Consider the following 54,907-nt stretch of genomic DNA (forward strand, 5'->3'; position numbering starts at 1 on the left):
GCCGACGAGATCAACCGTGCCTCGCCGAAGACCCAGTCGGCGCTGCTGGAGGTCATGGAGGAAGCCCGCGTGAGTGTGGACGGCAAGACGTACACGCAGGAACGCCCCTTCATGGTCATCGCTACGCAGAACCCCATCGAGCAGGCAGGGACCTACCGGCTGCCAGAAGCACAGCTGGACCGTTTTTTGATCAAGACCTCCGTCGGCTACCCGGACCGGGCCTCCACGGTGGCACTGCTTTCCGGTGCCTCCACCCGGGACAGGTCCTTGGCCCTGAAACCGCTGATCACCACCAGTGCCATCGCCGATATGGCCGACCTGGCAACCAGCACGCACGTTGACGACTCCGTTTTGCACTACATCGCCGAACTCACCGAGCAGACCCGCGAGGCCGAGGAAACCCGGCTGGGCGTCTCGGTCCGTGGTGCCCTGGCCATGGTCCGCGCCTCCAAGGTCTGGGCTGCTTCGGAGGGACGCAACTATGTCCTGCCCGATGATGTGAAGGAACTCGCGCCGTTCGTGTGGACACACCGGTTCGTCATGGACCCCGAAGCAGAGTTCGCCGGGGCAACCCCCGCCTCCGTCCTCTCCCGCGTCCTGGCCGAGACCGCCGCACCGCAGCAGCGGGCCGACGCCGATTCCCGCGCCTAGCCCGGTCCGGAAGGCAGGCATTCCAGCATGAGTACACCGACACAGGACTCCGGTCGCCGGTCGGCCCGGCCCCGGTCCTCCCGGTTCCCCGGTGCCGCCGGACTTTTCCGGTCGCGGCGTGGGCCGCGTAGGCCGCGCCGGGACCAGTCGACGGTGAAGAAGCGTTCGCGCCTGCATCCGACGTCCCTGTCGGCCCAGGTCGGTCAACTCATCAAGCTAGAAGTCCAGCCCGTCTGGCAGCGCCTGACCGGGTGGGTCTGGCCGAAGATCGAACCAGCCACCGACGTGGTGAGCCCGCTGGGTTGGCTGCTGGCCGCCGTCGTGCTGGTCCTGGCCGTCCTGGGTGGGATGTTCGGTTGGCAGGAAGCGAGGATCGCCGCCCTCATGGGTGCCCTGCTCCTGTTGCTGGCCGTTGCCTTCATCCTGGGGCGTTCGGTCTTCCGGGTCACGCTGGATTTGAACCGGACCCGGGTGGCCGTGGGGGACCGGGCCGTGGGTGGTCTAGAAGTGCAGAACGCCTCGACCAAGGCCCTGCTTCCGGTGTCCATGGAACTGCCGGTCGGTACCTCCACCGCCTTCTTCAGGATCCCGCGGCTGGCGCCCGAGGCCCTGCATGAGGAACTGTTCACCATCCCCACCCACCGACGTGCCGTCATCGCCGTCGGCCCGGTGCGCTCCATCCGGCAGGATCCGTTCGGGTTGCTCCGGCGACAGGTGAAGTGGACCGAGGTCCAGGACCTGTTCGTCCACCCACGCACCACGGTGCTGGGCGGGACCAGTTCCGGGTTCATCAAGGACCTCGAAGGGGAACCGACCCGTGTGCTGTCCTCCTCGGATGTCTCTTTCCATGCCCTGCGCGACTATGTCCCGGGGGATGACCGCCGCCATATCCATTGGAAGACCACCGCGCGCACCGGCGAGCTGATGATCCGCCAATTCGAAGAGACCCGCCGCTCCCATCTGGCCATAGCCCTGTCCACGAACACCGCGGAGTACGCCGCACCCGATGACTTCGAACTCGCGGTCTCGGTGGCCGCCTCGATCGGCCTTCAGGCGGTCCGCGAGCAGCGGAACCTCTCGGTGCTGACCCAAGCCGGTCCGTTGCGCACCGAGACCGGCCGGAACCTGCTTGACGATTGCACCCGGGTGGAGGGCAAGGCCCGGCGCAGTGACCTGATCGATTTATCGCGCACCACCAATGACGCGGTACCCAACGCGTCGGTCTTCTTCCTGGTCACCGGAACGGTGGCCACCCCGGCGCAATTGCGCCGGGCCAGCACCCACGTCCCCGTCGGTGTCCGGGCCTTCGCCGTGCGCTGCGGCACCGGCCAGGAACCGGCCCGGGCCAGTATCGGGGACCTGACGGTGATCACCGTCGGACAACTCAGCGAGCTTCCCTTGATCCTGCACCAGGTGGCCTCATGAGCGCCCCCGCATCCTGGCGCTCCCACGTGCCCTCCGCCCACCGTGCCATCGACGCCGCGGTCCTGCTGGTCTGTCTGAGCCTGGGGGTCCTGGGCCTGCATGCCGCCTTCGGTGGCGACAGCCGCTACCTGCTGGCCGGGATCGGTGGTGTGGTGCTCGGACTGGTCCTGGCCTACGTCATCGTCCGCTACCGGTTCGGGTTCCTGCCGGCGGCAGGGATTGGGATCGCGATCTACCTGATTGCCGGCACCATCCTGGCCACCCCGGTCGAAGCCACCTCCGGGTTCCTGCCCAACCTCGAATCATTGCGCACCCTGCTGGCCGGCGTCGTCCTGTCCTGGAAGGACGTGCTCACCGTTGCCCCGCCGGTGGGCCTGCGGGCGGGCATGCTGGTGGTCCCGTTCCTCAGCGCCTACGTCACCGCCCTGGTCGCCGGGCTGCTCGCCTGGCGGTTCCGTTCACCGTTCTGGGCCACGATCCCGATCACCGTGATGTTCATCGTGGGCATCATCTTCGGCACCCGGGACGTGCCGTTGCCGTTGCTGCGCGGCCTGGTCCTGGTCATGGCGTTGGTCTGTTGGTTGGCTTGGCGCCGGCAGGCGGACCGTGCCGCCGGCCTGGACCAGCCAACAGGGCACGACGGCGGTGTGGCCTCCGTCGCCCGGCCGGGTCTGCGCCGGATCGGCTTCGGCGCCGTGGTCCTGGTGGTCGCCGGTGGTCTGATGGCCATCGCCTCCCCGGCACTGGAAGTGGACCAGCCACGGCAGGTGCTGCGCGACGCCGTCGTGCCCCCGGTGGACCTGTATGATTACCCGAGCCCGTTGATGAGTTTCCGCAACTATGCCAAGGACAACGCCGATGAGCCGCTGCTCTCGGTGACCGGGTTGCCCGATGGCCAACGGGTCCGACTGGCGGCCCTGGACAGCTACGACGGCATGGTGTTCGACGTCGATCCGCGCTCGGGTGGGAACTTCACTCCCGTCGGGGACGTCGGAAAGGTCAATTCCACCGCCGTCGAGGACCCGTTGCGTTCCCGCGGTTCGCTGGACATCACGATCGAGGGATACCACGGGGTCTGGCTGCCCGCCGGCGGCAAGCTCCTGGGCCTGGACGTGACGGGGGAACGCTCCGAGGAACTGGCCCGTTCGTTGTTCTACAACGACGACGCCGAAACCGCGCTGTCCACCACCGGTCTGCGCGCCGGGGATTCCTATACCGCCACCGTCGAATACCCGGTGCAGATCGACCGGAAGAAACTCCAGGACTACGGACTTTCCGACGTGACGATGCCCAAGCTGGCCAACGTTCCACAGATCATCTCGGGCAAGGCCGCCGAGATGGCCGGGGATGAGACAACCGGGGTGGAGCGAGCCGCGGCGATGGAGGGGATCTTGCATGAGACGGGATACTTCTCCAACGGCAAGGAAAACGAGGTACCCAGCCTCTCGGGCCACGGGGCGGCCCGTGTTGCCTCCCTGCTCGATGCCGACGCGATGATCGGCGACGACGAACAGTACGCGGCGGCCATGGCCCTGATGGCCCGGGACCAGGGAATGCCGGCCCGCGTGGTGATGGGGTTCTACCCGGAGAAGTACGACCCGTCGGGCACCGTGCAGATCAAAGGCGAGGACGTCCACGCCTGGGTGGAGATCGGGTTCGAGAACGTCGGTTGGGTGGCGTTCACCCCCACCCCGGACAAAGACAAGGAACCGACCCCGCCGCAGCAGGAACCCCAGTCGATTCCGCAACCCCAGGTGCTGCAGCCGCCGCCACCGCCGCAGGACAAGGCAAAGCTTCCCCCGGAGACGGCCCCCGATCCGCAGGATGCCGACGATTCCGACGAGGAGTTCTGGGCGTTCTGGGGTCCGATTCTCACCGTCACGCTGAGCATCGTGATCCCCCTGTTCATCCTGATGCTTCCGCTGCTGGTCGTGGCCTTCCTGAAGCTGCGCCGGCGCAAACGCCGGTTCGGAACCGGTGGACCCGGAAACCGTCTGAGCGGTGGGTGGAACGAGGTCATTTCCCTGGCCACCGACCTGGGAGCACGGCCCGAACCCTCGGGCACCCGCCGGGAGAACGCCAGGGCGCTGGGCGACGGCTTCCCCAGCACGGCGAACACCACCACGCAGTTGGCTCATCGGGCCGATGCCGCGGTCTTCGGATCCGCAGTGCCCACCGAGGCCCAGGTCGCCGATTACTGGAACATGGTCGATGAACAACTTGCGGGCATGAGTTCCTCGGTAGGATTCTGGGGGCGCATGAGAGGTAAGTATTCCCCGCGATCACTGGTCCTCGATGCAACAGCCCGGGTCAATGCCCGCCGGGCGAAACGAGGCTCAGGCCAGCAAGGTATCCGTACAGTAGAACCCCCCGAGGAAAAGGAGTAGCCGGTGGCCCAGAACCTGAACCTGGTCAACGCCGTGGCCGCGAAACGACTGGTTGCCGGTCTGCTGGACATCGTTCCGGTGCTCCTGGCGACGATGATCTACTTCAGCGCGACATCCTCCACGATGAGCTGGGCCAGCTACCTCACTACGGGCGAACTCCTGGCCGAGACGGCCACCGCCTCGATGAGCCTCTCCGTCTTCGTCCTGGCCTACGCGGTCGTCGTCTGGGGTTGGGAAGCGGGCACCGGCAAGACCTTGGGCAACGTGGCCCTGGGGCTGCGCACCACCGACGAAGACGGATTCGCCCCCGGCTGGGGCAAGGTCTTCATCCGCCGCGCCCTGGTGTGGGTCGCCGGGATCCTCCCTGTGGTGGGGCCGGTCATCATGTTGCTCTCCAACCTCTGGGATCCAAACCACCAACGCCAGGGCTGGCATGACAAGGCGGCCCGCACCCTGGTCGTGGATGTGAACCAGGGACGGAACCCGTTGCTGACCGGTGGCCTCTTCGGTCCCTCGGCCTTCGCCCCCGGAGGCGTCACCGCACCCGGGCAGCCCGGACACCCCGACTATGGTTCCGGCCAGGCGGTCTGGCCCGCTCTGGCACAGGATCCAGCCGGCGGTCCGATTACCGGTGTTCCAGGAATCAATCAGCAGGGAGCCGGGGCGGATCCCACCACCGGAGAGCCTGCCCCGACGCCCACCCTACCGGCCCCTGCTGCCGCCCCTTCGACAGCTCCAGCCGCCGTACCGGCAGGGCAGCCCGCCGCAGCCCAGGCCGCACCCGAAGCACCCTTGCCGCCAGCTCCACACCAGGAAGTTGCCGGCGTGGACGAGGACGAGGCCGAGTACACCCAACTGCGCTCGGCTGCTGTGGCCCAGACGGTCCGCGGAGCCCGTCTGCGTTTCGACGACGGGCAGGTCATGGTGCTGGACTCCACGGCACTCGTCGGCCGGAACCCGGCCGCCCAGGATGGAGAGGGTGTCGCGGAGCTGTTCAATTACGCGGATATGGGCCGCTCGGTCTCCAAAACGCATCTGCATCTGGCGGCCGATAGTTCAGGGGTCTGGGTCACGGACCGCAACTCGACCAACGGCTCGGGCATCGCCGGGGCGGACGGGGTTCGGAAGTCGTTGGCCGCCGGCAAGTCCCAACATGCCGAGTATGGTGAAACCGTGTACTTTGGCGACCGTTATTTCGTAGTGAGCCCCGCATGAGCGGGGCGGTTCCCCGACCGGCCGACGGCCAGATGGCGGTGGACTTCGGTTTTGCCAGCGACCGTGGCCTGCGTCGTCCGCTCAACGAGGACGCCGTCCTGGCCCAGCGGCACCTCTTCGCAGTGGCTGACGGCATGGGCGGGCACGAGGCCGGCGAGGTTGCCAGCAGTATCTGCGTCGCCACGTTCGCCGAAGGGCAGGAAGCCGCAGGTGACTGGCTGACGCCCGAGGACTTGCAGCAGTTCATGGTCTCCGCGGATCTGGCGATCCGCGAGGCGGCAGCTTCCCGCGCCGGCACCACGGTGACCGGAGCCGCCCTGGTCCGTCAGGGTGAAGCGGTGTATTGGTTGGTCTTCAACGTCGGGGACTCGCGGACCTATCTGCTCTCCGGTGATGAGTTCCGCCAGGTGACCGTCGATCACTCCGAGGTCCAGGAGATGGTCGACCGGGGAGAGATCACCGCACAGGAGGCTCTGACCCACCCCCGCCGCAATGTCATCACCCGGGCGCTGGGTACCGGCGAGGACAGCGAAGCCGACTTCTGGATGCTCCCGGCGCGGCCCGGGGACCGACTACTGATCTGTTCGGACGGGCTGACGAACGAGGTCGGTGACGAGGCGATCCGCGATGTCCTGTTGGCTCGGACACCGCCTCAGATCGCGGTCGATGACCTGCTGCAGGCGGCGCTGCGCTCCGGCGGCCGCGACAACATCTCCCTAGTCATCGTCGATGTGGAACTCGAACACGACGACGATGAGTTCACCGATACCGCCCCGCGGGCCGTGCTCGAAAACGGCCAGACCCAACCACGTCCGAAGGATGATGGGGCATGACCATGCGGATCACCTACATCCCCGGGCCCTGGTGGGCGCTGGTGCGCCACGGCCACCTTGTGCTGCTGCCCGAGGACACCGACCCGGAACACATGGACGGACTCTGGCAGGCACTCGAGGGGAAACCGGGTGTGGAATCCCTCCTGTCGGCAGTGCTTTCGGCACGAGGGTTGGCCCTGACGGGTATGGCCCCGTTCGGGATCATCAGTCTTGAAAGCGATGTGCACACGATCCTGCGCGGCCCGGTCTCAATGGCTGCTGAAGGCCGTGAACTGAGCACCCACGTGAACGGTCTCGGCGTTACCACGTGGATGGAACGGCGCATCCCGAACCAGGAGAGCCTCAGCCTCGCCCTCGATGACGTGCTGCGCCAGAACGACGGTGGGGAACAACCCTGGTTGCCGATCGTCGAGGGAATCGTCCCCTTCGGACGCCTGCACGTCGAGCTGCCCACGGATGGCCCGGGAAACATCGAGCCGCTCTCGTCCCCGAATCAGGACGCCCGGCCCGGCGATCAGGCCGATACCGCGCTCGTAGCCAGTGCCGCGGAGACCGCTACGCCGGGGCCTGCCCCTACTGCGGAGGATCCTGCCACGGAGTGCCAGGTGGAGCCGCGGACCGGAAACGTTCCAGAGCGGGAAACCCCGGCCCCTGCCGAGGTAGCTGCCGAACCCGAAGCAACCGCAGAACCCGAACCCGATGCCGAGTCGGAGATCAGCGCTGCCACGCCGGAACCCGCCGACCTGCCGGAGGCGAACGCCGCCGCTGCAGAGGATTTCGTTTCGGCCGAGGAAGCCGACGAGACCAACACCGTCCTCTCCGAGGCCGCCCGGGAATCGTCACCCGAGCCCGCGGTCGACGTTCCCGAAGAATCAGCCGAACCGGGGGATGATCCGGCGGATGAAGCGACCGAAGAACCGGCCTCCGACGACACCATCGCCGGCCCCCACGGCGAGGAGGAGCAACCGGACCCCGAGACACTCATCGACGCCGTGCCCTGGTTGGCAGCGGCACGGGCCCAAGCCCGCCCCGAGGCCACCGAAACCCAGGGTCCTGCCGAATCCGGTGCCGATGACCTGCCGACCATCACCTCGGCACCCGGCCGTCTCGAAACCGCGCCGACGCCGACGCCGGCGCCTGCCAGCGATCCCGAGGGGGCAGCGACACCTTCCTGGGGCGACCACGATGGCAATACCGTGATGCGAGGGGACCTGCCCACCAAGGCGATCCCGGCGACGTCCCAGGTCTCGGCAACGGAACAGCCCACGACCGGTCCGTTGGTCCTGGGCCGACTCTGCGCCGAAGGGCATGCGAACCCACCCACCTCGTCGTCCTGCGGACTCTGCCAGGGCACGCTGACCGATGATCCCACCGATGTGGCCCGGCCGTCCCTGGGCCGGATGGTCATCTCCGACGGCGATATCGTCGAACTGGACCGCCCCGCCGTCGTCGGCCGCCAGCCCACCATCTCCCGCTCGGCGAGCGAGTCCATGCCGCGCGTCGTGCAGGTGAAAAGCCCCAGTGGTGACATTTCCCGTTCGCATCTGGAAGTACGGCTCGAAGGTTGGCATGTCATGCTGGTGGACCTCATGGCGACCAACGGCACCCTGCTCGTCCGCCAGGGCATGCCACCGCGCCGACTGGGTCAGGGAGAAAAACTGATGCTACTCGACGGGGATATCGCCGATTTGGCAGACGGGGTCTCGTTGCGTTTCGAGGGCCTGCTGTGAGCGGCAAACGTCCGCCGGCGCCACCACCGTCGATCGAGGGGTTCGAATACCTGAACCTCCTGGGATCCGGCGGTTTTTCGGATGTGTACCTCTACCAACAGGACCGGCCGCGCCGGAAGGTGGCCGTGAAGGTGCTGCTCTCGGACCTGAAAACCGAAAGCGCACGCAAACGCTTCGAATCCGAAGCCAACCTGATGGCGCAGCTCTCGTCACACCCGTACATCGTGACGATCTTCGAAGCCGATATCACCGCCGAAGGCCACTCATACCTGGCCATGGAGTACTGCTCCCGACCGAGCCTGGACGTCCGCTATCGGCGTGCCCGACTCGGAGTCGACGAGGTCCTGTCGCTGGCCATCCAGGTCGCCTCTGCAGTGGAGACCGCCCACCGCGCCGGGATCGTCCACCGGGACATCAAACCCGCGAACATCCTGGTCACGGACTACAACCGCCCGGCCCTGACCGACTTCGGTATTTCCGGAACCACCGACGCCCTGGACGACGAAGCAGGATTGTCGATCCCGTGGTCCCCGCCCGAGGCCTTTGCCGGCGGTTCGCCCAACGGTGTGCGCATGGATGTCTGGTCCCTGGGCGCGACGATCTACACGTTGCTGGCCGGAAGATCCCCCTTCGTCCGTTCGGGGGCGGACAACTCACAGCGCGAACTCATTTCGCGGATCACCACCGCCCCACTGGCATCGCTGAACCGTCCCGATGTGCCGCCGGCCCTGGAACAGACGCTGGCCACCAGCATGGCCAAGAGCCCGTGGGCCCGTTTCGAATCCGTGAACGACCTGGCCCTGGCCTTGCAACGTGTGCAGGCCGAACTAGGCCTGTCCGTGACGGCCTTCGAAGTGATGGAGGAGCCTGTTCCCCGGGACGAGCCCGGAGAAGACGACGGCGGCGAAGCAACCCGGGTGCGGCAGGTCGTCTCCATCGACCCGGAGGCAGGTACCGGCCGAGGGCCGACGCCCGGCACCACCCCGCCGGCCCCGACGTCGGGCGTATCCTCTCCGACCGCGGATCTAACGGCTGCGGATCCAGCGGCAGTCGAGGACGCAACCATCATGCGCGGCCGGCTGCCGGACGGCTCGCTGGCCGGATCACGCCAACGCCAAGGAGCCCACCCGGGCCAGGGGCCCGAGGCTGGTTCCCCCGGTGGACGAACCCGGAATCCGCAGGGATCCGCACCCGGGGAGGGCCCCGGTGCCAGCGGGTGGGTTCCCGCAGTGGCGCCCACCCTGGTGGGCAGACAGCGAGACGGACAACGGTTCCCGACCGGTCTGGTGGCCGGCCTCGGCGCCGTTTTGGCCATGGTCATCGCCGGGATCTTCGTGGTGAATGCCTTGAACCGTGGGAGCGACGAAAACGAGACCTCCTCTGGCGTTTCCCTGAGCCAAGCACCGGCAGACCCGCTGCTGGGGCAGGAAGGTGTAGTCCCGCAGGTCAAGGACTTCACTGCGAAGAAGGCCGGTTCGAAGATCACGTTCAGTTGGAAGAGCCCGGAGGCCAAGAAGGGCGATGTCTTTTATTGGGCACCGGTGACGGCCACCGAACAAGGAGAGAACCGGAAGGTTGAGGAGCCCACCGCAACCACCGAGGAAGTCAACGGGGAACCGACGTGCATCCAGGTGGTGCTGGTGCGATCGAATGGGAAGGCCTCCGACCCCGGCAGATACTGTTCGGACGGCTAGTCTCGTTGGTGGATGATCCGAGAGGAATGATGAAGGGCACAGGGGGACAGGACGCATGGCGGAAGTAAACATCGATTTTTGTGGGGAATGGTTCCCGGTCGCTGACGACCAGGTTTTCACCATCGGGCGCGAAGGCGACCTGGAGGTCGACGACAACCCCTACCTGCACCGGCGCTTCCTCACCGTGGCCCGATACGACAACATCTGGTGGCTCTCCAACGTCGGATCCCGCCTCTCAGCGACCATCGCCGACGCCACCGGCGGGCTCCAGGCATGGGTGGCGCCGGGGGCCCGCATCCCGCTGGTATTCAGCCAGACCAACGTCGTCTTCACCGCCGGGCCAACGACCTACGAATTCTCGGTCCACCTCACGACGCCGGCCTTCCGTCAGGAATGGAATGCTGACGACGGCGACGGACAGACCACGATCGGACCCGTCGTGCTCACCGATGCCCAACGCGCGCTGGTGGTTTCCCTGGCGGAACCCATGCTGCGCCGCGACGGCACCGGCTTGAGCTCCATCCCGACATCGGCCAAGGCCGCCGCCCGTCTGGGCTGGCCACTGACCAAGTTCAACCGCAAGCTCGACAACGTCTGCGATAAATTGGACAAGTCAGGAATCGCCGGACTGCGCGGAGGCGCGGGCAAGCTCGCGACCAACCGGCGGGCCCGCCTGGTCGAACATGCCGTCACCTCGCATCTGGTGGTCGCAGCGGATCTGCCACTGCTTGATGCAGCCCCCTCCATCGACGACTAATCGTCACGCCCAGGAGAGAGCGGGCGAAGGCCGGGGCATTGCTAGGGTCAATCAGATGACCGGACTGCGATACCCCTGCCGCCTTTCCACCGGAGACCGAATCGATGTGACCGCCCCGTCGATGGGTGTCCCGGTAGCCCTGCACTCCCGGCTGGATCATGCGGTATCCGACCTGCGCGCTGCCGGCTTTGATGTCCAAGTGGAGGAATCGGCCCGACGGGGAGGGCTGGCTGCCGGACCCGCATACGCACGCAAGGACGAGCTGGCCGCCGCCTTCGCCGGTCCGGCCCGTGCTGTTCTGCCACCCTGGGGAGGGAAACTCGCTATCGAGATCGTCGAGGAGACCGACTGGCACGCTCTCGCCGCGGACCCCACATGGTTCGTGGGCTGGTCGGATATTTCCACACTCCTCCTGCCGCTGACGATCACCACCGGTGTCGCAACCCTCCACGGTGGCAGCCTCATGGACGAGCCTTGGGAACTACCGACCGGGTTCCACCGCTGGACCGAGGTGGCGGCGCTGTCCGAGGGCGCATCCTTTACCCAAACAGCTGCCCCATATCGCCGTTCACGTCCCTGGTCCGACTGGGACGAGGAACCGCTGGGGCGGGCCCAAGCCTATGAAGAGCCGACCGCCTGGAGATCCCTGCGCGCAGGGGAAAACGTGAAGATGCGTGGCCGACTCCTGGGCGGGTGTTTGGAGACGGTGTCACTGCTCGCCGGCTCCAGCCATGGAGATCTGTCCGGATTCGCCCGCCGGCACGCACCAGAAGGACTGATCGTCTACCTCGAGGTCGTTGATTCCGACGCCGTGGCCGTGCTGCGTACGCTGTGGGCGCTGCGTCTGGCTGGATGGTTCGACCATGCCAACGGTGTACTCATCGGCCGCACCACTGCTGCCGATGCCCCGGAACTGACACAGGGCGAAGCGGTCGAACGGGCCCTGGGGGACCTGGATATTCCCATCATCCTTGATTTCGATACGGGGCATCAGCCTCCGCAGATGCCCCTGGTCAATGGGGCGCTGGCGGACGTCGAACTAATCGACCGGCATGGGCGGATCACTCAACACCTGATCCCCTGATTCCCCGGCCCAGACATACCCTGATGGCATGAGTGCGGAACCGGCACCGGAAGTTGAGGCCGGAACCCACGCCCGGCGTCGGCGGCCCATCACCATCGCCCACTTCATCGTCAACCTCTTCACGAGCTCGCCCGCTGTCATCTTCCCTGCACTGCAGCTCGCCGGAGTCGTCCCGACCTGACATCGTCGCCACGCCGAGGGCAGGTGGGGCAAGATAGAGGGGTGACGAAAAGCGAGCAGCAGGACACCACGGACCGTTCCACCACCGCCTCCGCCGAAGGTGCCAGCACCTCGGCCGGCGATGAGGTCATCCCCGCCGAGCAGCTGCGTCAGGAGTACCAGCAACTCATCGACGACGTCCGCCGGTACCGGATGGCCTATTACGTCGAGGACGCCCCGATCGTTTCCGACGCCGAGTTCGACGTCCTGTTCAGCCGCCTCGAGGAAATCGAACAACTGCACCCGGAGATCGTCTCCAACGACTCACCCACCCAAGAGGTCGGCGGGGAAGTCTCCGCAGCATTTTCCCCGGTGGTCCACCTGACCCGGATGTATTCGCTTGAGGACGTGTTCTCCCTCGAGGAACTCACCGCTTGGCTCGAACGGGCCACCGTCAATGCCGGAACTCGTGCGCCGAACCAGAAACTGCGGTGGCTCTGTGAGGTCAAGATCGACGGTCTGGCGATCAACCTGCTCTACCGTGACGGCAAGCTGGTCAGGGCCGCCACTCGAGGAGACGGCGCCACGGGCGAGGATGTCACCCACAACGTGCTGACCATCGGAGAGATCCCCACCGAACTCTCCGGCAGCAACTGGCCGACGGAAGTGGAGATCCGCGGTGAGATCTTCTTCCCCTCGCAGAAGTTCCGTGAATATAACGAGGCCCTGCTCGAAGCCGGCAAACCGGAACTGGCCAACCCGCGCAACGCCGCCGCTGGATCACTGCGCCAGAAGGACCCGGCCGAGACCGCCAAACGTCCGCTGGGCATGTTCGTTCACGGATTCGGGGTCCGAGAGGGGGTGGATGCCGCCTCCCAATCCGAGACCTACGAACTCCTCAAGGGCTGGGGCCTGCCGGTGACCCCGTACTCGAAGGTTGTGGACTCGATCGACGAGGTACTGGCCTATATCGAGACCTACGGGGCCGACCGGCACTCGCTGGTCCACGATATCGACGGCATCGTGGTCAAGGCAGACTCCTTCGCCATCCAGCGGGCGCTGGGATACACCTCCCGGGTGCCGCGCTGGTCGGTGGCGTATAAATATCCGCCCGAGGAGGTCCACACCAAACTGCTGGACATCCGCGTCAACGTCGGGCGCACCGGACGCGTCACCCCGTACGGGGTGATGGAACCGGTGAAGGTCGCCGGCTCGACAGTGGAAATGGCTACCCTGCATAACCAGGACGTCGTCAAGGCCAAGGGCGTACTCATTGGCGACACGATCATCCTGCGCAAGGCAGGGGACGTTATCCCCGAGATCGTCGGCCCGGTCCTGCCACTGCGCGAAGGCCACGAGGAGGACCTGCGCGAATTCGTCATGCCCACCGACTGCCCCTCCTGCGGGGAACCGTTGGCCCCGGCGAAGGAGGGCGATATCGACATCCGCTGCCTCAACGCTCAGTCCTGCCCGGCCCAACTGACCGAACGCATCGCCCATCTGGGCGGCCGCGGTGCCTTCGATGTCGAAGCCCTGGGCGAGGAAGCCGCACTAGCCCTGACCGTGGGCCCGGGGCCGGACCCTGCAGAACTCGCAGGCATCGCCAAACCCTCAGGACCCGGCCCGATCACCAATGAAGCCCAGATCTTCGACCTGGCCAGCGGTCATGGGGACGACTCGCTGCGCGACGCGCTCGCCGAGGTCAAGGTCTGGCGCGAAAAGCGATCCAAGGGGGCGGGGACCGGTCAGTTCGAGCTGGTTCCGTACTTCTGGAGCAAGGGCACCGAGAAGAAGCCCTCGGCCCCAACAGCGAATACTAAGAAGCTGTTCGAGGAACTGGAAAAGGCCAAAACCCAGCCGCTCTGGCGCGTGATCGTGGCCCTGTCCATCCGCCATGTCGGTCCCACCGCCTCCCGCGCCCTGGCCACCCACTACGGGTCGATGCACGCCATTCGGGAGGCCGTCACCGCGGAGGACGCCGTCGAGAAGCTGGCCGACGTCGATGGTATTGGGCCGATCATCGCCGAGGCCCTCATCGAATGGTTCGGTATCGACTGGCATCTGGGAATCGTCGAGGCCTGGGCCGCGGAAAACGTGCGCATGGTGGATGAATCCCACGGCGAAACCGAGCGCACGCTCGAGGGGCTGACCATCGTCGTGACCGGATCCCTGGAGGGCTTCAGCCGCGATGAGGCCAAGGAGGCCATCATTACCCGTGGCGGCAAGGCCTCGGGGTCCGTTTCAAAGAAGACCAGCTATGTCGTCGCCGGCGAAGCCGCGGGCACCAAACTGGAGAAGGCCACCTCTCTGGGGCTGAACGTGCTCGATGAGGACGGCTTCCGCGCCCTGCTTGAGAACGGCCCCGAACCCACCGGGGACGAGGCCGAGACCCAGGACCCCGCCGAATCCGAGACCACTACCGATGGAGACCCAGCATGAGCCAGAAACCCGCAGCCACCGCCGACCTGTTGGCCATCGCCCGCCGTGCCGCAGCCGCCGGCGCGGCCGTCCTGGCCGAACGCCATGGCGTCCATATCGAAGCCGACACCAAATCCGCTGCCGGGGACTGGGTCACCGACTACGATCGCCGTGCCGAACAGGCAGTGCGTGCCGTCATCAACGCCGAACGTCCCCATGACGCCATCACCGGCGAAGAATACGGCAGCACCACTCCCGCGGAGCCTAGCGACTACCGGTGGTCCATCGACCCGTTGGACGGCACCGCCAACTTCGTGCGCGGCATCGTCTACTACGCCACCTCGGTGGCCGTTGCCGGCCCAGCATCCGAAGGCGGGGAAACCACCGTGTGGCTCGCCGGCGTCGTGCAGGCCCCGGCACTGGCCAGCACCTGGTGGGCTTCGCGCGGGGCGGGAGCCTGGCTGGGCGGCACCGATACCGGGAACGACGCCGGGGCTCGCCGGCTGACCGGCCCCGTCCCCGGGGCCGCTGGAGCACTGCTCGCCACCGGATTCGGGTACGACGCCGAACGGCGCGACTTCCAGCTCCAGGCGGTGGCTACCCTGCTGCCGGGGTTCGCTAACGTGCGTCGCATCGGCTCGGCTGCGGTGGATTTGTGCATGGTCGCCGACGGAACTCTCGACGCCTACGCCGAATACGGTACCGGTGAACACGACTGGTCCGCCGGGGCACTCATCGCCGAGGAAGCCGGTTGTCCGGTGCTGCGCCCGGAGGCCGATCCGGGCTGGCAAGCCGCCGGCTACATCGACTTCGAGTTGCTTCCCGCGCCGCCTGCCCACTAAATCAGGAGCTGGCCGAACCGACGCGGCATCAGGTCGTCGAGAGGCCGGCGGCGGCATCGGCGTAGTATCTGAGGTTGCCCAGACGAGCAGCGGCTGCCGTGTCCAGGACGACGACGGCATCTGGATGCCATTGCATGATCGAGGCCGGACAGGAGGCGCTCAGGGGGCCTTCCAAGGCAGCAGCCACGGCATGGGCCTTGACCTCACCGTTGGCTACCAGGACCAGCCGACGTGCCCGGGTGATCGTGCCGAGCCCTTGCGTGAGGCAATGCGTCGGAACGTCTTGAGGTGTGTCGAAGAAGCGGGCATTATCCGCCCGGGTCCGAGCGGCCAGTCGTTTGACCCGGGTGCGCGAAGCCAACGCCGAACCGGGTTCATTGAAACCGAGGTGCCCGTTGGCCCCGATGCCCAGGATCTGGACGTCGATGCCGTCCACGTCCTGGATCTGCTGCTCGTAGTGTTCTGCCGCCAGGCGCAGCGCGGAAGCTTCACCTTCGGCACCATGGGGTACATGGAGGCGGTCGGTGTCCAGCCCGATGACGTGGCAGACCTCATCGACCAGGGTGCGGCGGTAGGACTGCGGGTGCTCTTCGGTGAGACCGACATACTCATCGAGGGCGAATCCGTGCGTGGTGCTGAAGTCTGCCTCTGCCCGTGCCACGGCGGCGCCCAGCGCTGCATAGAGCCCCAACGGGGAGGACCCGGTTGCCAAACCCAAGGCTGAGGGATGAGCTGCGTTTCCGGAGCCGACGCCGGGGGAACGGACGCCGGGCAGGCCCGCCAAGACCGCATCAGCAGCCCAGAGGTCCAACTCGTGAGGGCTGGAGGCGATCAAGACCTGCACGCTGGCTCCTTCCGTTGCGGGATAGCCGTTGGTTGCCCGGGGCGAGAACGCCCCGGATGGATCGGCCGGTTCAGGAGTGCAGCTCCGACGACGGCGGCCGGCATATCCGCCGGCAGCAGCTCGACCCGGCGCACCAGGGACAAGGCGGCAACGAAATCCGACATCCGGGCGCGGTGGTCAATTTCGGCGTGTAGCCCGGCTTCGAGGTCCCTTCCGTAGGAGGTGAGGCCTCCGCCGAGGACGATCCTGTCTGCTCCGGTGGTCAACACGAGCAGCTGGACGGCCAGGAACAGCCCGGCGCAGATCCGTGCGCAAGCTGCCGTTGCTTCGGGGTCCCTCCTGGCGGCGGCGTCGAACGGGTTCGAGGGCCATGGCCACATGCGTGCCAAGGCGGAACCGGAGACCAGCGTTTCGAGGCATCCTCGTTGCCCGCAGCCGCACCAGATGTCTCCACCCATCGGCAGATGGCCGATTTCACCCAATGATCCGTCGGGACCCCTGAGCACCTGTCCGTCCAGGACGAGGGCAGCGGCAAGCCCGGTGCCGATGTTCAGATAGGCGAGCGTATCGCGGTGCCCCGCCGAACCGGCTGCGGACTCGGCGTGGGAGTCAACGTGGCGTCCGAGCAGATGGTGGGCGCCGAGGGCCGCCGCCTTCACGTCGTTCTCGACGTCGACGTTTTGTCCTAGTTCGGCGCCGAGTCCTCCGGCGAGGTCCAGAAGTTCCACACCCAAGTTCACGGCATGCCGTGCCACTCCGGTTGCCGGATCCACCAGACCGGGCATGCAGGCGCCGATATGTGTTGGTGCCTGCCCGGAAACTGCGGCGACGGCCAGCACCTCCCGGGCCAGTGAGGCAGCGACCGCGATCACGGCTTCCGGACCGTAGCCCGATGGTGCGCTGCGCAGTGCCATCAGCGCCCCGTCGTCGTCGATGATGGCGGCTGCGGTTTTGGTTCCTCCGATGTCGATGCCGAGTCTCATGCGCCCCCTCTTTCCACAGGTCCTGTTACCGGGGATGGAGCAGAGTCGCTCAGCAGCAGGTTGGCCAGAGCCTGGCCCACCGCTTGTGAGGCCCCGAACGTGACCAGATCAGCGGGTGCTTGGGGCCATCCGCAATCGACCAGGATCACCGGGTAGCCCTTCGCGCGCAGCCGCTTCACGACGTCGTTCGCCCGATGTCCGGTGTGGAGTCCGCGGGCGAGCACCGCGACCTTCATGCCGGGGTCAAGGCCTTCCTCGGTGGTAGTGGCACCCACGGCCGAGGCCCCCCACGGGACATGACCGACAGCCATATTGGCTTCGGTCTCGGCCTGGAGGATCGCGGCTGGCCGACACAGACTCATCCACTCGGTGGCTGAGGGCTCGATCTTGAAGGCGGCGGAGATGGCTGAACCGGCTGTGGCGATCCCGCCAACTACAGGGCCCGTGTCGGTGGGCGGTGTCGCTGGGAAAGCGGCTGCCAACGAGGCGTTGCGCCTGACGGCATCGTCCAACCGGGCTGCGGGGAGTCTGCCAGTTTCGACGGCTTCGACAATGGCATCGAGGCAGTGTCTGTAGGTTTGTTCGCTCGTCCCGGATCCTAGGCACAGCAGGTCGGAGCCGGCCTGCAGTGCCTGGACGGCGGCCTCGGGGATCCCCGTCTGGGCGGAGGCCCCGGCCATGTCGAGTGCGTCGGTGATGATGGCTCCCCGGTACCCCAGTCCTTTTCTGAGTAGTTGTTGCAGGATGGTGGGGGAGAAGGTGGCGGGATGTTCGGGATCCAGGGCGTCGACGAGAATGTGGCTGGTCATGATGCTGGCACCACCGGCACGGGCGACTGCCCTGAAAGGCACCAGCTCACGGTGGAGCAGGGTTTCGGCGTCGATCTGGATCCGTGGCAAGGCCAAATGTGAATCCGCGGTGGTGTCGCCGTGTCCGGGGAAGTGCTTGCTGCAGGAGGCCACTCCCGCGGACTCCAGTCCCGCAACCCAGGCGGCAGTATGCCGGGCCACCAGCTGTGGGTCGGCGCCGAAGCTGCGTACCCCGATCACCGGGTTCTCCGGTGCCGAATTCACGTCGGCTACCGGGGCCAGGTTCAGGTTGATGCCGTAGGCGGTCAGTGCCGTGCCGATGGCTGCGGCGCTGGCTTCGGTGATGGCTGTGTCATCGATCCGGCCGAGAACGGCGTTTCCGGGTTGGTCGGAGCCGGTCAGGTAGTGCAGTCGGGTGACGTCGCCCCCTTCCTCGTCAATGGCCAGCAGGGAATGCGGTGCATGGGCTCGGAGCCCGGCACAGAGTTCGCGCAATTGGGTCTGTGAGGCCACGTTGTCTCCGTAGAGACAGACGGCCCCCAGGCCCTGGTCGTAGGCGTGCAGGATCCAGTCGGGGATCCCGACGCCGGGGAAACCAGGCATGAGTGTTCCTGCGGCACGCTGGCGCAGTCCGGTGGCGGATTTCGGCAGGCTCATCCCTTCACCGCCCCACTCACGAGCCCGCTACTCATCCGGCTCTGGACGAGGAGGAAGAAGATGATCACCGGTACTGCGACGAGCGTGGAGGCGGCCATGACCATTCCCCAGTCGGTTTCCCGACTGGCGCTGGCCTGGACGAATCCTCGCAACCAGAGCGGAAGGGTCTTGGCCTGGTCCTCGGTCATGATCACCAGGGCCACCGTGAACTCGTTCCAGGCTTGGAGGAACGCGTACACCCCGGAGGCGACCAGGCCGGGGGCCAACAGCGGGAACGTGATCTTCAGGAAGGCCTTGGTCCGGCTGAGCCCGTCGACCATGCCCGCCTCTTCCAGTTCGATCGGGACACCGGCAACGAAGCCACGAAGCATCCAGACGGTGAAGGGGACGACGGCGGCGGTGTAGAGGATGGTGAGGCCGACGACGTTGTTGAGCAGCCCCACGGAGGACATCATCTTGTACTGGGCGATGAAGAGGCCCTCGGCCGGCAGCATCTGGATCAGGAGCAGCGCCAGGATGAATGAGCGGCGTCCTCGGAACCGGAACCGGCTGATCGCCAGCGCCCCCAGGAAAGCGACCACCAGGGTGATGGCCACCGTCGCCAAAGTCACGGTCAAGGAGATGGCCAGCGCGGGAAGGAAACCACCGTTGGCGAAGACCTCCTTGAAGTTCGCCAGGGAGCCTCCGAAGGGAAGGAACGTGGGGGTGGTGCTCTGCAGGACGACGTTCGGTAGCAGGGATGAGTTCAGCATCCAGTACACCGGGAACGCCCATAGCAAGGCCAAGACGATCGCCAGCAGGGAATACAGGGTGGTGGAGACACGGGGGAGCCTCATTTTGCTTCCTCCTTCATCAGGGATCGGACGTAGTACCAGCTCACGGCAACCGTAATCAGCAGCATCACGATGGATACGGCACTGGCCATGCCGAAGTTTCCGGACCCGACGCCCAGTTGGTAGATATAGGTGCCCAGCAGGTGGGTTTCATTGGTCACGCCTCCCGCGTCCTGGAGGAGCTTGATCTGCGCGAAGACCCGCAGATCCCAGATGATCTGGAGCAACAGCACGATGGACAGGACGGGTGCGATCAGCGGCAGGATGATGAGCCGGATGCGTTGGATGCCGGTGGCACCGTCCATCGCCGCGGCCTCCAGGACCTCCTCGGAGATCTGGGTCAGCCCCGCGTAGAGGCTCAGGGCGACGAACGGCACGCTGATCCAGATCACGATGATGGCAGCGATGGCAAAGAAGGTGATTGGTTCGGCCAGCCAGTTGTGTCCGGTGGCGTCCGCTCCGAGCCGCGTCAACAGCCAGTTCAGGACACCTCGGCGCCAGTCGATGAGCCAGACCCAGACCGTCATGGCCGCCACCAGTGGCATGGCCCAGGCCAGCAGCAGGGCCACCTGCAGAATCAGCCGCGGTGCGGTGCCCACGCGCTTCATCAGCAGTGCCAGCAGACCGCCGATGGCCACCGTGGAGAACGCGCAGACCAGACAGAACAAGAGGGAACGTCCCAGGATGGCCCACATGGTGGGGTCCGCAAAGATTTCCGTGTAGTTGGCCAGACCGACGAACTCGGGTGCCTGGCCGAACTGCTGTTTGAGTCCGAACTCCTGGAAACTGGTGGTCAGTTGCCATAGCACGGGATAGCCCAGCGCGCCGAGCAGAATCACCAGGGTCGGCAGGATCAGCAGGAAGGGGATGCGATTGCGTCTCCGGCGGGCTTGGCGACCCGGCGCCGTGCTCTGGCGCGGGGGAACGCCTCCCGGGGTCCCCGGCCCGCCGAGGAGGCCGGATTTCCGAGTGGGATCCGCGGACTTCGGCGGAGCCTGGGCATTGGTCGACATGGCGGCCTTTCGTCACGACGGTTCGTGGCTGGGGGAGTCTTGAAGGGGGAGGGAACGGCGGTGGCCCCGTTCCGAAACGGGGCCACCGCCTAGTTCCTACTTCACGTTCAACTTCGGGGTGATCTTCGCGTCGTACTCCTTGGCCAGTGCCTCGAGATCGGAGGAATCACGGATCTTGCCGAAGAACTCCTCGAGGATTTCGGAGGATTCCACTGCGGCCCAGCCGGGTGCGGCGGGGGTCAGCTTGGAGTTCGAGGCCGAGGCGATTGCTGCCTGGGCGAACTGGTCATCACCGAGGGCGTCGTTGTACTTGCTGTTGGCCGGTCCGAGCCCCGCCTTTCCGAGCATTTTCTGGTAGTCGGCGGAGAAGATGATGCGCATCAGCTCCTTGGACAGTTCAGGATGCTGGGACTTCGCGGAGATGCCGATATTGGAGCCTCCTGCCAGGACAGGTGCTGGTTCGCCATCGACGCCGGGCAGTACGAAGGAACCGAACTTCTTCTCGTTCCAGGAACGCTCGTCCTCGCCCTTCTTCAAGTCACCGATGGAGAAGTGAGCCCAGCCCGGGGCCATGATCGTGGCCGCAGCCAGCGAGGTCTTGCCGGTGGGGTTGCCGTCGTCGTCGAGGATCTGGTCGGCATCGTTAATGTAGAGCCAGGGGGTGACATCCTTGGCGTCGGAGGGGGCCTTCGAGGCATTTCGGTAGAGGTCCTGGAGCTGCTCGAGTCCCTTGACCGTCTTGGGGTCCGAGAGACTCGACTCCCACTGGCCGTCGACCTTCTTGGCCAGGTCCCCGCCATTGGCGAAGATCCAAGAGACGCCGTTGCGCCAATCCTGACCGCCGATGAAGAAACCCGAGAAGTTCTTGATGTCCCGGGGGTTCTCCTTGGTGATGGTCTTCACTGCGGTGTTGAACTCATCGAGGGTTTCTGGCGCCTCGACACCGGCTTCCTTCCAGAGGTCTTTGCGCATGAACATGTACCGGGATCCGGCGTAGTACGGCAACGTGAATTTCGTACCGTCCACGGAACCGGCCTCAACGAACGAGGGGATCAACGAGTCGCCACCGAGCTCGTCGTACATGTCGTCCAGCTCCAGGAAGGCGCCCACGTTCGTGAACGTGGGGGACTGGGTATTGCCCATTTCGACCACGTCCGGGGTGTTCTCGGCATCCGGAAGGGCCGTGGTCATCTTGGTGACCAGATCGCCCCATCCTTGTTCCTCGATCTTCAGGCTGGCTCCGGTGGTGGAGGTGAATTCCTTCTTGAGGTAATCACGCAATTCGTCCGGTGTGTCCCCGCCGGCCAGCCAGAGGGTGATGGACTTATCGGCGTTGTCCTCCTTGGAGGTCGAAGACTCCGCTGAGGAGTTCGCGGTGCCTCCACAGGCGGAAAGCGCCAGTGCTGCGGCGGTGATCGCCGCAAGGCTCATGAATTTTTTCATTGCCGTTCCTTCGGGTTGGATTTGCAAGGGACGCCGTTGTGGGCCCCTCGGTTCATGCGCGCTACTAGGCGTCAGGCCACCCCCAACCGGTTCCACAGAACCAGGACGGCGGTGCCCAGCAGGACGATGTCCTCGGGGCCGGAAGCCAGACGTACCGTGAGCGCGGGTGGCTGCTGCGGCAGAAGCCGCTCACGCAGCGTGCGCTGGGTGCTGTCGAGAAGGGGACCATTGAGCAGGTCGGTGGGGCCACAGAGGACGATGTCGGCCAGATCGAGGGCCCCGACCACTGGTGCCAACGCGATCGCCAGCCGGTCTCCGGCGGTGTGCAGGACCTCAGCAGCTGCGGCATCGGGGTCAGATGCCGTCGACGCAGTTTTCAGGCTCCGGTTCAGCGAAGGGACCGACAGCCAGGTTTCGAGGCAACCGGTCCTGCCGCAACCGCAGATCTCGCCGCCATCGGTGCCGACCGAAACATGGCCGATTTCGCCGGCCGCGCTGTGGACTCCACGAACCCTTTGCCCGCCGACGATCAACCCGGAACCCACACCGCGCCCGACTTTCACCAGGATCATGTCCGCGCAGCCTGCGCCGAAGGTGTAGTCGGCATGCACGGCGGCATCGGCGTCGTTGGAGACCAGGGTGGGCAGGCCGGTTTCGGATTCGAGTAGCGCCCGCAACGGGACGTCGACCCATCCGAGGTTGGGGGCGGTGAGAACCACTCCGTCCGCGTTGACGACGCCGGGGGTGCCCACTCCAATGCCCAGCAGCGGGGCCGTGGCCAGGGTGATCGTCTGCCGCGCCATCTCCAGGACGATGGAAACGACGGCATCTCCGGTTTCCTGGTCTAGGGAGTGCTCGGTCCGGGCCAGGATGTTGCCGTCGAGGTCCAGGACCGCGGCGCGCAGGATGGAGTCCTCGGCAAGGTCCAGGCCCAGGATCTGCAGCCCACGGCGGTTGACGTCCACCAGGGTGGCTCGTTTGCCCGGCCGGATGGCCTCGGACTGGCCCAGCTCAACGACGTGAGTACGGGTCATGAGTTCAGAGACGAGGTCCGAGACGGTCACCCGGGTGAGTCCGAGAGCACGTGAGAGGTCTGCGCGACTCATCGGACCGCCGGCGTGTAGCCGTTGGAGCACCAAGGACAGGTTGTGTTCACGGCCATGCGAGGGCAAGGCCGCATTCTCCAGCGGGAGCCGATGTCGATGTGTGGTGTTCGTCATGAATGTTAGTAAAGGGTACTAACAATAAGAAAACAAGACCTGGGTCACATTATTTCAATTTCGCTAACTGGCGACTCGATGTGGTCGTGGTCCCGGGATCGACGAGAATTTGATGGTCTCAGCCTGTTCCGGTCGGCGTCAGGGCCTCAATTGGAAGGTGGTAAGAACTGGAATCATGTGCTTCAGGAGTCTGCCGATCAGCCCGGCCGAAGCACCAGCATCGACGCCATCACCACCACCAGCGGGGCGATGAGAGCGATCGCGTGCACACGAGCGGGCATGCCTGTCCACCAGGCGCTTGGCGATGAAGATCGTCGGCAGGGCGAAGGCTCCGACCAGGGAGGTGAGCCCGATGTAGGCCGTACGCGGTCGCAGGACCAGTCGGCGCCGTGAGTTCGACGACATTTTGATGACCTGTGTCCACTCCGGGGACCAAATGGTGTCAAACTGGGAGGTGATGACTACTGCAACCGCCCGCCTCCCGCTCACCATCCGCCAGGCCACGGAATCCGACTACGACGAGATCGGCCGCATCACCGTCGACTCATATCTGGCGGCGGGGCACTTTGAGGACCCCGACCACGAGTACCTGCAGTTCGTCCGCCAGGTCGCCGATCGCCACGCCGCAGCCGAGATCCTGGTCGCCGAACACGATCAGCGGGTCATTGGTGCCGTAACCCTGGTGCAGCCAGGAAACCCCTACGCCGACATCGCCGAGTTGGGCGAGCTGGAGTTCAGGATGCTGGTGGTGGACCCGGCTGTCCAGCGTTCCGGCGCCGGCCGGGCCATGGTCGAATCGGTCATCGACCGCGCCCGGCAGATCGACGGCGTGGACACGGTCTCGTTGACCACCGGCGGACATTGGGAAGCAGCCAATGCCCTCTACGCAGCTATGGGCTTCCAGCGCGCCACCGAACGGGACTGGTTCGTCCCCGACACCGACATCCTGCTCAAGGTCTACGTCCTGCCGCTCTAACCCACCACTGGCCCGCACGAGCCATGTACTAGGGTCGCCCCATGCCCACAGCGAAGCCCCGTGCACGACGGATCTATCTGGTCTTCGTGCTTGTGGCCTTCGTCTCGATGGTCGGGGACGGGATGGCGCTCTTCGCCCTGACCCTGGCTTCTGCCGACCTACTCGGCTCCTGGGGCGTCACCACCCTGTTCCTCACGGGGCTGATCCCACCGATCCTGGCCGCCCCGATGGTGGGCCGGCTGGTTGACGGTGCGAACCTGCGCAGGACCTGGGTGGCCAGCCTGCTCGCCCACGTCCTCCTCTTCGCCCTCATGGCCATCGCCGATGACCTGCTGCTCAGCTTGGTGCTGATGTGCGGGGCCAGTATCTGCGCCGTCATCAACGCGTCGGCGATCTTCAAGCTCATTCCCTCCATCAAGGGTTCTCTGCCCCTGACGCGGGCCAGCAGCCTGATCGTTTCGGCCGGTTCACTGGCGGGCATCCTCGCGCCACCGATCGCTGCCATCGCCTACACCGCATGGTCCCTCCAACCCCTACTGGCACTCAACGCCCTGGGTTTCACGGCCCTGGCCATCGGCGCGGGACTGGTCGTTCCCCGCAGTTCGGTGCCGACAGAGGCCGAACAACCGAACGACGGCGGGGCCAGACCGGGAGCGCGCATCCTGTTCACGGACCAGTTGCTGGCCCTCTTGTTGGTGCCCATTGCCGCGGTCGTGCTGTTCACATCCGCCGAAGGAGTCGCCGGGGTCTTCTATCTCCGCTCGGTCGCTGGGAACGACACGATCTATGCCCTCATGCTCGGGGCCTGGTCGGTGGGCGCGCTGATCGGTGCCTTGGCCTGCGGGAACCGGTTCCTCGCAGCACGGGTCAGGGCTCCGGTGCTTCTCGGCGGCGCACTCATCGGCGCAGCCATCCTCGCGGAGGGACTGTGGCCGAAGACCCTGGTGATCCTGGCGGTGTTCCTGTTGGGCGGCTTCGGCAACGGGTTGCACAACGTGGGGGTGCGCAACGCCGTGTATGCGCGGATCCCCGAAGCCCACCACGGGGCCGCCTGGGCCTACCTGACCGTCCTCATCAAGGTGATGGTCGGCCTGGGCTTCCTGTTGGGAACCCCCGGGTTGGTGGTGGACAGTGATCGGCTGATCATCATCATCGCCGGAATCGGCTCATTGGCAGCGGTGCTCATCGCCACGGTGGGGATGAGGGGAGCGGCACGGCATCATCGGGCGCCGGCGGGAACCAGCAGAGCCGTGGTGCAATCGTTGTCGCAGCAGGAGGACACCGGGCGGGCCGAGGGGAATGGGCCGCCGGTCCTGAACTAGACTGGTGGGGATAACCCACCATCCATGAATTCGGGGAGATACATGCCTGCGATCAGTCGTGAGGAAGTTGCCCATCTGGCGCAACTGGCCCACCTGGAGATGAGCGAGACCGAGCTGGAGAAAATGGCCGGCGAACTCGGTGTCATCGTCAACGCGATCAAGTCCGTGAGCGAGGCCGCCGGCGACGACGTCCCGGCCACCAGTCACCCGCTACCGCTCACCAACGTCATGCGCGAGGACGTGGTCGGGCAGACGCTGACGCAGGAGGCGGCGCTGCAGAATGCGCCCGACGTCGAAGACGGCCGTTTCAAGGTTCCGGCCATCCTGGAAGGGGAGTAGGACATGAACGAGATCATCAAGCTCTCTGCCGCCGATCTGGCCGCGAAACTCCGTGACGGATCGGTCACTTCCGTCCAGGCCGTCCAGGCCCACCTGGACCGCATCGCAGCGGTTGACGGAGGGGACCGTGGAGTCCACGCCTTCCTGCACCTGAACGGGGAGGAGGCGCTCGCTGTGGCCGCCGAGGTCGACGCCATCCGCGCCGCCGGTGGGCCCGAGGCCAAGGCGCTGCACCCGCTGGCCGGCGTGCCGATCGCCATCAAGGACCTCATCGTCACCAAGGGCCAGCCCACCACCGCGGGGTCCAAGTTCCTCGAGGGCTGGATGAGCCCCTACGACGCCACCGTGATCGAAAAGATCCGTGCCGCCAAGCTGCCGATCCTGGGCAAGACCAACCTCGACGAATTCGCGATGGGCTCCTCCACCGAGCACTCGGCCTTCGGCGACACCCGCAACCCGTGGGACCTGGACCGCATCCCCGGTGGCTCCGGCGGTGGCTCCGCCGCTGCGGTTGCCGCCTTCGAGGCCCCACTGGCCCTGGGCACCGACACCGGTGGCTCGATCCGTCAGCCGGGCGCCGTGACCGGGACGGTCGGCGTCAAGCCCACCTACGGCGCCGTCTCGCGCTTCGGGGCCATTGCCATGGCCTCCTCGCTGGATCAGATCGGCCCGGTCGCCCGCACCGTGCGTGATTCAGCCCTGCTGCATGAGCTCATTGGTGGGCACGATCCCAAGGACTCCACCTCCATCGACGCCCCGGTCGCCGAACTTGCCGCGGCTGCCGAACAGGGTGCCACCGGTGACATGGCCGGCGTCCGTGTCGGTGTCATTCGCGAACTGCAGGGGGAGGGCTACCAGACCGGCGTCCAGTCACGTTTCGACGAATCCCTGGAGGTTCTGAAGGCTGCCGGCGCCGAGATCGTCGAGGTCTCCTGCCCGAACTTCGAGTACGCACTGGGTGCCTACTACCTGATCATGCCCTCGGAGGTCTCCTCCAACCTCGCCAAGTTCGACGGCGTCCGCTTCGGCAACCGCGTGCTGCCGACCGAGGGGCCGCTGACCATCGAACGCGTCATGGCCTCGACCCGTTCGGCGGGCTTCGGCGACGAGGTCAAGCGCCGGATCATCCTGGGCACCTACGCGCTGTCGGCTGGCTACTACGACGCCTACTACGGCTCCGCGCAGAAGGTCCGAACGCTCATCCAGCGTGACTTCGAAGCAGCGTTCACCCAGGCCGACGTCCTGGTGTCCCCGACCTCCCCGGTCGTCGCCTTCGAACTGGGCTCGAAACTGGATGACCCACTGGCGATGTACCTCAACGACGTCGCCACCATCCCCGCCAACCTGGCCGGCATCCCCGGTATCACGGTCCCCGGCGGACTCTCCGAAGGCCTGCCGGTGGGCATTCAGTTCCTGGCCCCGGCCCACGAGGACGCACGGCTCTACCGTGCCGGCGCGGCGTTGGAGAAACTGCTGGAGGACCGCTGGAACGGTCCGTTGATCAACCAGGCCCCCGAGCTGGCCGAATCGTCCAAGGAAGGTGTCGCCTGAGATGGCCCACGCAACTGAAGAACTCGTCGACTTCGATGAGGCACTGGAACGCTACGACCCGGTGCTCGGTTTCGAGGTCCACGTCGAGCTGAACACCGCCACCAAGATGTTCTCCGACGCCCCGAACGTCTTCGGCGACGTCCCGAACACCAACGTCACTCCGGTGGACCTCGGCCTGCCTGGAGTCCTGCCGGTGGTGAATAAGAAGGCCGTGGAGTACTCCATCAAGATCGGTCTGGCATTGAACTGCCAGATCGCCGAGTACTGCCGCTTTGCCCGGAAGAACTACTTCTACCCGGACACCCCGAAGAACTTCCAGACCTCGCAGTACGACGAGCCCATCGCCTTCGACGGCTACTTGGATCTCGAACTGCCCGACGGGGAGATCTTCCGGGTGGAGATCGAACGCGCGCATATGGAGGAAGACGCCGGCAAACTCACCCACATGGGTTCCACCGGGCGCATCCAGGGTGCACAATCATCGCTGGTCGACTACAACCGTGCCGGTGTGCCGCTGGTGGAGATCGTCACCAAGCCGATCACCGGTGCTGGCAAGCGCGCCCCCGAACTGGCCAAGGCCTACGTGGCCGCGATCCGCGAAATCGTGAAGAACCTGGATGTCTCCGACGCGAAGATGGAACGCGGAAACGTCCGCTGCGACGTCAACATCTCGCTCATGCCCAAGGGAACCACGAAGTTCGGCACCCGCTCCGAGACGAAGAACGTGAACTCGCTGCGCGCTGTCGAACACGCGATGCGTTTCGAAATCGAACGCCACGCAGCGGTCCTGGATGCCGGCAACCTCGTCGTCCAGGAAACCCGTCACTGGCACGAGGACACCCGGACCACGACGTCGGGACGCCCGAAGTCCGACGCCGATGACTACCGCTACTTCCCCGAGCCGGACCTGGTGCCGATCGTGACGACCCGCGAATGGGTCGAGGAACTGCGCGCGCAGTTGCCGGAGCCGCCGGCCGAACGTCGTAAGCGTCTGCAGGCCGATTGGGGCTATGCCGACGCCGAATTCCGCGATGTGGTCAATGCTGGATTCATGGACGCCATCGAAGAGACCATTGCCGCCGGTGCCACCCCCGCGGTGGCCCGCAAATGGTGGATGGGTGAGATCTCCCGACTGGCCAAGAACGCCGACGTGGAGCCGCTGGAACTCGGCGTCACCCCGGCGACAATCATCGAGCTCAACCAGCTGATCGAAGCCAAGAAGATCAACGACAAGATCGCCCGCCAGGTTCTCGAATACGCCGTGGCGGGGGAGGGGACGCCGACCGAGATCGTCGAGAAGCGTTCGCTGGCCGTCGTCAACGACGATTCCGCCCTCGGCGCCGCAATCGACGACGCCATGGCCTCGATGCCCGATGTCGTTGCGAAGATCAAGGACGGCAAGGTCCAGGCCATCGGTGCGCTGATCGGTCCGGTCATGAAGGCCACCCGCGGTCAGGCCGATGCCGGGCGCGTGCGCGAGATCGTGCTGGAGAAGCTCGGCGTCGAGGGCTGAACCCCGCCGGGCCCCAGCGGCCCGGACGCCGCAGTACCTGCCCGAGGGGCGGGCGGAGAACCTTCCGCCCGCCCCTCGGGTGCGTGCCGGGTGTGTAGCGTGGTTCCATGACCACCCAAGGCGCAGCGAAACGAACCGGAATCGCCGTTCCAGCACACGATGTCGATGTCACAGACGCCCTGGTCCGCACCCTGCTGAAGGAACAGCACCCCGATCTGGCTCATCTGGACCTCTCGCGGGTCACCAACGGTTGGGACAACGTCGTCTACCGGCTGGGTCAGGAACTGGCCGTGCGTCTGCCCCGCCGGGCCAGCGCCCACCAGCTGCTGCTCAACGAAGTCAGATGGTTGCCCTTCCTGGCACCGCGGCTGCCGTCGCCGATCCCCGCAGCTGTTCGCCGAGGCCAGCCGGGAGTCGGCTACCCGTACCACTGGGCGGTGGTGCCCTGGTTCGACGGGGAGTCCGCGGCGATCCGTTCCGCCGCCGACCGGGATGGCTACGCAGCCACCCTTGGGCGGTTCCTGCGCGCACTTCACGTTCCGGCCCCGGCGGATGCTCCCCGCAACCGCGTGCGTGGCCTGGCACTGGCCACCCGCGCCGAGGACTTCACCCGGCGTCTGGCAGAGGCAGACCCACCCCTGGAGGGGCCCTGGCACGCGCTCTTCGCAGCAGGGGCGAACGCGCCCGAACACCACGGCCCACCACTCTGGCTGCATGGGGATCTGCATCCGCATAACCTCGTGACTGTCCCCGGTTCGGGGCCAGCGAGAATTTTGGCGGTCGTGGACTTCGGGGACATTACCGCCGGGGACCCCGCTTGCGACCTCGCGGCTGCCTGGCTGCATTTCACGCCGGCAGGCCGCGCGGCCTTCGTCGCCGAACTTCCCTACGATGAGGACACTTGGTTGCGCGCCCGGGGGTGGGCGGTGCACTTCGGGACCATGATGGCCCTGATGCCGGATGGGGACCCGCTGCAGTCCGTGGGACGGCATGCCATAGAACAACTATGCCGCGAAAACTGAACCCATCAACGGAAGGACCCGGACTCATGGATCTCAAAGTAGGGGTGGTCGGTTTCGGCCTGCGCTCCGGACTGTTCAGACAAGCCCACCGGCCCGGTGAGGGCTCAGTCGTCACCATGGTGTGCGATACCAGCGAACGTGGCCGGGCCGATGCGGCAGCGAAGCTACCCGAAGCCACCGTGACCGCCGACCTCGATGAATTATTGAAGGCCGGTTTGGACGCCGTGCTGGTCCTCACCCCGGACAACCAGCATGCCGCGGTGGCCACGCGAACCCTGGAAGCAGGGATCCCCACATTTTGCGAGAAGCCGCTGGATGTCACGCTCGAAGCCGTGGATGCACTCCTCGAAACAGCTTTCCGGACCGGGACCAAACTGTACGTCGGACACAACATGCGCCATATGCCGGTGATCCGCCAGATGCGCGAGATCATCCAGGCCGGAACCATCGGCGAGGTCAAAGCGATCTGGTGTCGGCACTTCGTCGGCAATGGCGGTGACTACTACTTCAAGGACTGGCATGCCGAACGGGCGAAGACCACCGGTTTGTTGCTTCAAAAAGGTGCGCACGACATCGACGTCATCCACTGGCTGGCCGATGCCTATACGGAGCGGGTTTCCGCCGTCGGTACCCTGGCGGTGTACGGGGACGTGGAATCCCGGCGCGATAACTCCGATCGACGTATGGGTGACTGGTTCTCGCTGCAGAACTGGCCGCCGTCCGAACAGCAGGACCTGAACCCGGTCATCGACGTGGAGGACATTTCGATGATGAACATGGTGCTGGACAACGGCATCCTGGCGTCCTACCAGCAGTGCCATTTCAGTCCCGACTACTGGCGTAACTACACGGTGATCGGCACGCGGGGACGGCTGGAGAACTTCGGAGATCACGCGGGGGACCGGATCAAGGTGTGGACCAGCAGAACCCAGGGCGGCTATGTGGAAGCCGACCACGAGGTGGTCATCGCCGACGCCGATGGCGGGCATGGTGGAGCCGATCCGTTGCTGATCGGCGAATTCTTGCGTTTCGCCGCCGAAGGTGGCCCGACGGAAACTTCACCAGTCGCCGCCCGGGCTGCCGTGGCTGCTGGGGTGCTGGCGACGCAGTCGTTGCGCGGGGATGGGGCTGCACGGCAGGTTCCGCCGCTAGATGCAGAGTTGTTGAGGTATTTCGCTGCTGACCAGGAGCGGGTTGCCAGCAGGGATTGACGGAAAAACCGCCGGACTTCTGCCTGGAGCTGCGCTCAAAGAATGTGCTGTGAAGTCGGCTCTATCTGTCCTAGGCTGGGAAACCGGACGAAAGGAGCACGACATGAAGAAGATCCTCATGGTCCTGACCAGCGTTTCCGAACTCGGTGATACGGGTGAGAAGACCGGCTACAACGTCGCAGAGGCAGCGCATCCCTGGAAGGTGTTCGCCGATTCGGGTCACATCGTGGACTTCGCGTCCATCAAGGGCGGGCAGCCCCCGCAGGACGTGGTCGACAAGGAGGACCCCATTCAGGTGGCCTTCAACGAAAGCGAAACCACACGTGCCGGGCTCTACAACACGGCGCGGGTCGAAGTGGTCGATCCCGAACAGTACGACGGCGTCTACCTGGTGGGCGGTCACGGAACCATGTGGGACTTCCCGGACAGCCAGGGCCTGCAGAAGCTCGTGGCAGGTGTCTACGATGCCGGCGGGGTGGTCGGCGCTGTCTGCCACGGACCTGCTGGACTGGTGAACGTTGAATTAGCCGATGGCTTCCGACTGGTCTCGGGGCGCAAGGTTGCGGCCTTTACCAATGACGAGGAAGTCGCGGCTGGCAAGGACAAGGTCATCCCGTTCTTCCTGGCAGACCGGCTCGAAGAACAAGGGGCGACCCATGTCCAGGCTGACGTCTTCGAGGAAAAGGTGGTCGTCGACGACCGGCTGGTGACCGGCCAGAATCCGGCATCTGCCGGTGGGGTGGCCAAGGAGATGGAAAAGCTCCTGGCTGAGGTCATCCACCAGGAGAAGGCAGAGGAGGAGAGCGAGTCGGAGGCGCTGCGCCAGGCCAAAGACGCCGAAAAGGCTGCCGAGAAAGCCGCTGCCGAGGAAGCCGGGCACTGACACGCTGAGGTGATCGGCGCGTGGGGACGGACTGGCCGTGACCCCCTGATACCGCACTAGCCTGACGCAGGTCGATGGCCTCCACACCGGCAGTGTGGGGGCCATCGCTGATTCTGCTAATCATGTGGTTTCTGTCTAGGAGGCCGCATGAGAATGACGGCTATTCCTAGGACCGTGGTGAGAACTCCCAGTGTGGATGTTAGCCACACCTGGTATGGCTCGTGCGCTGTAAATAGCGGGGGAATCGTCAAGATGAGAGCCGCTGCAGCCAACGCAAAGACAAGGATTGCTCCGGGGAACAGCCAATTGGTTTTTTGGTTCACATCGAATCCTGAGAATCAGCTTGCAACGCCAGAGATGCCGAGCATGGATTTGAGGCGGGCATCAGTGTCCCGCTCGCTGGTGAGCGCACCGCCGCCGTAAGCCGTGACTTGTTGATACGAGCCTCCTCTTTTCCAATGCCTCGGGCGATGACTCCCACGTTATCGAACAACATGACTTCGGACGATCCGCTGAAGTCACGAGCTAATGCCTCCTATCAACGTGCAGCTCACGATGCCGAAGTCTCTCATCCGGAAAAGGTACGAGGCAGGATATTTGTCGGGAGATCAACTGGCGAACCTGTGACCGAGGCTGCGCCGTCACCGGCCAATATTCCTGCGTCAGCCCGCGGCGCGTTCGGCCATGGTCTCCCGTAGAGCGTCGGCGACCCGCTGGACCGAGAGTCTGCGCAATGACTCGGGTCGGGCCAGCAGGTCGATGCGACGCCGGTTGGCGATCCCCTTCAAGGGGAGCAGCACCACACCCTCACCTACCGAGGCGCCTGCCGTGTATCGGGGGATGACCCCCAGGACATTGCCGGTACCGACCAGCTCGGCGACGGTGGCGTAGTCGTTGATCCGGTGGACGATTTCGGGTGCGCCGCCGGAGACGGCGGCGATAGCGCCGAGGATATCGGCGGGGGAGTACCCCTCCCGGCTGACCGCCCACCGCTCACCCAGCAGGTCGGAGGGGGTCACGGCCTGATGCCTGGCCAGCCGGTGCCCGGTGGGCACGGCGATGTCCAGCGGCTCATTGGCCAGCGGGACCACGGAGACCTGCTGTTCGGGCCAGGGAGGGGTGTGGTCCATCCTGTGGGCCAAGACCAAATCGTAGCGGGAGGTCAGGGCCGGGAAGTCGTCTTGGGCGACGTCCTCATCCGAGAAGAGCAATTGCGGCCCTTGCTCCGCCTTCAGACGCGCCAACAGCGGGGCGAACAGGGATTGCCCGACCGAGTGGAAGCCGGCGAGCGTGACCGGAGCAGCGGCGTCGTTCTGGTAGTTTCCGATGGCCGCACGGGCATCGGCCATCGACGCGATGACGGCGGCACCGGCGTTGGCGAGGATCCGGCCGGCTTCCGTGAGCACCAGGGTCCGGCCTTCCTTGCGGGTCAGCGGGACGTCGACGCCGCGTTGAAGCAGGGCCAATTGCTGGGAAACCGCCGAGGGGGTCACGAACATCGACGTCGCGACGGCACGGACGCTGCCGAGGTCGCCGAGCTCGCGCAGGATCTGCAACTGGTGAACTTCCATTAGCTCATCCTAAATCGTCGCTTCAGATAATGACGCATGTTCTTAACCGTTGAAGTCGTCATTACGGTGTCAGACTGGGGGAAAGACGCGGTCCTCGACCGCCACACCATGCATGTAGCCAGTAAGGATCCCATGAAGGCACTGTATAAATCCGGTCCGCACGAGGGCCTGGAGCTTGTTGATCGGCCCGAACCCGTCACCGGCCCGCATGAGGTCAAGATCCGTGTGGAGACCGCTGGCATCTGCGGCACCGACCTGCACATCCTGGCCTATGACGATGCCGCGCGCTCCATGATCGAGGCCCCGTTGATTCCGGGCCACGAGTTCTACGGCGAGGTCGTGGAGGTCGGCGAATTGGCGACCCACGTCCAGCTCGGCGACAAGGTCTCCGGCGAGGGCCATGTGGTCTGCGGGATGTGCCGGAACTGCCGCGCCGGCCGGCGGCAGATGTGCATCAACACCGTCTCCGTCGGGGTCCAACGTGATGGGGCCTTCGCCGAGTACGTGGTGATTCCCGAAACCAACGCCTGGGTCCACCGCGACGAATCCATCACCCCCGAGCTCGGCGCCATCTTTGATCCCTTCGGCAACGCCGTCCACACCGCACTGGCGTACCCGCTGGTGGGTGAAGACGTGCTGATCACCGGTGCCGGTCCAATCGGGCTCATGGCCGCCGAAGTCGTCCGCCATGCCGGGGCCCGCAAGATCGTCATCACCGACGTCTCCACCGCCCGGCTCGACCTGGCCCGGAGCATGGGCATCGATCTGGCCGTGGACGTCTCCGCCAACCGGATCCGCGAGGCGCAGCTGGAAATGGGCATGGTCGAGGGTTTCGACATCGGCCTGGAGATGTCCGGCCACGCCACCGCGCTGCCGGAGATGATCGACAACATGAACCACGGCGGTAAGATCGCCATGCTCGGTCTGCCCAGCACCAACATCGACATCAACTGGGGCAAGGTTGTCACCCATATGCTCACGCTCAAGGGCATCTACGGACGCGAAATGTACGAGACCTGGTATGCCATGAGCGCCATGCTCGGTTCCAACGCCCAACTACGTGAGCGCATCTCCTCCATCGTCACCGACCGGCTTCCGGCCACCGAGTGGGAAGCCGGCTTCGAAGCCGCCCGTGCCGGCCAAGGCGGAAAAGTCATTCTCGACTGGACCGTGTTCAACTAAACGTCTGTTCCGAAAGGAAGAACCATGTACTCCACCCTGAAGGACCAGCTCACTGCGGAACTGGCAGAAATCACCGACGCCGGAACGTTCAAACACGAGCGCCGGATCGACTCCGCCCAGTCCAGCCATATCGCCGCCGGCGCCCTCGGCCAGCCGGCCCGCGCCGTGCTGAACTTCTGCGCCAACAACTACCTCGGCTTGGCCGACGACCCGCGGCTCATCGAGGCGGCCAAAACCGCCTTGGACGAACGCGGCCTCGGCATGGCGTCCGTGCGCTTCATTTGCGGCACGCAGGATCTGCATCTTGAGCTCGAGCAGAAGGTCTCGGAATTCCTGGGCACCGAGGACACCATCTTGTTCTCCAGCTGCTTCGACGCCAACGGGGGAGTGTTCGAATCACTCTTCGGCCCCGAGGATGCCGTCATCTCCGATGCGCTGAACCACGCCTCCATCATCGACGGGATCCGTCTGAGCAAGGCCAAGCGCTTCCGCTACGCCAACCAGGACATGGATGAGCTGCGGGCCCGGTTGACCGAGGCGAGCAGCATGAACGACGGCGCCGGTCCGCGCCGTTCGGTCGTCGTCACCGACGGGGTCTTCTCCATGGACGGCTTCCTGGCCCCCTTGGAAGCGATTTGCGACCTGGCCGACGAATTCGGTGCCCTGGTGATGGTGGACGACTCCCATGCCGTGGGCTTCATGGGTGCCACCGGCGCCGGAACCCCGGAACACGCAGGGGTATCGGACCGGGTCGATATCTACACCGGGACCTTCGGCAAGGCACTGGGCGGTGCCTCGGGTGGCTACGTCGCAGGCCGCTCCGAGATCGTGGCGATGCTGCGCCAGAAGGCCAGGCCCTACCTGTTCTCCAACTCGCTGGCCCCGGCGATCGTCGCCGCGACGCTGAAGGCCTTGGAACTGGTCGTGGATTCCGGGGAGCTGCGCACCCGCTTGTTTGAGAACGCGGCACTGTTCCGTCGGCGGATGACGGAGGAAGGCTTCGAGCTGCTCGACGGCGAACACGCGATCATCCCGGTGATGTTCGGTGACGCCGCCAAGGCAGCCGCGGTGGCCGATACGATGCTCGAGCATGGGGTGTACGTCACGGCGTTTAGCTTCCCGGTGGTTCCGCGCGAGGCGGCCCGTATCCGCGTCCAACTCTCGGCAGCCCACTCACCGAAGGACATCGAGGCGTGCGTGCAGGCGTTCATCGCCGCCCGGTAGCTGGCGCAACTCAGCATCAACATAGAGGGTCGATCCGGAGCGGTGGGTCGGCCCTCTATGTTGCCCTGCCAGGACGTCGTGGAATCCGGGAGGAATCATCGTCGACCAGTACCTGAAGGCATCATCATTCCTCTGGGCGCCGTTGATGACGGGCGTCGGACCGTGGCCTGCATCCGCAGAGCGACCAGCGGCGATGGTGTGCTCCGGAATACATAGCAGGGGGCAGGAATGGGTTGGATCATATGGCTGATCATAGGAATTATTCTCGTGGGGGCAATGCTGTTCTTTTCCATGAGGAATAGCCTCGATCGGCGGGCGCGCCAGATGCAGGGCGCAGATCCGGAAAGGGCCGCAGCGTTACGCAACATCCGGGCACAGATCAATAGGGGCGGGATGTACCGCTAGCTTCGGCCCGATGCCGGGTCCGGGTTTCCGCCGTCCGGCGGAGCGAACGAACCGCAGCATGAAGAAGGAGGCCGATCCGCAGAAGCGGATCGGCCTCCTTCATGCCCTGGTTACGGGTTGGTGGCGGTGTTTGGTGGCAGGTCCGGCTCAACCGGGGCCGCGTGGGCACCATGCGGCATCGCCTTGGCTGCCTTGCGTTGTTCACGCTTCTCCAGCCGGCCTTCGACCAGTTGGTACAGTACCGGCACCAGGACCAACGTCAGTGCCGTGGAGGAGACCAGTCCGCCGATGACCACGATGGCCAGGTCCTGTGAGATGAACCCGCTGGATCCGGTCACGCCCAGCGCCATCGGCGTCAAGGCGAAGATCGTCGCCAAGGCCGTCATCAGGATCGGGCGCAGCCGCTGTCGGGCACCGTTGACCACGGCGTCCTGGACGCTCTGGCCCTGGCGTCGGTATTGGTTGACCAGGTCGATGAGCACGATCGCGTTGGTGACCACGATGCCGATGAGCATCAACAAACCGATCATCGAGGCCACGCCCAAAGGTTTGCCGGAGATGAGCATGAGCAGAATCGCACCCGTAGCCGCGAAGGGAATGGACACCAGCAGGATCAGCGGCTGGAGCAGGGACCGGAACTCGGCCACCATCAGCAGGTAGACGATCGCGATGGCCACCAGCATGGCCAGTCCCAGTTGCTCGAAGGAATCGGTCTGTTGTGCGCTGACTCCGCCGATCTCCACTGACGCTCCCGCGGGCAGATCGATACCGTCCAAGGAGTCCGTGACCGAGGAGGTCACCGCTCCGAGCTCGCCCTCGTCGGGGGTCAGCGAGACAGTCGCCACGAGTTGGCCGCCTTGCCGGCTGACCGAAGAGGGCACGCTGGTGGATTTGATGTCGGCGAGGTCGGAGAGCTTCTTCATCCCGGAAGCGCTGGGGACCTGGGAGTCTTTCAGCTCCTTCAGCGAGGAGACCGAAGCGCCACTGTCGACATAGACGGAGAGGTCCTGACCGTCGATCCTGATGCTGTCCACGGCCTGCGGGTTGGCTGCGGAAGCCACGATCCCTGAGACCTGCATTTCGGTCAGCCCGGCCTGTGCCGCCTTCTTGCGATCCACCTGGATCTCGATCGTCGGCTGGTCGGCCGCGAGGTCGCTGGCGATATCCGTCGAATGCGGGGTGTCCTTGAGGGCTGAGAGCACCTGGTTCGAAGCCTCGGTCAGCGCCGACTTGTCGTCATGCGCCTTGACGATCACGTCCACCGTACTGCTTCCATAGGCAGCCGCCTCTCCGACGGAGACGTCCTGCCCGTCGGGCAGGTCAGCCAGACGCTTCTGGATGTCCGCGCTGATGGCACTCTGGTCGCCATCAGGGTCGGTGTTCACCGTGTACGACGCCGAATTGGCGCCGCCACCGAGCATGGCAGCCAGACCCTCGCCACCGACGCCGGCGGTGAGGAGGACGCTTTCGACTCCGTCGGAATCCATCAGGGCGTCCTCGGTCGCCTGGGCCTTGGTGCTGATCGTCTTCAGATCGGCCCCGGACTTGAACTCCTGGGTGACCTGCAGGCTGTTCTGTCCGGTGCTGCCCAGAAAATCGACCTTCAACAGCGGCAGGATGCCGGCGGTGAGGACCAGGATCAGTCCGGCGCCGACCAGCGTCCACACAGGGTGGCGCTGGGTGCCACGCAGGATCGGCAGGTAACCGCGCTGTAGCCGGCTCTTGCGTTCCTTGACCTCAGATGCAGCACGGACCTCAGCCGGGTCGACGTCGTGCTGGGGCTGGAGCATGAACCAGTAGGCGAGGATAGGAACGATGGTCAGCGCCACGAACAGCGAGGACATCATCGCGATGGCGACGGTGAGGGCGAAGGGCCTGAATAACTCGCCGACGACATCGCCGACGAGCGCGATGGGGAGGAAAACCATGATCGTGGTCAGGGTCGATGCCGTGATGGCCCCGGCAACCTCCTTCACGGCGGTCAGAATGGCCTGTCGTTTTTCCTCGCCATAGCCCAGATGTCGTTTGATGTTCTCGATGACCACGATCGAGTCGTCCACGACACGGCCGATGGCAATGGTCAAGGCGCCCAGGGTGAGCATATTCAGCGAATAGCCACCCAAATTGAGCCCGATGAACGTCACCAGGACCGAGATCGGGATCGAAATCGCGGTGACCAGCGTCGAACGCACGGAGAGTAGGAAGACCAGGATGACGACGACGGCGAAGGCTAGCCCCAGCAGGCCCTCGATGGCCAGGTGGTTGATGGACTCCTCGATGAACGGGGCCTGGTCGAAGATCGGGGTGATGGCGGCACCGGCGCCCAACGCATCCTTGAAACCGTCGAGCTTGTCGTTGACAGCGTGGGAGATGGAAACGATGTCGGCATCGGGCAGCGCGGTGACCTGGACGGAGAGGCTGGGCTCGCCGTTGGTGCGGGTAATGGACGTCTGCTTTTCGTTGGTCACCTTCACCGAGGCGACATCGCCGATGGTTTGCACCGGACCGCTGGCCGGGGCTGCGGGGGCAGCAGGGGCCTGGCCGTCTGAAGCACCGGGCTGGTCGCCGGCGTCGGAGCCGGCGCCGGGGCGGGCGCCGGGGCCGTCCTCACTGGGTGCGTCCTGGCCTGGAGTGCCACCGGCATCCGCCGGCGGGGTGGACGGCAGCAGGGGCAGGGACTTGAGGGCATCGAGTGATTCGATGGCGCTGCCTGCCTGGACCGAGACTGACTGGTCGTCCTCGACGATGGTGCCTGCTGGCAAGGTCGTGCCATTGGCCTTCAGGGCGGAGGAGATGGCCTGCTGGCCCAGTCCGGCGGCAGCCAGCTTCTTGGCGTCGGGGTCGATGGTGATCCGCTGCTTGTATCACCGCTGAGCTGGACGTCACGGACCCCCTCGATGCCCTTGACCTCCGGCAGGACTGCGGTTTCAAGACTGTGGCTCAGCTCTTCCGCGGAGGCATCCGAGGAAGCAGTCAGCATGACCACGGGAATGTCCGAGGTGCTGCCGGCCAGGATTTCCGGGCTCGTCCCCTCGGGCAGCTTCCCCGAGACGGAATCGACGGCCTCGCGCAGGCTCGATTCGACCTCGTCCTGGTCCAATCCGTATTCGGTGGCCACGGTGATGGTCGACACCGAGGGGGCCGAGGCGGCCGAAACGGTTTCCACCCCGCTGACGCCCTTGATGGCCTTCGAGAGCGGAAGGCTGATCTGCTCGTCGATCAGCTCAGGGCTGGACCCGACGGCGGTGGTCAGGATCGTCGTCTGCGGAACGCTGATCGGCGGGATCAGTTCCTGCTTGAGTGAACCCATCGAAACGAAGCCGGCAACGGCAATGATGAGCGTCAACAGCGCGACGACAGCCCGGTTGGCCAGACTGAGGTGGGCGAGATGGTGCACGAGGGGATCCTTCTGCAGGCAGCGGGGAAGATCAGCCGATAAGCTGTAACCAAATAAGCATAGCCCGTGGCTAAGCATCTGCCTGTTGGTCGCTGCCGGTCACCGGAGGAAAGAGGGGCATGGACGAGAGGGAAGCGCTGATGGGGCGCATCGAGGCGCTGGAAACGAGCTCTGACCGGATGCGTCGGGACGCATCGTTGGAGGCGCTGCTCTCCCTGCCCCTGACTGTTCAGCAGCTCAAGGCCATGGCCGTGGTGATCACGGCCAATGGGGATGCAACATCCCAGCGCATCTCCGAGATCCTTCACGTGTCCCTGGCGACGGTATCGGGGATCGTGGACCGGCTGGTCAGTCACGGGGTCGTTGAACGGGCCCCCGACGAACGAGACCGGCGTTCACGTCGGCTGGTGGCCACCGACCACGGCAGGGAAATGCTCCACGCGGTGCTCATCGACGCCGACCGGTACCGCAAGGCGGCGATGGCCCGGATGCCGGTCGCCGATCTGCGGGCACTGGTCCAGGGGCTCGAAGCCCTGACGGCAGTCGCACTCGTCGACGACGGCACGCCGGCGGGGGATGCCTAGTCCGGATCGTGGGAAACGACGGCGAGGTAGCCCCTGCCGGAGATCTCCGGAGGTGCCGCGTCGTTGCCGATGACGGTATCGAGCCGCTCGAGTCTGAGGGCTTCGGCATCCGAGCCTGCCGAGACTGCCGCGTTGCCCTGGAGGAAGACCGCGTGCTGGTCGCCGAAGACCGGGTGCGGCCGCTTCTTCGAAAGTTCGAGGATGACCACGTGCCCCCGATGTCCGGGCCCGGTGATCAGGTTCAGATCCCTGATCGGTCCCTCCGGCAGGGTGGCACCGGTTTCCGCTCCGCCGTCGAAACGGAACGGCCGGTACTTCTGCAGACCCTGCTCGACGCCGTCAACACTGAGCAGCATGAACTCACCATCGATGACCGTCAGGATCCGTTCGCATCCCGGGAACGCCGAGAACCTGCCCTCCCGGGCCACATCGGCAACGCTGATGCGCCACTGCCAGCCGACGTCGGAGGTCGTGGCGCCCGAACCGGACTCCGGCGGCGCCTCCGAGCGGGTGATCTCCACCGTGGAGCCGCCACCATTGCGCCAGCGTTCAGGGGGCAGGCTCGCGAAACGGATCACGTGGGCCGGGGTGGGGGTACTCATGCACAGGTCCTGACGTCGGGGGCGTGGCGCCTACTGTAGTGCCGAAACCGCGGCACCGTTGGCTGCTGCCAGCACCGTGCCGTCGGCGACCAGGATATGGACCGCCTCGATCTCAGGGGCCAGGTACCTGTCGGTGCCCGGGCCTTCGACAACTTGACGGATCGCCGTGCGGACGGCTTCGACGATCGGCGAGGACTTTGAGGTCGCCAGACCGCCATCGCGCATGTCCAGAGCGCGGGCACTGGTGAGCAGTTCCACGGCCAGCACACGCTGCAGGCCGTCGATCGAACGGCGTAGCTTCAGCCCGGCGGACCACCCCATCGAGACGTGGTCCTCCTGCATGGCCGAGCTCGGGATCGAATCCACCGACGCCGGCACTGCCAGGCGCTTGAGCTCGGAGACGATCCCGGCCTGGGTGTACTGGGCGATCATGTGCCCTGAATCCACACCCGGATCATCGGCCAGGAAGGCATTGAGCCCGTGGCTGCGGGCCTTGTCCAGGAACCTGTCGGTCCGTCGTTCCGAAATGGAGGCCAGATCGGCCACGGCGATGGCGAGGAAATCCAGGACGTAGCCGACCGGGGCACCGTGGAAGTTGCCGTTGGACTCCACCCGTCCGTCGGTGGTGACCACCGGGTTGTCGATGGCAGAGGCCAACTCCAGTTCGGCCACGGATTCGGCGTGGGCCAGGGTGGCGCGCACGGCGCCATGGACCTGAGGTGCGCAGCGCAGCGAGTAGGCGTCCTGCACGCGGGTGAAGGCGTGCGAACCTTCCTTCTGCTCGGCGATCAGCGTCGAGCCTTCCAGTACGGCGAGCATATTCGCGGCGGAGGCGATCTGACCTGGATGCGGGCGCAGGGCATGGAGGTCGGGGGCGAGGACGTCGTCGGTGCCCAGTAGGCCTTCGATGCTCATGGCGGCCGACAGGTCGGCGGTGGCGACCAGGCGGCGTAGGTCTTCGGCGGCCATCAACAGCATGCCCAGCATGCCGTCGGTTCCGTTGATCAGTGCCAGACCTTCCTTTTCGGCCAGGACGATCGGTTCGATGCCCGCGGCAGCCAGGGCTTCGGCGGCCTCGACGAGCTCACCGGTGGCGTTACGGACCATGCCCTCGCCCATGACGGCCAGAGCGCAATGGGACAGCGGGGCCAGGTCCCCGGAGCAACCCAGCGAACCGTATTCTCCGACAATCGGAGTGATTCCGGCATTGAGTACCGCGGCGTATGCGCGGGCGACCTCGGGGCGCACCCCGGTACGTCCGGTGGTCATGGTGTGCAGGCGGTTGAGCATCAGGCCGCGCACGACCTCGCGATCGACCTCGGCGCCGGAGGAGGCGGCGTGGGAGCGGATCAGCGAACGCTGCAGCTGGGCGCGCAGCTCGACCGGGATCTGCTTGGTGGCCAGGGCGCCGAAGCCGGTGGAGACCCCGTAGTGCGGCCGGGTATCGGTGACCAGGGCGTCGATGACCCGGCGCGATTCGGCCATGGCGGACAGCGATTCCTCAGTGATCTCTACACGGGCGTCATGGCGGGCGACCTGCACGACGTCGTGCGGTGCCAGCGGTGCTGGACTCAGGCTGATGTTCTCTGCCATGGGGTATTCCTCTCGTTGGGTGCCTACCGGCAAGAAGAGCTTGCCAAGTGATGACATTCACGTTTCAATAAGTGAAACGCAAATTTTGTCTGGTGGCAAGACAGCTGGCTGTCGGATCCACCTCGGGGCATCGAAACAGGAGGAGACATGGCCGAACCGTCCACCCGCACGGTGGAGCGGGCATTGCACCTGCTCGGCTCCGTCTGCGACGCAGGACATATCAGTCTCGCCGAGGCCGCCCGGCAGACCGGGCTCTCCGCCTCCACGGCCCTGCGGTTGTTGCGGACGCTGGAATCCAGCGGGTTCGTCCGCCGTGAACCGGAAGCCGGCTACCGGCCCGGAATGCGGATCGTCCAGCTCGGCGCGCAGGCGCTGAGTCACGAATCGTTGGTCTCGCTGGCCATGGAATCCCTCCGCCATCTGGTGGCTGCCACGGGGGAGTCCGCGTACCTCAGCGTCCCCTCGGTGGGCGGCACGGCTGCCAAGCACAGCATCTACATCGCCGTGGAGGAAGGGACCCATTCAGTTCGCCACACCTCCTGGGTGGGACGCAGCGTCCCCCTCGAAGGCAGTGCCGTCGGCACGGTCCTGCGGGGCAAAACCCCTGCTGCCGGGTACGTCGTCGTCGACCGCGGCGTCGAAAAGGACGTCACGGCGATCGCTGCACCCATCACCGTGGGCCGAGGAGACGAAACACGGGTGATCGCCGCACTGTCGGTGATTGCGCCGTCGTACCGGATGGACGCCGAACTGATCACCCGGATCGGCCACCAGGTTGCTGCCGAAGCCCACACCATCCTCACCACCCACCAACTCGACACCGAAGCCGGCGACGATGCCGACAGCAAGGAGCAGACGGCATGAGCCAGTCCTTCACCCAGCACGATCCCGCCCGCACCATCCGTGCCGGCCGCGGCACCGAGCTGACCGCCAAGTCCTGGCAGACCGAGGCGCCGCTGCGCATGCTGATGAACAACCTGGATCCCGAGGTCGCCGAGCGGCCCGAGGACCTGGTGGTCTACGGCGGTACGGGAAGGGCAGCCCGGTCTTGGGAGGCCTACGACGCGATCATCCGCACGTTGGAAGGCCTCGAGGACAACGAGACCCTGCTGGTCCAGTCCGGCAAGCCCGTCGGGGTGTTCACCACCAATAAGTGGGCCCCGCGCGTGCTGATCGCCAACTCCAACCTGGTCGGAGACTGGGCCAATTGGCCCGAGTTCCGCAAGCTGGAGGCCGAAGGCCTGATGATGTACGGGCAGATGACGGCCGGCTCCTGGATCTACATCGGTACCCAGGGCATCCTGCAGGGCACCTACGAGACCTTCGCCGCCATCGCCCGCAAGCTCACCGGCGTCGAGGACGGCACGTTGGCCGGCACCTTGACGCTGACCGGTGGGTGTGGCGGCATGGGCGGGGCCCAGCCCCTGGCCGTAACGCTGAACGGCGGGGCCTGCCTGATCGTGGATGTCTCCGAGGAGAGGCTGCGCCGCCGCGAAGGCAAACGCTACCTCGACGAGGTGGAGACCGACCTGGACACCGCCCTGGCCAAGGTCCTGGCCGCCCAGGCCGAGCAGCGTGCGCTTTCCGTCGGTTACGTCGGCAACGCCGCCGAGGTCTTCCCCGAGCTGCTGCGCCGACACCGGGCGGGGGAGCTGAGCATCGACATCGTCACCGACCAGACCTCCGCCCACGATCCGCTGTCCTACCTGCCGGTGGAATACACCCTGGAACAGTGGGACGCCGAGGCGCAGGCCGATCCGATCGGCTTCACCAAGAAGGCCCAGGAATCCATGGCCGTCCACGTCGAGGCGATGGTCGGATTCCAGGACGCCGGAGCCGAGGTCTTCGACTACGGCAACTCCATCCGCGACGAGGCCCGCCAGGGCGGCTTCGCCCGGGCCTTCGCCTTCCCCGGTTTCGTCCCGGCCTACATCCGTCCGCTCTTCTGCGAGGGGCTGGGCCCCTTCCGCTGGGTCGCGCTCTCGGGGGACCCGGAGGACATCCGCGTCACCGATCAGGCGCTGAAGGAACTCTTCCCGGACAACGCCCACCTGCACCGTTGGCTCGACGCCGCCGCCGAGCACGTGGAGTTCGAGGGCCTGCCCGCCCGCATCTGCTGGCTCGGCTACGGCGACCGGGCCAAGGCAGGGCTCCTGTTCAACCAGCTGGTCGCCGACGGCAAGGTCTCCGCCCCCATCGTCATCGGCCGTGACCATCTCGACGCCGGGTCGGTGGCCAGCCCCTACCGCGAAACCGAAGCCATGGCCGACGGCTCCGACGCCATCGCCGACTGGCCGCTGCTCAACGCCCTGACCGCCGCCTCCTCGGGGGCCACCTGGGTGTCCATCCACCATGGGGGAGGGGTGGGCATCGGCCGCTCGATCCACGCCGGGCAGGTCTCCGTCGCCGACGGCACCGAGCTGGCCGCCGCCAAACTCGAGGCCCTGCTGACCAACGACCCGGGCATGGGCGTCATCCGCCACGTCGACGCCGGCTACGACCGCGCCTCCGAAGTCGCTGCCGAACGCGGCGTGCGCATCCCGATGGCGGAATAGCATGAACGAGATCAGCACCGTCAATTCACTGATGGCGGCCATCGCGGACACCGGACGCGATCGGCGCCGCGGCGGCTACACCCGCCCCGTCTACTCCACCCCCGAGCTGGAACTGCGTGAATGGTTCACCACCGAGGCCACCCGCCGTGGTCTCGCCGTCGAACGCGATCCCAACGGCATCATCTGGGCCTGGTGGGATCTGCCCGGCGCCGCATCCACCGAGGGGCGCCGCGGGGCCCTGGTCACCGGTTCGCATCTGGACTCGGTCCCCGGCGGCGGGGCCTTCGACGGCCCGCTCGGGGTCGCCTCGGCGCTGGCCGCCCATGACGTGTTGGCCGCCCGTGAAGCCGCGGGGGACCTGCAGCGCCACCGGGCCATGGCCATCGCCGTGTTCCCCGAGGAGGAGGGCTCCGCGTTCGGGGTCGCCTGCCTGGGGTCGCGGCTGCTCACCGGGGCGATCGAGCCGACGCGGGCGCTGAACCTGCGCGACGGATCCGGCACCACCTTCGCCGAGGCCTCGAAGGCCCAGGGGCTGGACCCCGCGGCCATGGGACGCGATGAGGCGGCACTGGCCCGGATCGGCGACTTCGTCGAATTGCACGTCGAGCAGGGGCTGGGGCTCAATGGTGAGGACCATGTCGATGCGGCCGGCCGCGGACCCGCGGTGGCCGTGGCCTCCTCGATCCTCGGACACGGCCGCTGGCGGTTCTCCGTGTCCGGGCAGGGAAACCATGCGGGAACCACCTTGATGACCGACCGGGCCGATCCGATGGTCGCTGCCGCCCAGATGGTGTTGGCCGTCCGGAAGACCGCAGCAGGCCAGACCGGGGCGCGGGCCACCGTCGGACGATTGGAACCACTCCCCGGCGGGACCAACGTCATCGCCTCCCGGATCGATTTCTGGATGGATGTGCGCCACCCCGACGATGCGGTCACCGCCATGCTGGTGGAGCGGATCCACGGCCAGGCACAGAAGATCGCCGCCTTCGAAGGCTGTTCGGTGACCATGACCGAGGAATCCTATTCGGGCACCGTGCATTTCGATGCCACCCTCACCCGGACCCTGCAGAACTCGGTGCGCCGCACCACTGCTGCGGCCCCCGCCCTGTCCACCGGTGCCGGGCACGACGCCGGGGTGCTGGCTGCCGAGGTCCCCACCGGGATGCTCTTCGTGCGCAACCCCTCGGGCATCAGCCATTCGCCCGAGGAGCACGTCGAGGACGAGGACGCCACCGCCGGCACCGTGGCCCTGGGCGACGCGCTGGAGGACCTGCTGTGAGCGGGGCCGCGGAAGACCTCGTGAAGGTGCCGGGCCCGGTGAACGCGCATTCGCATGCCTTCCACCGGATCCTGCGCGGGCGCACCCATGAGGGGGCGACCGGTGGGGCCGGGGACTTCTGGACCTGGCGCGAACGGATGTATGCCGCCGCCGACCAGCTGGATCCGGCCGGCTACGAACAGCTGGCCACCGCGGTGTTCGCCGAGATGGTGGTCAGCGGGTTCACCGCCGTCGGCGAATTCCATTACCTGCACCATGGCCCCGATGGCACCCCCTATCCCGACCATGACATGGAACGCGCGCTGGCCCGGGCCGCCCGGGCCGCGGGAATCCGACTGGTCCTGCTGGACACCTGCTATTTGTCCGGCGGACTCGATGCCGAGGGGGCCCCGGTGGAGCTCAATGCCACCCAACGACGCTTCTCCGACGGAGACGCCGCCGGGTGGGTGGGCCGCCATGCCGCCTTGCGGGCGGCCCTGGCCTCCGAGGAACCCGCCACCGGGGCCGACGGGGCGGGCCTGGTGACTCTGGGCGCGGCCCTCCACTCGGTACGGGCCGTCCCTCTCCAGGCCCTGCCGGTCATCGCGGCGGCCCTGGAACCGGGCGAGCCGCTGCATGTGCACCTCTCCGAGCAGCCCGCGGAGAACCAGGGGTGCCTGGCCGCCCACGGGGTGAGCCCCACCGCCCTGTTGGCCGGGCAGGGGCTGTTGGGTCCACGCCTGTCGGCGGTCCATGCCACCCACCTCACCGAGGCCGATATCGCCGCCCTGGGGGCCGCCGGCTGCTCGATCGTGATGTGCCCGACGACGGAGGCCGATCTGGCCGATGGCATCGGCCCGGCGCGGGCCCTGGTCGACGCCGGGGCGAACCTCGCCCTGGGCACCGACCAGCATGCGGTCATCGACCCGTATCTGGAGATGCGGGCCCTGGAATACGGTGAACGCCTCCGCAGCGGGATCCGCGGCCGCTTCGCCCCGGCGGAGCTGTCGGCGGCTTCGCGGGCCGGGGGGCTGCGCAGCCTGTCCCTGCCCGGCAACGACGACCACCTCCTGGTTGACGCCGGTAGTCTGCGCACCGCCGGTAGCCGGGTGGCCCAGCTGCCCTTGACGGCCACCGCCGCCGACGTCCACGCTGTGGTCATCAATGGCGTCGAGGTCGCCCGGGAGGGAATCCACACCCGGCTCGGCGATCCTGCCGCCTTGTTGAGGACCTTCATCTACGAGCATCGGGAGTTCGCATGAGTGCCACCTTGGTGACCAATATCGGGGAATTGACCACGCTGGACCCTGACGCACGGGTATTGGCCGGTGCCGCCGTGGTCATGGACCGGGGGCGTATCGCCTGGATCGGGCATCCCCGCCAGGCCCCGGCGGTGGATACCGTGTACGACGCCGGGGGCCGGGCCGCGCTGCCGGGCTGGGTGGATTCCCATACCCACCTGATGTTCGCCGGGGACCGGGCCGCCGAATTCGAGGCCAGGATGGCCGGCGCCGACTACGCGGCCGGGGGGATCAGCGTCACCATGGAGGCGACCCGGACCGCCACCGATTACGAACTCACCCGACTGCTCATGGGCCGGGTGGCCGAGGCCGCCGCCGGGGGGACGACCTACCTGGAGACCAAGACCGGCTACGGCCTGGATGTCACCGAGGAAGCCCGCCACGCCCGGATCGCCTCCACGATCGTGGACCAGGTCACCTATCTGGGCGCCCATCTGGTCCCGCCGGGCGCCGACGCCGAGCAATACACCGATCTGGTCTGCTCCGACATGCTCTCCGCCGTGCGCCCCTACGTGAAATGGGCGGATGTGTTCTGCGAACGCGGGGCCTTCACCGAAGACCAATCCCGCAGGGTCCTGGCCGCCTCCCGTGATGCGGGCCTGGGCCTGCGGGTCCACGGCAACCAGCTCGGTCCCGGGCCGGGGGTGCGGTTGGCCGTGGAATTCGGGGCCGCGAGCGTGGACCATGTGAACCACCTCGACGAGGCGGATGTCGACGCGCTCGCCGGATCCTGGTCCGGTTGGGATGCCGCGAGCGGAACGGGGGAAGCCGGGACCGTGGCGACCTGCCTGCCCGCCTGCGACCTCTCGACCCGGCAGCCGCTGGCCGAGGGGCGCCGGCTGCTCGACGCCGGCGTCCAGATCGCCCTGGCCTCGAACTGCAACCCGGGGACCAGCTACACCAGTTCGATGGCCTTCTGCGTTTCCACGGCGGTGCTGCAGATGCGCCTGTCCCTGACCGAGGCCCTGCAGGCCGCGACGATGGGCGGGGCCCTGGCCCTGGGGGTGCAGGACCAGGTGGGCAGCATCGAGGTCGGCAAACGGGCGGATCTGCAGCTGCTCAACGCACCGTCGGCGGCCCATCTGGCCTACCGGCCGGGCATGCCGTTGACCGGGGCCGTCTGGCGGGCCGGGCAGCGGGTGGATCGGACCGCCGTGGGGTCCGCGCCACTGGCATAGTATTCACCTATGCGTAGCAAGAGCCTGTGGCCGGAAATCCTGATCGTCCTGGGGCTCTCGCTGGGGCAGTCCGCCCTCTACGCGATCGTTTCGCTGATCGACAAGCTCAGCCGCGGCCCGCTGGGATCACAGACGACCACGCTGAATAATTCGCTCAGCAACCGGCAGTACTTTGATCTGACCTACCAGCTGATGGACATCATGTTCGCCCTGGTTCCGGTCGCCCTGGTGTTCTACCTGTTCTATCTGGCCGGCAGGAACGGGTTCCGTGCGCTCGGATTCGATCTGCGCCGGCCCGGAAAGGATTCATGGCAGGGGGTGGGGCTCTTCGTGCTGATCGGGGTCGGCACCCTGGGGCTCTACGCCGTGGGCCGGACGCTGGGGGTGACCACGGCCCTCGTCCCCGAGGCGCTGGAACCATATTGGTGGACCATCCCGGTGCTGGTGCTCTCGGCCATCCGGCACGGGATCCTGGAGGAGACGATCATGATCGGGTACCTCTTCGACCGGTTGCGGCAGCTGGGCTGGGGGACCTGGCCGATTATCCTCACCAGCGCGGTGGTGCGGGGCAGCTACCACCTCTACCAGGGGTTCGGTCCGTTCCTGGGCAACGCCGTCATGGGGGTGATCTTCGGCTGGATCTACACCCGGACGGGCCGGGTCATGCCATTGGTCATCGCCCATGCGCTGCTGGATATCGCCGGTTTCGTGGGGTATTCGCTCATCGGTTCGGCGATCGGGTTGGGAACCTAGCCACCCCTGGACCTACAGCTTGTAGGCAAACGCCTACAGGGTGTAGGTTCAATGCATGAAACGTGCACCCCTTCACCAGGCAGCAGTGGTCCAGGCAGCCGCCGAACTGGCTGACCGGGATGGCTTCGAGGCCATCACGGTCTCGGCGTTGGCCCGGGAGGTGGGCGTCCGCCCGGCCAGCCTCTACTCGCATGTCAAGGATCTGGCAGCCCTGCTGGACGGGGTGCACGAACTCGTCCTCGGCGAGGTGGCCGAGGCGGTGGCCGCGGGGATCGCTGGGCGCTCCGGATACGAGGCGCTCGTGGGTCTGGGTGAAGCCCAGCGCGACTTCGCCGGGCAGCACCCCGGCCGGTGGGCCGTCCTGGCACGGCCCGCCACGCCGAAGACCGCACGCTCCGCGGGGGCCATCCGCCTCGTTGACCTCACCTTCTCGGTGCTCCGCGGCTACCGCCTGCCGGAGACCGAACTGGTGCACGCGACCCGATTCATGGGCGCCACGGTCAACGGGTTCCTGGCCCTGGAACGGGCCTCCTCCTTCGAGCACCGCGACGAGCAGACCCGGACGTCTTGGCATCGCGCCCTGGAAGCCCTCGACCGCGCCCTGGCTAGCTGGCCCACCACCACAGAGCAGGAGCACTGATGATCACGACCGACCTCACCACAGACCTCGTCCGGGGCGCCGCCGAACTCGAGCAGACCCCCGACGGGATGCGGATCCACCGGCTGCCGGCCTGGGTGCGCCGGCAATACCCTGAACAGACCCTCATTGACCGTGAATCCCAGCCCGCGGGCGTCCGCATTGTCGTGAGGACGACTGCGACCCGGATCAAGCTCGTCTCCCATTCGACGCACACCGCGTTCCGGGGGAGCGAAAGGCCCCGTGGCCGCATCGACGTCTTCGTCGACGGCAGCCTCCAGCTCGGCGACGAACTCACCGGCGGGGACGCCGTGGAAATCGACATGGCCGCCGGCTCGATGCACCACGTGGCCGGGCCCCACCACACAACCGTCGTGGAGGGCCTCGCGCCAACGGAGAAGACGCTCGAATTCCACCTCCCCCACAATGAATCCCTGGAGTTGATCAGCCTCTGCTCCGACAAGCCGCTCCACCCCGCGCCCCGGACCCGTCCGCTGTGGGTCCACCACGGCAGCTCCATCAGCCAGGGATCGAACGCGGCATCCCCCAGCGGGATCTGGCCCGCCGTGGCAGCCCGCCGGGGCGGGGTCGAACTGCACAACCTCGGCTTCGGGGGCAGCTGCTTCGTGGACCCCTTCATGGCGCGGGTGATCCGCGATGCGCCAGCGGACGTCATCAGCGTCAAACTCGGCATCAACATCGTGAACCTGGATGCCATGCGCGTGCGGACCCTGGTCCCGGCCATCCACGGATTCCTTGACACCATCCGCGAGGGGCATCCCACCACGCCGCTGGTGTTGATCTCCCCGATCTTCTGCCCGATTCACGAAAGCACGTCGGGCCCCGGCACGATCGTCCCGGAGAGCCTGGGGACCAGCCAGGTCAAGTTCAGCGCGACGGGGACCCCAGGGGATGAATCGGCGGGACGGCTGACCTTGGAGGTCATCCGCCGCGAGATGCGCTCCCTGGTCGAAGACCGGGCGGACGATGCGAACCTGTACTTCCTGGACGGACTCGAGCTGTATGGGGCCCCGGACGAGGCCGAGCTGCCGCTGCCGGACAACCTGCATCCGGATTCCGCAACGCATCAGCTGATCGGCGATCGCTTCGCCGATCGGGTCTTCGCCGCCGACGGACCCTTCGCGGCGGTGCCGCGGCACTGATCCGGGACGGCACAGAGCGAAAACGACGGCGGCCCGCGGGCCGCCGTCGTTCGGTGTTCCACCTCCGTGAGCGGATCAGAGGGTGATGGTCCCCGAGGGGGTCTCGAAGGTCACCGTCATGATTCCCGGGGTGCCATTGGGGGCCTCCCACTGGACTTCGACATCGCCCAACGGCGACTCCGAGGGGGTGCCCAGCCATTCGCGGACCCGTTCGACCGAACCGGCGATCGCGATCCCGGAGATATGCCCCTGCGGATCCAATGCCCGGGAGGGGTGCAGGTCCTCGGTGCCGGTATCCCAGCGCAGCATGTAGGGCACCTGCGGGTCGGCGATCAGGCCCTTGATGCCGATCTGCTGCCACGTCAGTTCTTGGCCGTCGGGGAACTTGCGGTTGCCCGGGACCGATGACCGGCCCAGACGTTCCTCGAACGGGGCCAGGTCGTCAACGGCGACGCACCAACCCATCCATCCGCCACCCATCTCCGATCGGGCCCGGACGGCCTGGCCGAACGGCGCCTTGTCCGAGGACGGGTGGTCCAGGACCTCCACGACCTCCAGGTACTGGGTGTTCTTCAACGGGAAAATGACGTTCCTGGTCCCGAAGCGGGGATGAATGCCTCCCTTGACGGACTCGATCCCCAGAGTCTTGCCGACACGGGCGGCCGTCGCGGCCAACCCGTCTGGTCCACATGCGTACGAAACGTGATCCAACCTCATCATGGCTTCATGATCGCACTTTGTGAGGTGCGTCTCGACTTAGGGTGCCCTAAATCACCATGGTTCGTATTTTCCTCGACCCGTTTCCCGGGCCTCCATCGCGGCCGTCAGGAGGGGGACCGGACGGGGGAGGGGGAGGAATGTTGCGCCCTGCGGTCATATTGACGCCGCGTTGTTGCGGCGGCCGCCCCGATCCACAACACTGGAGGCAGGTCATGAGTGCCAGCGCGAAACCCCGGTTTGCTGGCCGGCAACCCTCCACTCGCGGTGGGGTGCCCCGGGTGAAGACCTGGTTCGCCTCCACAAGGAGAACGGACAAGCGCGGGTCACCTCCCGGCGTTCCCTTCCGGGACCGCCGTGGAACAGGGGCCCCTGAGTCGTAGAAGGGGACAGAAATGTCTGCATCATGGTCTTTTGAAACCCGCCAGGTCCACGCCGGACAGGCACCGGATCCCACCACCGGGGCCCGGGCGCTGCCTATCTACCAGACGACGTCGTATGTCTTCCCCAGCGCCGAGAGTGCCGCAGCACGCTTCGCGCTGAAGGAACTCGAGCCGATCTACACCCGCATCGGCAACCCGACGCAGGAAGCCGTCGAAACCCGGATCGCCGACCTCGAAGGCGGGGTCGGGGCCCTGCTGCTGGCCTCGGGCCAGGCGGCGACCACGCTTTCGATCCTCAACCTCGCGGGAGCCGGGGACCATATCGTGGCCAGCCCGAGCCTCTACGGGGGAACGCAGAACCTGTTCAAGCACACGTTGAAGCGCCTCGGCATCGAGGTCACCTTCGTGGAGGATCCCGACCACCTGGATTCCTGGCGGGCCGCGGTGAAACCGAACACCAAGGCATTCTTCGGTGAGGTCATCTCCAATCCGCGCCAGGACGTCCTGGATATCGAGGGCGTCAGCACGGTGGCCCACGAAGCCGGGGTCCCGCTCATCGTGGACAACACCCTGGGCACCCCGTACCTGGTCCGCCCCATCGAATTCGGTGCCGACATCGTGGTGCACTCGGCCACGAAGTACCTGGGCGGGCACGGAACCTCCGTCGCCGGGGCCATCGTTGATTCGGGCAACTTCGACTTCGCGGCCGACCCGGAACGCTTCCCGGAATTCAATACCCCCGACGAGTCCTACAACGGGCTGGTCTTCGCCCGCGATCTGGGGGTCGACGGCGCCCTGGGGGCGAACCTGGCGTTCATCCTCAAGGCGCGCGTCCAGTTGTTGCGCGATCTGGGTTCGGCGGTCTCCCCGTTCAACGCCTTCCTGATCGCCCAGGGCCTGGAAACCCTGAGCCTGCGCATGGAACGCCATGTGGCCAACGCGCAGAAGGTCGCCGAATGGCTCGAGGCCCACGCCCAGGTCGACTCCGTCGCCTTCGCCGGCCTGCCCTCCAGCCCCTGGTACGAACTCGGCCGCAAATACGCCCCGCGGGGCGTCGGCGCGGTCCTGGCCTTCGAGATCTCCGGCGGCGAACCGGCCGGCCGGGCCTTCGTCGACGGCCTCGAACTGCACTCCAACGTCGCCAACATCGGCGATGTGCGCTCGCTGGTGATCCACCCGGCCTCCACCACGCACTCCCAGCTCTCCGACGCCGAACGCGCCGCGGCCGGGGTGGGAGCCGGACTGGTGCGCCTGTCGGTGGGCATCGAGCACATCGACGACATCATCGCCGACCTCGAGGTCGGTTTCGCCGCCGCGGCCGCCGCCGGGGACGAAGCCGCAGAGGCCGCCCCGGAAGTCCAGGCCGTCCGGTGAGCCAGGGCGTCGGCGACGTGAGGGAACGACGTCAGGCCCCCGGGGCGCCGTTGATCCGTGACGGCATCCTCAAATGCGTGCCCATCGGCGGCTACCGCTTCGAGACCGGCGGCTGGCTGCCCGAGGTGATGATCGGCTACGAGACCTGGGGGACCCTGGACGCCCGGGCCTCCAATGCGGTGCTGTTGCTGCACGCCCTGACGGGGGATACCCATGTCTCCCGGGGGCACAGCCAGGAAGAAGGCTGGTGGGAAGGACTCGTGGGTCCGGGAAAGACGATCGATACCGACAGGTTCTTCGTCGTGGCCCCGAACATGGTCGGCGGCTGCTATGGCTCCAGCGGGCCCTCCAGCCTCGACCCCGACGGGCAGGCCTGGGGCTCCCGGTTCCCGTTCACCACGGTGCGGGATTCGGTGCGCACCGAGGCCCGGTTGGCCGACTACCTGGGCATTTCACGCTGGCACTCCGTCCTGGGCGGTTCCCTCGGTGGAGCGCGAGCGTTGGAATGGGCGGTGGAATACCCCGAACGCGTGGCCCGGTGCGCCGTCATTGCGGCCACCGCGGTCGCCTCCGCCGAACAGATCGCCTTCGGGCAGATCCAGACGCAGGCCATCCGGCTGGATCCGGACTTCTCCGGTGGCGACTTCTACGGAGCGGCGCCCTCGGCCGGCGCCCTCGACGCCGTCGGCACCGTGGCCCGGGGCAGTGGCACCGGCCCCCTCGCGGGGCTGGGGATCGCCCGCCGGCTGGCCCACATCACCTACCGTTCCGAGCCGGAACTGGAGATCCGTTTCGGGCACGAGGGCCAGGCCGAGGAGGACCCCTTCGGCAGCCCCGGCTTCGACCGGGGCCGGTACCAGGTCGAAAGCTATCTGGACCACCAGGCCGGCAAGCTGGTGACCCGCTTCGACGCGAACTCCTACATCGTGCTCACCGAGGCACTGGTGGGGCATGACGTCGGACGGGGACGGGGCGGGGTCGAGGCCGCCCTGGCCCGGACCGGCGGGGTGGAATTCCTCATCGCCGCCGTCGACAGCGACCGGCTCTACGGCCCGCAGCAGTCCGAGCGCCTGGCCGCTGCCCTGCCGGAGACACCGCAGGTCCAGTACATCCATTCACCGATCGGCCACGATGGCTTCCTGACCGACATCGAACAGTTGAACCAGGTCCTTCGTTCGGGGTTCTACGCCTGAGGGCCCCGCCCCGGGAACCTAGT

General features: G+C 66.4%; 46 protein-coding genes and 1 riboswitch. Of the genes, 33 read left to right on the plus strand and 13 right to left on the minus strand.

Translation table 11 applies throughout. The features are described from left to right. The 12 genes from ACT3S6_RS12530 to ACT3S6_RS12585 all read left to right on the plus strand — a co-directional run. Positions 1–651 (plus strand): AAA family ATPase (locus tag ACT3S6_RS12530; protein ID WP_444555221.1); only part of this gene is annotated, 651 nt, incomplete at its 5' end. Between the two features lie 27 nt (positions 652–678). Continuing rightward, positions 679–2,076: a DUF58 domain-containing protein gene (locus ACT3S6_RS12535; RefSeq protein WP_444555222.1), complete on the plus strand. Its 1,398-nt coding sequence runs from the start codon at positions 679–681 to the stop codon at positions 2,074–2,076. Then, complete coding sequence (locus tag ACT3S6_RS12540; RefSeq protein ID WP_444555223.1) at positions 2,073–4,463, plus strand: transglutaminase family protein; 2,391 nt, start codon at positions 2,073–2,075, stop codon at positions 4,461–4,463. Before ACT3S6_RS12535 ends, ACT3S6_RS12540 begins: the two co-directional genes overlap by 4 nt. 3 nt (positions 4,464–4,466) lie before the next feature. Continuing rightward, complete coding sequence (locus ACT3S6_RS12545; protein WP_444555224.1) at positions 4,467–5,678, plus strand: RDD family protein; 1,212 nt, start codon at positions 4,467–4,469, stop codon at positions 5,676–5,678. Next, positions 5,675–6,511 (plus strand): PP2C family protein-serine/threonine phosphatase, encoded by an 837-nt coding sequence (locus tag ACT3S6_RS12550; RefSeq protein WP_444555225.1) that lies wholly within the window; start codon positions 5,675–5,677, stop codon positions 6,509–6,511. Before ACT3S6_RS12545 ends, ACT3S6_RS12550 begins: the two co-directional genes overlap by 4 nt. Continuing rightward, complete coding sequence (locus tag ACT3S6_RS12555; RefSeq protein ID WP_444555226.1) at positions 6,508–8,241, plus strand: FHA domain-containing protein; 1,734 nt, start codon at positions 6,508–6,510, stop codon at positions 8,239–8,241. The genes ACT3S6_RS12550 and ACT3S6_RS12555 overlap by 4 nt, the downstream gene beginning before the upstream one ends. After that, positions 8,238–9,935 carry a serine/threonine protein kinase gene (locus ACT3S6_RS12560; protein WP_444555227.1) on the plus strand — a complete coding sequence of 566 codons (1,698 nt, stop codon included), beginning with the start codon at positions 8,238–8,240 and terminating at the stop codon, positions 9,933–9,935. Before ACT3S6_RS12555 ends, ACT3S6_RS12560 begins: the two co-directional genes overlap by 4 nt. Before the next feature lie 55 nt (positions 9,936–9,990). Beyond that, entirely contained in the window at positions 9,991–10,692 is a 702-nt protein-coding gene (locus ACT3S6_RS12565; protein WP_444555228.1) for a hypothetical protein, read from the plus strand. Between the two features lie 55 nt (positions 10,693–10,747). Next, a complete protein-coding gene (locus ACT3S6_RS12570) occupies positions 10,748–11,776 on the plus strand; it encodes a S66 family peptidase (RefSeq protein ID WP_444555229.1) in 1,029 nt (342 codons plus the stop codon). Between the two features lie 28 nt (positions 11,777–11,804). Beyond that, entirely contained in the window at positions 11,805–11,957 is a 153-nt protein-coding gene (locus tag ACT3S6_RS12575; protein ID WP_444555230.1) for a hypothetical protein, read from the plus strand. 41 nt (positions 11,958–11,998) lie between these two features. Further along, positions 11,999–14,374, plus strand: a complete 2,376-nt coding sequence (gene ligA / locus ACT3S6_RS12580) for an NAD-dependent DNA ligase LigA (protein ID WP_444555231.1) — start codon at positions 11,999–12,001, stop codon at positions 14,372–14,374. Next, positions 14,371–15,195: an inositol monophosphatase family protein gene (locus ACT3S6_RS12585; RefSeq protein ID WP_444555232.1), complete on the plus strand. Its 825-nt coding sequence runs from the start codon at positions 14,371–14,373 to the stop codon at positions 15,193–15,195. The genes ligA and ACT3S6_RS12585 overlap by 4 nt, the downstream gene beginning before the upstream one ends. A 28-nt stretch (positions 15,196–15,223) precedes the next feature. On the opposite strand, the gene ACT3S6_RS12590 is transcribed toward ACT3S6_RS12585, so the two are convergent. The 7 genes from ACT3S6_RS12590 to ACT3S6_RS12620 form a co-directional block, all read right to left on the minus strand. Next, complete coding sequence (locus ACT3S6_RS12590; RefSeq protein WP_444555233.1) at positions 15,224–16,039, minus strand: glucosamine-6-phosphate deaminase; 816 nt, start codon at positions 16,037–16,039, stop codon at positions 15,224–15,226. Next, the gene (locus tag ACT3S6_RS12595; RefSeq protein ID WP_444555234.1) at positions 16,027–17,022 is read right to left on the minus strand and encodes an ROK family protein; all 996 of its coding nucleotides are present in this window, start codon (positions 17,020–17,022) and stop codon (positions 16,027–16,029) included. Before ACT3S6_RS12595 ends, ACT3S6_RS12590 begins: the two co-directional genes overlap by 13 nt. Then, the gene (locus tag ACT3S6_RS12600) at positions 17,019–18,488 is read right to left on the minus strand and encodes a glycoside hydrolase family 3 protein (protein ID WP_444555235.1); all 1,470 of its coding nucleotides are present in this window, start codon (positions 18,486–18,488) and stop codon (positions 17,019–17,021) included. Before ACT3S6_RS12600 ends, ACT3S6_RS12595 begins: the two co-directional genes overlap by 4 nt. Then, positions 18,485–19,324: a carbohydrate ABC transporter permease gene (locus ACT3S6_RS12605; protein WP_444555236.1), complete on the minus strand. Its 840-nt coding sequence runs from the start codon at positions 19,322–19,324 to the stop codon at positions 18,485–18,487. The genes ACT3S6_RS12600 and ACT3S6_RS12605 overlap by 4 nt, the downstream gene beginning before the upstream one ends. Beyond that, positions 19,321–20,334 carry a carbohydrate ABC transporter permease gene (locus ACT3S6_RS12610; RefSeq protein WP_444555237.1) on the minus strand — a complete coding sequence of 338 codons (1,014 nt, stop codon included), beginning with the start codon at positions 20,332–20,334 and terminating at the stop codon, positions 19,321–19,323. Before ACT3S6_RS12610 ends, ACT3S6_RS12605 begins: the two co-directional genes overlap by 4 nt. Before the next feature lie 96 nt (positions 20,335–20,430). Next, positions 20,431–21,777 (minus strand): extracellular solute-binding protein, encoded by a 1,347-nt coding sequence (locus tag ACT3S6_RS12615; protein ID WP_444555238.1) that lies wholly within the window; start codon positions 21,775–21,777, stop codon positions 20,431–20,433. A gap of 71 nt (positions 21,778–21,848) precedes the next feature. Next, positions 21,849–22,997: an ROK family transcriptional regulator gene (locus tag ACT3S6_RS12620; RefSeq protein WP_444555239.1), complete on the minus strand. Its 1,149-nt coding sequence runs from the start codon at positions 22,995–22,997 to the stop codon at positions 21,849–21,851. Between the two features lie 457 nt (positions 22,998–23,454). On the opposite strand from ACT3S6_RS12620, the gene ACT3S6_RS12625 reads away from it, so the two are divergent. The 8 genes from ACT3S6_RS12625 (at position 23,455) to ACT3S6_RS12660 (ending at position 31,814) form a co-directional block, all read left to right on the plus strand. Further along, a complete protein-coding gene (locus ACT3S6_RS12625; RefSeq protein ID WP_444555240.1) occupies positions 23,455–23,973 on the plus strand; it encodes a GNAT family N-acetyltransferase in 519 nt (172 codons plus the stop codon). Positions 23,974–24,014: 41 nt separating this feature from the next. After that, positions 24,015–25,295, plus strand: a complete 1,281-nt coding sequence (locus ACT3S6_RS12630) for an MFS transporter (RefSeq protein ID WP_444555241.1) — start codon at positions 24,015–24,017, stop codon at positions 25,293–25,295. Positions 25,296–25,337: 42 nt separating this feature from the next. Next, positions 25,338–25,634: an Asp-tRNA(Asn)/Glu-tRNA(Gln) amidotransferase subunit GatC gene (gatC, locus tag ACT3S6_RS12635; protein ID WP_444555242.1), complete on the plus strand. Its 297-nt coding sequence runs from the start codon at positions 25,338–25,340 to the stop codon at positions 25,632–25,634. 3 nt (positions 25,635–25,637) lie between these two features. After that, positions 25,638–27,185 carry an Asp-tRNA(Asn)/Glu-tRNA(Gln) amidotransferase subunit GatA gene (gatA, locus tag ACT3S6_RS12640; RefSeq protein WP_444555243.1) on the plus strand — a complete coding sequence of 516 codons (1,548 nt, stop codon included), beginning with the start codon at positions 25,638–25,640 and terminating at the stop codon, positions 27,183–27,185. Position 27,186: 1 nt separating this feature from the next. Then, the gene (gatB, locus tag ACT3S6_RS12645; protein ID WP_444555244.1) at positions 27,187–28,698 is read left to right on the plus strand and encodes an Asp-tRNA(Asn)/Glu-tRNA(Gln) amidotransferase subunit GatB; all 1,512 of its coding nucleotides are present in this window, start codon (positions 27,187–27,189) and stop codon (positions 28,696–28,698) included. Between the two features lie 107 nt (positions 28,699–28,805). Continuing rightward, the gene (locus tag ACT3S6_RS12650) at positions 28,806–29,720 is read left to right on the plus strand and encodes an aminoglycoside phosphotransferase family protein (RefSeq protein ID WP_444555245.1); all 915 of its coding nucleotides are present in this window, start codon (positions 28,806–28,808) and stop codon (positions 29,718–29,720) included. 26 nt (positions 29,721–29,746) lie between these two features. Next, a complete protein-coding gene (locus ACT3S6_RS12655) occupies positions 29,747–30,931 on the plus strand; it encodes a Gfo/Idh/MocA family protein (RefSeq protein WP_444555246.1) in 1,185 nt (394 codons plus the stop codon). Positions 30,932–31,034: 103 nt separating this feature from the next. Beyond that, entirely contained in the window at positions 31,035–31,814 is a 780-nt protein-coding gene (locus ACT3S6_RS12660) for a type 1 glutamine amidotransferase domain-containing protein (RefSeq protein WP_444555247.1), read from the plus strand. Positions 31,815–32,476: 662 nt separating this feature from the next. Here ACT3S6_RS12660 and ACT3S6_RS12665 read toward each other — a convergent pair. Further along, a complete protein-coding gene (locus tag ACT3S6_RS12665; protein WP_444555248.1) occupies positions 32,477–33,385 on the minus strand; it encodes a LysR family transcriptional regulator in 909 nt (302 codons plus the stop codon). 132 nt (positions 33,386–33,517) lie between these two features. On the opposite strand from ACT3S6_RS12665, the gene tdh reads away from it, so the two are divergent. Beyond that, entirely contained in the window at positions 33,518–34,567 is a 1,050-nt protein-coding gene (gene tdh / locus ACT3S6_RS12670) for an L-threonine 3-dehydrogenase (RefSeq protein ID WP_444555249.1), read from the plus strand. Between the two features lie 24 nt (positions 34,568–34,591). Next, the gene (locus ACT3S6_RS12675; RefSeq protein WP_444555250.1) at positions 34,592–35,791 is read left to right on the plus strand and encodes a glycine C-acetyltransferase; all 1,200 of its coding nucleotides are present in this window, start codon (positions 34,592–34,594) and stop codon (positions 35,789–35,791) included. Between the two features lie 515 nt (positions 35,792–36,306). Here the strand turns inward: ACT3S6_RS12675 and ACT3S6_RS12680 are convergent. Both ACT3S6_RS12680 and ACT3S6_RS12685 read right to left on the minus strand, forming a co-directional pair. Further along, the gene (locus ACT3S6_RS12680; protein WP_444555251.1) at positions 36,307–38,958 is read right to left on the minus strand and encodes an efflux RND transporter permease subunit; all 2,652 of its coding nucleotides are present in this window, start codon (positions 38,956–38,958) and stop codon (positions 36,307–36,309) included. 17 nt (positions 38,959–38,975) lie between these two features. Continuing rightward, a complete protein-coding gene (locus tag ACT3S6_RS12685; RefSeq protein ID WP_444555252.1) occupies positions 38,976–39,593 on the minus strand; it encodes an efflux RND transporter permease subunit in 618 nt (205 codons plus the stop codon). 119 nt (positions 39,594–39,712) lie between these two features. Here ACT3S6_RS12685 and ACT3S6_RS12690 point away from each other — a divergent pair, with 119 nt between their 5' ends. Beyond that, the gene (locus ACT3S6_RS12690; RefSeq protein WP_444555253.1) at positions 39,713–40,177 is read left to right on the plus strand and encodes a MarR family winged helix-turn-helix transcriptional regulator; all 465 of its coding nucleotides are present in this window, start codon (positions 39,713–39,715) and stop codon (positions 40,175–40,177) included. On the opposite strand, the gene ACT3S6_RS12695 is transcribed toward ACT3S6_RS12690, so the two are convergent. Together ACT3S6_RS12695 and hutH are read right to left on the minus strand one after the other, a co-directional pair. Further along, positions 40,174–40,779, minus strand: coding sequence for a HutD/Ves family protein (locus ACT3S6_RS12695; protein ID WP_444555254.1), 606 nt, complete (start codon positions 40,777–40,779; stop codon positions 40,174–40,176). The two genes, ACT3S6_RS12690 and ACT3S6_RS12695, sit on opposite strands and share 4 nt — an antisense overlap. A gap of 30 nt (positions 40,780–40,809) precedes the next feature. Then, positions 40,810–42,372: a histidine ammonia-lyase gene (gene hutH / locus ACT3S6_RS12700; protein ID WP_444555255.1), complete on the minus strand. Its 1,563-nt coding sequence runs from the start codon at positions 42,370–42,372 to the stop codon at positions 40,810–40,812. Positions 42,373–42,519: 147 nt separating this feature from the next. Between hutH and ACT3S6_RS12705 the strand changes: the two genes are divergently transcribed. The 8 genes from ACT3S6_RS12705 to ACT3S6_RS12740 are packed head-to-tail and all read left to right on the plus strand — an operon-like array spanning position 42,520 to position 51,217. Next, positions 42,520–43,236 carry an IclR family transcriptional regulator gene (locus tag ACT3S6_RS12705; protein WP_444555256.1) on the plus strand — a complete coding sequence of 239 codons (717 nt, stop codon included), beginning with the start codon at positions 42,520–42,522 and terminating at the stop codon, positions 43,234–43,236. Next, complete coding sequence (locus ACT3S6_RS12710) at positions 43,233–44,927, plus strand: urocanate hydratase (RefSeq protein ID WP_444555257.1); 1,695 nt, start codon at positions 43,233–43,235, stop codon at positions 44,925–44,927. The genes ACT3S6_RS12705 and ACT3S6_RS12710 overlap by 4 nt, the downstream gene beginning before the upstream one ends. Position 44,928: 1 nt before the next feature. After that, entirely contained in the window at positions 44,929–46,206 is a 1,278-nt protein-coding gene (locus tag ACT3S6_RS12715) for an allantoate amidohydrolase (RefSeq protein ID WP_444555258.1), read from the plus strand. Next, positions 46,203–47,447 (plus strand): formimidoylglutamate deiminase, encoded by a 1,245-nt coding sequence (locus ACT3S6_RS12720; RefSeq protein ID WP_444555259.1) that lies wholly within the window; start codon positions 46,203–46,205, stop codon positions 47,445–47,447. Before ACT3S6_RS12715 ends, ACT3S6_RS12720 begins: the two co-directional genes overlap by 4 nt. After that, positions 47,444–48,664: an imidazolonepropionase gene (gene hutI / locus ACT3S6_RS12725; protein ID WP_444555260.1), complete on the plus strand. Its 1,221-nt coding sequence runs from the start codon at positions 47,444–47,446 to the stop codon at positions 48,662–48,664. The genes ACT3S6_RS12720 and hutI overlap by 4 nt, the downstream gene beginning before the upstream one ends. 9 nt (positions 48,665–48,673) lie before the next feature. Next, positions 48,674–49,417, plus strand: a complete 744-nt coding sequence (locus tag ACT3S6_RS12730; RefSeq protein ID WP_444555261.1) for a CPBP family intramembrane glutamic endopeptidase — start codon at positions 48,674–48,676, stop codon at positions 49,415–49,417. Between the two features lie 55 nt (positions 49,418–49,472). Then, positions 49,473–50,057, plus strand: a complete 585-nt coding sequence (locus ACT3S6_RS12735; RefSeq protein WP_444555262.1) for a TetR/AcrR family transcriptional regulator — start codon at positions 49,473–49,475, stop codon at positions 50,055–50,057. Then, positions 50,057–51,217, plus strand: coding sequence for a GDSL-type esterase/lipase family protein (locus ACT3S6_RS12740; protein WP_444555263.1), 1,161 nt, complete (start codon positions 50,057–50,059; stop codon positions 51,215–51,217). Before ACT3S6_RS12735 ends, ACT3S6_RS12740 begins: the two co-directional genes overlap by 1 nt. A 75-nt stretch (positions 51,218–51,292) precedes the next feature. On the opposite strand, the gene ACT3S6_RS12745 is transcribed toward ACT3S6_RS12740, so the two are convergent. Continuing rightward, positions 51,293–51,937, minus strand: a complete 645-nt coding sequence (locus tag ACT3S6_RS12745; RefSeq protein ID WP_444555264.1) for a VOC family protein — start codon at positions 51,935–51,937, stop codon at positions 51,293–51,295. Positions 51,938–52,145: 208 nt separating this feature from the next. Continuing rightward, positions 52,146–52,262, plus strand: a riboswitch (SAM riboswitch). A 67-nt stretch (positions 52,263–52,329) separates the two neighbouring features. Here ACT3S6_RS12745 and ACT3S6_RS12750 point away from each other — a divergent pair. Next, positions 52,330–53,691, plus strand: a complete 1,362-nt coding sequence (locus ACT3S6_RS12750) for a bifunctional o-acetylhomoserine/o-acetylserine sulfhydrylase (protein WP_444555265.1) — start codon at positions 52,330–52,332, stop codon at positions 53,689–53,691. Between the two features lie 17 nt (positions 53,692–53,708). Beyond that, a complete protein-coding gene (gene metX, locus ACT3S6_RS12755) occupies positions 53,709–54,884 on the plus strand; it encodes a homoserine O-acetyltransferase MetX (protein ID WP_444555266.1) in 1,176 nt (391 codons plus the stop codon). Positions 54,885–54,907: the final 23 nt, after the last annotated feature.

The sequence above is a fragment of the Arthrobacter sp. AOP36-C1-22 genome, from assembly GCF_052377515.1.
In the GTDB taxonomy this organism is placed as follows: Bacteria; Actinomycetota; Actinomycetes; order Actinomycetales; family Micrococcaceae; genus Arthrobacter_H.

What these genes read in the sequence shown, in the direction of transcription:
- ACT3S6_RS12550 (WP_444555225.1), top strand. Translation starts at nt 5,675, where the DNA reads ATGAGCGGGGCGGTTCCCCGACCGGCCGACGGCCAGATGGCGGTGGAC.
- ACT3S6_RS12705 (WP_444555256.1), top strand. Translation starts at nt 42,520, where the DNA reads ATGGCCGAACCGTCCACCCGCACGGTGGAGCGGGCATTGCACCTGCTC.
- ACT3S6_RS12605 (WP_444555236.1), bottom strand. Translation starts at nt 19,324, where the DNA reads ATGAGGCTCCCCCGTGTCTCCACCACCCTGTATTCCCTGCTGGCGATC.
- ACT3S6_RS12665 (WP_444555248.1), bottom strand. Translation starts at nt 33,385, where the DNA reads ATGGAAGTTCACCAGTTGCAGATCCTGCGCGAGCTCGGCGACCTCGGC.
- ACT3S6_RS12710 (WP_444555257.1), top strand. Translation starts at nt 43,233, where the DNA reads ATGAGCCAGTCCTTCACCCAGCACGATCCCGCCCGCACCATCCGTGCC.
- ACT3S6_RS12690 (WP_444555253.1), top strand. Translation starts at nt 39,713, where the DNA reads ATGGACGAGAGGGAAGCGCTGATGGGGCGCATCGAGGCGCTGGAAACG.
- ACT3S6_RS12575 (WP_444555230.1), top strand. Translation starts at nt 11,805, where the DNA reads ATGAGTGCGGAACCGGCACCGGAAGTTGAGGCCGGAACCCACGCCCGG.
- ACT3S6_RS12650 (WP_444555245.1), top strand. Translation starts at nt 28,806, where the DNA reads ATGACCACCCAAGGCGCAGCGAAACGAACCGGAATCGCCGTTCCAGCA.
- ACT3S6_RS12620 (WP_444555239.1), bottom strand. Translation starts at nt 22,997, where the DNA reads ATGACGAACACCACACATCGACATCGGCTCCCGCTGGAGAATGCGGCC.
- ACT3S6_RS12655 (WP_444555246.1), top strand. Translation starts at nt 29,747, where the DNA reads ATGGATCTCAAAGTAGGGGTGGTCGGTTTCGGCCTGCGCTCCGGACTG.
- ACT3S6_RS12585 (WP_444555232.1), top strand. Translation starts at nt 14,371, where the DNA reads ATGAGCCAGAAACCCGCAGCCACCGCCGACCTGTTGGCCATCGCCCGC.
- ACT3S6_RS12535 (WP_444555222.1), top strand. Translation starts at nt 679, where the DNA reads ATGAGTACACCGACACAGGACTCCGGTCGCCGGTCGGCCCGGCCCCGG.
- ACT3S6_RS12555 (WP_444555226.1), top strand. Translation starts at nt 6,508, where the DNA reads ATGACCATGCGGATCACCTACATCCCCGGGCCCTGGTGGGCGCTGGTG.
- ACT3S6_RS12730 (WP_444555261.1), top strand. Translation starts at nt 48,674, where the DNA reads ATGCGTAGCAAGAGCCTGTGGCCGGAAATCCTGATCGTCCTGGGGCTC.
- ACT3S6_RS12595 (WP_444555234.1), bottom strand. Translation starts at nt 17,022, where the DNA reads ATGAGACTCGGCATCGACATCGGAGGAACCAAAACCGCAGCCGCCATC.
- ACT3S6_RS12715 (WP_444555258.1), top strand. Translation starts at nt 44,929, where the DNA reads ATGAACGAGATCAGCACCGTCAATTCACTGATGGCGGCCATCGCGGAC.
- ACT3S6_RS12750 (WP_444555265.1), top strand. Translation starts at nt 52,330, where the DNA reads ATGTCTGCATCATGGTCTTTTGAAACCCGCCAGGTCCACGCCGGACAG.
- ACT3S6_RS12695 (WP_444555254.1), bottom strand. Translation starts at nt 40,779, where the DNA reads ATGAGTACCCCCACCCCGGCCCACGTGATCCGTTTCGCGAGCCTGCCC.
- ACT3S6_RS12615 (WP_444555238.1), bottom strand. Translation starts at nt 21,777, where the DNA reads ATGAAAAAATTCATGAGCCTTGCGGCGATCACCGCCGCAGCACTGGCG.
- gatC (WP_444555242.1), top strand. Translation starts at nt 25,338, where the DNA reads ATGCCTGCGATCAGTCGTGAGGAAGTTGCCCATCTGGCGCAACTGGCC.
- ACT3S6_RS12675 (WP_444555250.1), top strand. Translation starts at nt 34,592, where the DNA reads ATGTACTCCACCCTGAAGGACCAGCTCACTGCGGAACTGGCAGAAATC.
- tdh (WP_444555249.1), top strand. Translation starts at nt 33,518, where the DNA reads ATGAAGGCACTGTATAAATCCGGTCCGCACGAGGGCCTGGAGCTTGTT.
- ACT3S6_RS12625 (WP_444555240.1), top strand. Translation starts at nt 23,455, where the DNA reads ATGACTACTGCAACCGCCCGCCTCCCGCTCACCATCCGCCAGGCCACG.
- ACT3S6_RS12740 (WP_444555263.1), top strand. Translation starts at nt 50,057, where the DNA reads ATGATCACGACCGACCTCACCACAGACCTCGTCCGGGGCGCCGCCGAA.
- gatB (WP_444555244.1), top strand. Translation starts at nt 27,187, where the DNA reads ATGGCCCACGCAACTGAAGAACTCGTCGACTTCGATGAGGCACTGGAA.
- gatA (WP_444555243.1), top strand. Translation starts at nt 25,638, where the DNA reads ATGAACGAGATCATCAAGCTCTCTGCCGCCGATCTGGCCGCGAAACTC.
- hutI (WP_444555260.1), top strand. Translation starts at nt 47,444, where the DNA reads ATGAGTGCCACCTTGGTGACCAATATCGGGGAATTGACCACGCTGGAC.
- ACT3S6_RS12745 (WP_444555264.1), bottom strand. Translation starts at nt 51,937, where the DNA reads ATGATGAGGTTGGATCACGTTTCGTACGCATGTGGACCAGACGGGTTG.
- ACT3S6_RS12600 (WP_444555235.1), bottom strand. Translation starts at nt 18,488, where the DNA reads ATGAGCCTGCCGAAATCCGCCACCGGACTGCGCCAGCGTGCCGCAGGA.
- ACT3S6_RS12735 (WP_444555262.1), top strand. Translation starts at nt 49,473, where the DNA reads ATGAAACGTGCACCCCTTCACCAGGCAGCAGTGGTCCAGGCAGCCGCC.
- ACT3S6_RS12565 (WP_444555228.1), top strand. Translation starts at nt 9,991, where the DNA reads ATGGCGGAAGTAAACATCGATTTTTGTGGGGAATGGTTCCCGGTCGCT.
- ACT3S6_RS12660 (WP_444555247.1), top strand. Translation starts at nt 31,035, where the DNA reads ATGAAGAAGATCCTCATGGTCCTGACCAGCGTTTCCGAACTCGGTGAT.
- ACT3S6_RS12610 (WP_444555237.1), bottom strand. Translation starts at nt 20,334, where the DNA reads ATGTCGACCAATGCCCAGGCTCCGCCGAAGTCCGCGGATCCCACTCGG.
- ACT3S6_RS12570 (WP_444555229.1), top strand. Translation starts at nt 10,748, where the DNA reads ATGACCGGACTGCGATACCCCTGCCGCCTTTCCACCGGAGACCGAATC.
- ACT3S6_RS12630 (WP_444555241.1), top strand. Translation starts at nt 24,015, where the DNA reads ATGCCCACAGCGAAGCCCCGTGCACGACGGATCTATCTGGTCTTCGTG.
- hutH (WP_444555255.1), bottom strand. Translation starts at nt 42,372, where the DNA reads ATGGCAGAGAACATCAGCCTGAGTCCAGCACCGCTGGCACCGCACGAC.
- ACT3S6_RS12540 (WP_444555223.1), top strand. Translation starts at nt 2,073, where the DNA reads ATGAGCGCCCCCGCATCCTGGCGCTCCCACGTGCCCTCCGCCCACCGT.